Below are 45481 nucleotides of genomic sequence, written 5' to 3' on the forward strand. Positions count from 1 at the left end.
GCTGAATCTGATTGAAATCGTCTGGAAACAAGCCAAATACCACTGGCGACGTTTTATCACCTGGACTCAAGATACAATGGAGTATGAGCTAAATACGCTATTGGAAGGTTATGGTGATCAATTTGCAATTAATTTTTCTTGATAACTTAATTAATATTATTACTTGGGAACTAAATTTTATTAGTTTCATTAAAATTGAAAAATAAAAAACAGTTCCTTATTATCTGATTTGCATTTCTGTCATTATTAATAACCTAAGGATACCAATATGTCTAAAGAGTTATTTATTGCAACTATAGAGCCTGTAGGGCCTCTGAAAATGAAATGTTCCTCACGAAACTTTTCCTTCCATGTAGACGAACCAGAAAGCTTAGGCGGGGAAGATGAAGCAATGACTCCGGTAGAAGCATTACTTTCCGCTTTCGGCGCCTGCCAGGCTATGGTGGCGAAAGTCTTTGCCAGTGCACAGAAAATAAATCTGATTGATATCAAGATAACACTAGAAGGTGAATTAGATCTCGACAGAATCAAAGGCAAAAATAAAAACGCCAAACTGGGTTTTTCAAAAATTACCTCCAAATTTTATGTTAAAGCAGATAATACCGAACAAGAGATCCGAGATTTTATTACTTTTGTCGAAAATCATTGCCCTGTTCTCGACACTATCGTTAATACTCCAGAAATTGTGACTGAAGTTTATCCTGTCAAATAATATGGTTTATTTTATTACCCATAACTTTTCATGTTATGGGTAATTTTCAGCATAAATTACCATGCCATATCGGAAGCAAAGTTCGTTAATATTTCAACAAACTCATCAGGATGGGAAATAAAAGGGGCATGAGCCGCATTGCGCATAATAATGGAATGTGTATGTGGCAATGCACTATCAAGCAGCGAAGCAATTTTACGTGGCACCAAGCCATCAAGGTAACCATAAAGACGCAGGAAAGGTAATTGAATCCGGGACAACTCTCCCCTTAAATCATCAGTGCGCAGGATTTCCAAACCAGCATTCAATACATCAACTGTCGGCATCGGCTGGTTCAGTACTACTGATTTCAGTACACGGGCATCCTGACGTGCGCTGTCTGTTCCCAATGTCTGCAAAGCCAGAAAACGTTCGACTGTTTTCTGAAAGTCCGCACTCAATTGACGTTCAAATGCACGCAAAACCTCTGGCTTAATGCCCGGCCAGTCTCCATCAGCACTAAATTTTGGTGAGGAAGCCACAGTGACCAAACCCGCAACTTGTTTCGGATGATCTAAAGCAATCCGACTGGCCACCAATCCCCCTAAAGACCAGCCGAGCCACAAGGCATTTTCTGGCGCTTGCTGCCATACTGTATCTGCCATATCCGCCAATGACATTGCCGGATACGATTGGCTACGGCCATATCCCGGTAAATCCACTAGATGCAAACGAAAATGCGAAGCCAATCGCGTTTCCACTGAACGCCAAACCTCAGCGTTTAATCCCCATCCGTGCAGCATCACAAGATCACGCGGTGCATCTCCGATTGTCTGCCAAGACAACTGATTCATTGTTATTCTCACTTTATTTGTCACCAAGGAAGGAAACTATGCTAACAATGGTTGGATACTGTTGGCTATGCCATCAAAATTTGTATTTTGCCCATCATGGAATCTGCTGCATCTGCCATCGTTACTTAAAGCGGCAACAACATGTCTGCCCGCGCTGTGCACTGCCTTCTGAATCCAGCGATCTTCCCTGTGGGCGATGCGTGAGAAATCCCCCTCTGTGGCAACATCTGATCGCCATTACAGATTACACTCAGCCATTAAGTCAGCTTATTAAACGGTATAAGTATCACGGCACTCCGCAACTCGCGCCAGTGCTGGCACGCTTGTTCCTGCTGCATTGGTTACAAGGCTATCGAGAAGGTCGCTGGCATAAGCCGGATCGTATACTGGGTATTCCTCTGCATAGCAGGAAACGCTGGCAACGTGGGTTCGATCATATTGAACTCATTGCCCGCCCCCTCTCACGTTGGCTGCAATGCCCGTATCATCCCGGTTTTTTGCAACGTTCACGTGCTACACTCACACAGCGGGGCTTATCTGCCGCCCAAAGGAAAACCAATCTTAAGCGGGCCTTTAAATTACGGGGTGATTTTGCCGATCAACATGTCGCTATTTTCGATGATGTGATCACCACGGGCACAACGCTGCATGAAGCTTCACAGTTGTTAATTCGTGCGGGGGCTCGCTCTGTACAGGCTTGGGCAATATGCCGAACCTTGTAGTTCCTTTATAAATGGGCGTATTATAACCAACTAGAACAGTCAACTATTGAGCAAATGACATGATTAATATTACTGAAGCAGCGCAAGCGCATTTTGCCAAACTACTGGCAAATCAAGAACCGGGCACACAGATCCGCGTTTTTGTCATTAATCCAGGAACGCCGACGGCTGAATGCGGAGTTTCCTATTGCCCACCGGATGCTGTTGAAGCTACTGACACCGAATTGAAGTTCGACCAACTCTCCGCCTATGTTGATGAAATTAGTGCACCTTTCCTGGAAGAAGCCGTCATTGATTTTGTGACCGATCAACTAGGTTCTCAACTGACCCTGAAAGCCCCTAACGCCAAAATGCGTAAAGTGGCTGATGATGCTCCACTCATTGAGCGTGTTGAATATCTCCTACAATCACAGATTAATCCACAGTTGGCGGGGCATGGTGGTCGTGTCAGCCTGATGGAAATCACCGATGAAGGTTATGCCATTCTGCAATTCGGTGGTGGGTGTAACGGCTGTTCAATGGTCGATGTCACCCTGAAAGAAGGGATTGAAAAACAGTTATTACAGATGTTCCCTGAATTGAAAGGCGTGAGAGATCTGACTGAACACCAGCGCGGTGAACATTCATATTACTGATTTTTCATTCTTATTTTGATGCTTTCTTAATCATTATGTTTTTTGAAACATTATAGCTTTTTGAAACAAAATAGCTTTTTGAAACATCATGGTTTTTGAAACATTATGACTTTTTGACCATTTTTCTGTTTCTAATATTTTCTATCTGCATTTCCCGCCTTTCCAATGTAAATATTGGGAAGGCGATAAGGTCATACCAGATGACTATTAAGAAATGAATATATTGAAAATGAAAACTTTAGAAACTACGTTGAGTATTTATGGACCATTTTCAAACGATAAACCCTGAACAGGCTTACCAACACTGGCTCGATAAAACCGCAGTCTTGGTTGATATCCGCGATCCACAAAGCTTCCGTGCCGGACACGCAACAGGTGCGTTTCACCTGACAAATGAAACAATTAATAGCCTTCTACAGGAAGCAGATTTTGACCAACCGATCATGGTGATGTGCTACCACGGCCATAGCAGTCAGGGGGCAGCACAATACCTGATCAATATAGGGTTTGAGACCGTTTATAGTGTCAATGGTGGCTTTGAAGTCTGGCAAAGAGAGTATCCTCACGCTGTCCATACTCAATGAATCTTTAACGCACTAATGTCAACACGATTAATCCCTGTGCAATTAACTTCAACTTAAGGCAGAGATAAGACGAGCAATGATCCATGTAACCTCAATATCCAATCCTCGACTGGCTCAGGCCTTTATTGATTATATGGCGACGCAGGACATTCATTTGACCATGCGATCCAACAATGAGTCGTCACCCGTTGAACTCTGGTTAGAAGATGACAGCCAACTCAGCCGGGTTGAACAGGAACTTCACCTCTTTATCCGCGATCCGCTCCATGAACGCTATCAGGCTGCCAGTTGGCAAACGGGAAAACCAACCAGCTCCTTCAAGTACCACAACAACCTGAACTTGAAGACACTAAAAAGTCAGTCTGGGCCGCTGACAATTGCTATAACGATGCTCTGTATCCTTGTTTATCTTTGGATAACAATGACAAGCATTCCCGATGTCATGAACTGGCTGGCATGGCCGACTAACAGTGATCAGTATCTGGAATTATGGCGCTGGATTAGCCCTGCCTTATTGCATTTCTCTCTGACACATATCCTCTTTAATCTTGCATTATGGTGGTATTTCGGCAGTCAGGTAGAACAAAAAATTGGCAGCAGCAAACTTTTTGAAATCACAATAGTCTCAGCATTTTTCAGTGGCTGGGCGCAATCATTGTTCAGCGGAGCTAATTTTGGGGGACTGTCTGGTGGGGTTTACGCACTGATCGGATATGTCTGGCTAACAGGTGAAATGTCACCTAAACGTGGAATAAATGCTCCCGGGGGGTTAATCGCTATTTCTATCATTTGGTTATTGGTTGGCTATCTCAATCTATTTTCACTCAACATCGCCAATACCGCCCATATTTCAGGGTTAATTATCGGGTTATTGATGGGGTTATGGGATAATTTGAATTTGCGTAAACAAAAAAACCAATAAAACTCCAGAAAACACCCAATAGATTTCATGTTGCAATAACGGCTTGAAATAGAAAGGGATTATTTTGGGCAACTATAATCTATGCAAACATTAGGGGAATGTTGTGAAGCAAACTCAGCGACATGATGCAATAATCGAGTTGGTGCGTCTTCAAGGTTATGTCAGCACTGAAGAGCTGGTTGCACATTTTGATGTCAGCCCGCAAACCATCCGGCGTGATTTAAATGATCTGGCTGATAAAAATAAAATCCAGCGTCATCACGGCGGTGCCGCGCTGCCATCCAGCTCTGTCAACACAGCCTATCATGACCGCAAGATAATGTGGTCGGATGAAAAAGCTCGCATTGCGCAACACGTTGCTACCCAAATTCCAAACGGCGCAACCCTGTTCATTGATATTGGAACAACCCCAGAAGCCGTGGCGCATGCCCTGCTAAACCATCGCGATTTACGGATTGTCACCAACAACCTCAATGTCGCAACACTGTTTATGGGCAAAGAAGATTTCCGGCTAATTTTGGCTGGTGGTGAAGTACGTTCCCGTGATGGTGGCATTATTGGTGAAGCAACGCTGGATTTTATTTCCCAGTTCCGCCTTGATTTCGGTATTCTTGGGATCAGTGGTATTGATAGTGATGGCTCATTGCTGGAATTCGATTACCACGAAGTCCGTACCAAACGCGCTATTATCGAAAACTCCCGCTGTGTCATGCTGGTTGCCGACCATTCAAAATTTGGCCGCAGTGCGATGGTTAATCTCGGTAACATGAACCTGATTGATTTTTTGTTCACGGATAAAACACCTCCTCCCAACGTCCAGAAAGTCATTGAGCAATATAACGTTAAGCTGGAGCTGTGCTAATTGCTTTTTACGCAATCATCTCACCATAATATCCCCCACCTGAAATTCTGGTGGGGCTTCTTTTCAAATGAGGCTCCTTCCCATAAATATTTCCACTCAAATTTGTATCCCGCAAAATCCTTATTAATCTAATGCATATGATCAGGATTTGTTACCTGTATCACGCGAATATGTTTTTTCTGAGTTAATAGTTGGCGACTGATGAATTTTTGATTACAATCCTTGAGCGAAAACGAACATTAAAGAACTGTTTCGAACATTTCAAAGGGGATGCAATGGAAACCAAAGACTTGATTGTAATCGGCGGCGGAATTAACGGCGCTGGTATTGCGGCAGATGCTGCTGGCCGGGGACTTTCTGTCCTGCTGTTGGAAGGTCAAGACTTGGCCAGCGCAACTTCATCTGCCAGCTCCAAACTGATCCACGGTGGCTTGCGCTATCTGGAACATTATGAATTCCGTTTGGTCAGTGAAGCACTGGCTGAACGTGAAGTGCTTTTAAAACTGGCTCCCCATATTGCATTCCCGATGCGTTTTCGTCTACCACATCAACCACACCTGCGCCCGGCTTGGATGATCCGCATTGGCCTGTTCCTGTACGATAACTTAGGCAAACGTGTTAGCTTACCAGGCAGTAAAGGGTTAAAATTTGGTGCAAGCTCAGTATTGAAACCCTCTATCACTCGTGGCTTTGAATACTCCGACTGTTGGGTTGATGATGCGCGTCTGGTTGTTCTGAACGCACAGGAAATTCAAAAACGCGGCGGCGAAGTACGTACCCGTACCCAAGTGACCCGCGCATGGCGCGAGAATGGTTATTGGATGGTTGAAGCCAAAGATCTCAAAACTGGCGAAACCAACACATGGCGCGCAAAAGGTTTGGTCAACGCAACTGGCCCTTGGGTGAAAAATTTCTTCGATAACGGCCTGCAATTGAAATCGCCTTATGGCATCCGCTTGATCAAAGGCAGCCATATTGTTGTTCCTCGCGTTCACGATGAACCACAGGCTTATATTCTGCAAAATGAAGATAATCGCATCGTGTTTGTTATTCCATGGAATGACGAATTCTCGATCATTGGTACGACGGATGTTGAATACAAAGGCGATCCAAAAGAAGTCAAAATTGATGATAAAGAGATCGACTATTTGCTGAAAGTCTATAACGACCACTTCAAGAAACAACTTGTTCGCGATGATATTGTCTGGACTTACTCTGGTGTCCGCCCTTTGTGTGATGATGAATCCGATTCACCACAAGCAATTACCCGTGATTACACTCTGGATGTGCGGGATGAGCAAGGTCAGATGCCATTGCTGTCCGTATTTGGTGGCAAGCTGACAACTTATCGTAAACTGGCTGAACACGCCGTGGATAAACTGGCACAGTACTACCCCAACGCGGGTCAGGCATGGACGAAAAATGGCAAATTACCGGGTGGTGAGCTGGAAGGCTGCGATCGCGATGGTTATGCGCGTCTGCTGCGTCAGCGTCACAACTGGTTGCCGGAAGGTATGGCACGGCGCTATGCCCGTACTTACGGCAGCAACAGCCAAATCATCCTGAAAGGCGCTGAAGCACTGACTGATCTTGGCGAATTTTTCGGTCATGGTTTGTATGAAGCTGAATTGCGTTATTTAGTTGAGCACGAATGGGTAACACAGTTAGATGATGCTATCTGGCGCCGTACTAAACTGGGCATGTGGCTCAATGATGAACAAAAACAACGCATAGCTGACTGGTTGGCACAAAACGCCAAAGCTGCTTAATTGCAAGATTGATTCAGCGTAAAAATGGCGATAATTTTTATCGCCATTTTTTGTTTCGATTCATTCCTACCATAATTTATTCTTATCATATAAGTTTTTTCCCGCTCATCAACGTCTGTAAACGACCGTAAATTTTCGAAAACAATCATCCCTATTTCCTATTGAAATCTCATTAATTTTCATCTAATTCAACTGGTTGTTTAACGCACATATTTTTGTCATCGTGATAGTATGTTAGAAATCAAACTGTCATATATCTAACACAGTCATCTAACACAACAGCTTTGGAAATATCTATGTTAACGATTCGGGATACAACTATAGAAGATGCTGTGCTACTGTCCGAGTTACTTGAAACAAGTTATCGTTTTCATTTTTCTTATTTATGGCATGACCAAAACGAACTTGAAGAGTATATTGCGGGCGATTAAGGACTCCAATTATGTGGTAATTTGGGAAGTTCTATACCAATGAGTTCAGGCCCCAAATAATATTGATAATATTCTAATACCTTTTTACTGTATTTTTTCCCATATACTAAACCAGTAAAAACTTCTGCAACAAATTCATTAGAATTATTTTTCTGTATAGCATACTCACTCACCTGTTCAACAATCATTGCTGGGATGATACATTTATTTTGCTCATTTGTTCTTCTAGCAAACCAAAATTTTCCTTCTGATTCAATGCGCTGCGCATGAAGTATATGACCAATTTCATGTACAATAGAAGCAATAACCCTCGTTGAACATTCTGGATTAGATTCCAATAATTTCCTTTTTCCTGATATGGCCTCCTGATGAAGCTGATCGGAGACACCAGACACAGACACATCAAATCCAATTTGACCCGAGTGGTTTTTATTTCTAAGCCCACCGCTTCCCCCGAAAGAAGGTGGAAGAGACTTAATTTTATTCACTTGCGTAATTTGCTTATCATTTATATGAAGACATGGACTTTCAACCCATATTCCTTTCGAAATCAATTTATTATATGTATTTTCGTCTTCTATTTTCGGCCATCTAACTTCAGTTCTTCCTGTTCCCTCCGCTACATAAACATTAATGTTTTTCACCACTCCAGATAAATTTCTCACTTTTTTGTTAATCTTATTAAGAGCGTAACTAATAGAATTAATATACTTCATTTTAGTTTCATTATGGATATCCCCCTGTTTTCCAAGCAGTTTAATATGAACACCCAAAATATAACAATTGGATAAGACAAAGCTATTATCATGATAATAATCTAAAAAGTTCATTTCCTGATGCTTTATGATCTCTATTCCTTTACTTCTGAGATTACTCGTCGAGATTTCTCGACGCTTTGATTCTTTTTTCCACCTAAACAAAATGTTCTCCTATATAACACGAGAGAATTAGGATTATTAATCCTACTCCCGCCATTAAGAAAATCTAAAATAACAAAAAGTTATAATCGCCTATGAAACCAATATATTTTTATCTATTACAGGTGATTCGTATCATAAGCGCAGTTATAACTAAATGGTCACTTCTCCTAATTGATTATGACAATAGAAAAAGCTAAATTTTCATGCTGTTAAATAAGATCCACTCGGTAGGATATTTTATTGATTCATGCAAGAATAAGATGCAGAATATAAACTAATTATTCTGTCACGTGATAAATAGTGTAGCAAAAATCACCATCCATACAGAAAAATACAGTAAGCAAATATAAATAAATCCTCCATATTCCCTATATTCTCCCATGATGGCAATTTTTATATCTTCAATGAAAAATTAAAATATATATTCAAAATATTGATAATATTAGACTTTGTTATTTTTTAAATTTTCATTTTTTTTGCAATTGTGATATTAATCCCCTTTCTTTACTTCGCTTATTGCGATTTATGTTCAAATTTATGAAGATAAAAGAGAATGGATAAAAACTTGCAATGATGAGTCAAACATTCATTAAAAAAGAGGGGATTGCACAGTCATTTTTGGCTCGCTATCTCCTCTCCGAGAAATGCGGCAATCGCCTGAAAACCATAGAATTACTGTCTAAAGAATGTGGGTTGTCCGTGGGTTTGATGCAAGCAGCATTAAAATCTCTCGAGCAGGCACAAGCGGTTGGAATTAAGCGTCGTGGTCGTAATGGTAGCTTTCTTGCACAGATAAATCACAAATTGCTTCTGGAGTATGCCGATATTGGCAATGTGGTTTGTGCAATGCCGCTCCCCTATACCCGTGCTTATGAAGGGCTGGCAAGTGGTTTAAAAACATTGTGTGCAGGTGTTCCTTTTTACTTTGCACATATGCGTGGCTCGGATATCCGCATTGAGTGTTTGCTGAACGGCGTCTACGATTTAGCAGTAACGTCAAGGCTTGCTGCAGAGCAACACCCAGAAAATAAAGATCTATATATTGCGCTTTCACTAGGGACACAAAGTTATACCGACAGGCATAGGTTAATCTTTCGTCATGGCGAAATGGAATCCATTCGCCGCGTTGGATTAGATAGCACCTCAGCAGACCAAAAAATAATGACAAAGCAATACTTTGCTGGAAAAGATATTGAATTGGTCGAGGTTTCCTATCATGAATGCCTAAATCAAATCATAAAAGGCCACATTGATGCGGCCATCTGGAATGTTGGGCAAGGCCATAAATTGATAGCACAAGGCCTGATGACACAACTCCCCGACGACAGAGAATGTTTTATCAAGGCTTCTGAAGCCGTTATTCTTGCCCGCAAGGATAATATTCCCATCCAGCAACTCCTGCATACTATGGTTGACCGGGATCTATTGCTGACCCATCAACAAAATGTAGTAGCAGGTACCATCGAACCCGTTTATTGAAACTCGATCAGCCAAAATAAACTGTTTATTAACACCTACGTATATCAAAAAGCAATGATAGAACAACGGCTAACTATCCTGCTACAAGGTGGCGTTATAGATCAAGATATCTACGATAACATGCTGGAAGTTGTGCATATTCTGGAAGATATCTGGCTCATCCCTATCCGCCATCCACAAGGTGAAATGGTACTTACCCATATGGCAAGTGCTTTCATGCGCTCACGCCGGGGCGAAAGAGTTTCCCCGCTGGATAAAGAAATATTGATAAAACTCGAGCAATCTGAAAATTACAATCAATTACTTACAGTTCATCGCTCGCTAATCAGAAAATTTACAGTGGCATTACACCCCAATGAAGAAGGCTACCTGTTAGCAAATTTATATGGTTTAATGCTTCCACTCGAAAGAGATTAGCTTTTGATTCCTATATAAATATTCAAAAAAATGAAGATTTATCTGTGCAAAAATTTTCGATTTTCACACAGCTTTGCTGCTTTGCAGACATAAAGAGAACCCTATGTTTATTGAGGCATTAACAAAACAGAACTCCAAATTGATTGAAGTTGCAAAAAATCTTTGGCATCAAGGTGCAATCTTGCCAGATACTTACGTCATTGATATCGATCAGGTTTTAGACAATGGCCGTCGCTTGTTGCAAGTTGCAGAGCAATACGACATTGAACTCTATTTGATGACCAAACAAATTGGGCGTAATCCATGGCTGACCAAGAAATTGGTTGAACTCGGTTATCGCGGCGTTGTGGCTGTTGATTTTAGGGAAGCCTATAGCCTGAGCCAGCATGATATTCCGCTGTGCCATATAGGTCATTTGGTGCAGACACCAACCCATTTAATAGAAACTATGCTCAAGCGTAATCCGAATATCATTACCGTATTCTCCCTTGAAAAAGCTCAAGCCATTTCGGATATGGCGGAGAAATTGGGACGAATTCAGCCTATCATGCTGAAAGTATATGATAAACGAGATATTACCTTTCCCGGCCAAGAAGCAGGAATCACTTTTAGTGAACTCGATGCTGTCGTGGATGCTTTAAAACTCATGCCTGGTATCAAATTGAGCGGGCTGACTCATTTTCCCTGCCTATCATGGGATTCTCGGTATCAGACAACCTTACCCACGACCAATTTACTGACTCTCATTCGGGCGCGGAACCGGCTTGAACAACTCGGAATTAAACTTTCACAAATCAATGCTCCGGCAGCCTCAAGCTGTAGCACCATACCATTACTGGCCAAATACGGTGCCACCCACTTAGAACCAGGTCATGCCTTGACCGGAACCATCCCCGCCAATGTCAGTGGCCGGGAGCCGGAACGTATTGCGATGGTCTATCTCACCGAAGTTTCTCATCACCATGATGGCAATAGTTACTGCTATGGTGGCGGCTCCTATAAACGCGGACATATGAAACATGCGTTGGTTTTTCCTGAACGAGCCATCTCACCTAAAAAAGTGCGCATACTGCGTTTGGGTGAACCCTGTATTGACTACCACCTTCCGCTGTCAGGCACTCATCCTATTGGTAGCCCAGTGCTTATGTGTTTCCGCCCCCAAATTTTCATAACACGTAGTGATGTTGCCCTCGTTTCGGGTATTCAGTCTGGTTCGCCAAAACTTGAAGGTATTTATGACAGTCAAGGAAACTGGAAAAATAATAGCTATCATAAATAATCCCTCAGTATAGGTATTACAGATAATATTATTCTGTCATTAAATAATGTTATTTTCGCTATAGTGGATTTACCGCATGATTCTGCGCACCTGATGTTTATTTATCATCATGTTATTTATAAAATTCCTCACCCAGCATTGATGCAATTGAAGGCACGCTCGAGCTGCGGGATATCAGAGATATCAAGTTGAACATCGGGGGGATACACTGCAATCTTCATCAAAAAATCAAGCCGTTAATCACCATTTGTCAACAAAGACAAATAACTTCATTGATGTTACAGGCTACACCTATGTGCATGAACATTTGCACATTGATCTCTCTGATGTGAAAGGAAGCCTCGATTGCCGATTGGATCAATACGATCTGATCGTAGATGAACTTCGTCACCTCTACACTCTTGGGGTAAGAAACATCGTAGAGATGACCAATCGTTATATGGGACGCAATGCGGCTTTTCTGCTGGATCTGATGCGCGATACCCACATCAATATCATTGCCTCGACCGGCTACTATAAACAACCTTTCTTCCCTGCCCATTTCAGTGAGTTGAGTGTACAAGCCATCGCCGACGACATGATCGCTGAAATTGAAACTGGCATTGATGGCACTAAATTAAAAGCGGGAGTGATTGCAGAGATCGGCTCCAGCCTCAATCAAATCACAGAAGATGAGCAAAAGGTGTTTGCCGCTGCGGCACTGGCACACCAGACAACAGGATGTCCGATTTCCACACACACCACATTAAGCACAATGGGACGTGAACAATTGGCCCTGCTAAAGAGATTTGGCGTTTCTCCCGAACATGTCGCCATCGGCCATTGTGATCTGAGAGATAATCTGGACACCATCATTCCGCTGCTGGAAGCCGGGGCATGGGTACAATTCGATACGATCGGCAAGAATAATTACTATCCCGACAATCGGCGCATTACTATGTTGCAAGAGGTTACCAGACGCGGGCTGCTTGATCGGGTGATGCTTTCCCAAGATATCACGCGTCGATCTCATTTGAAAAAAAATGGGGGAAATGGCTTCGATTACCTGCTAACTGTATTCGTTCCCATGTTGTTCGAAGCTGGCTTTTCCCAAAAACAGATAGATCAAATGCTGCGCGATAATCCTGCGCGATTTTTCCACGGCATAATTGAATAAAAAATAAACTTATAAAACATAACTTTTTCAAAAAGCAATCCGATAGAAGATAAAAAGGGAGGGATAACAGCATGAGATTTGTCGTTGGTGGACAAATAGAGAAAGAGGCAATAGCCGAAGGCATTCGTCAATTGGCGGGAGATAAAGCCACTTCCATTACCATAATGAATGACATTGAAGCGGCAATGGCAATAAAAAATGGTGAAGCAGATTACTATCTTGGCGCATGCAATACCGGTGGAGGAGGTGCTTTAGCAATCGCAATTGCCCTTATCGGATTAGATCAATGTGCCACTATCGGCATGCCGGGCAAAATCCTGTCTGATGAAGAGATCATTGCCCATGTGAAAGCAGGCAAGAAGGCATTTGGTTTTACTGGTCAGGATATTGATATCATCCTGCCGGTGATCATCGGCACCATCATCTCACTGTAAGGAAGCTATCATGCAACATTTCCATGAGTTCCTGATGAGATTGATGGAAGTAGATCCTTTAAAAGCAGGGTTATTGGCAACGATTGGAGCCATTGCCGCCATGATGGCAAACCGTGGTATCGCCGTTTTCCATGATGGCCTGCGCCCACTTTTGCCGGAATACCTTGAAGGTCGAATGAGCCGCAAAGCGCTTGCCGCAACCAGCTTCGCCCTGAGTATAGGTTTAGTTGTCGGCTTCGGTATTCCCTTCTCACTCACCGCCCCAATTGTGTTGGTTCACAGTCTGTTACTTGGTACAGACATGATCGGAATTTGGTGCGCCAATAGCCGAAGAGGTTTTATCGCCTCTGGCATCATCGGTGCCCTGTATGCCATCGCCTTGCTGGCTGGCCTGCGTTCAGTGGTAGAACTGTTTGCCATGCTGCCAGTCAATTTCACCGATGACCTCAAGAAAGTGGGCGATCCGATTGTGGCCTGTTTTGCCCTGTTTCCTGCCATGGTCGTCGGCTACCAATATGGCTATCGCAAAGGGCTTTTGGTCATGCTCACCGCACTGGTTGGATATCTGGCAACCAAGGCAATTGGCCCACTGAGCTTTGGAGGCATGATCGAAAAACCCGTCAGCCTTGACCCTAACGGTGCCGCACTATTGCTGTCGATGATTGCCATGTTCTACTTTGCAATGCGTGAACGTCCAACACAGTCCGCAGAACAAAAAGGGGCCAATGAAGTCTTGGTCGGCCTGTTCTCAACCCGCATAGAACGCATCCAGAAAAACAAATGGCTGTTGATCCTGTGTGGTGGCCTGACTGCCAGTGCTGCCACCATGTCCTTCAGCTTGCTGGCGGAAGGCCCTGTTTCCCTTCAATTAATGGCACAAGGAGAGCAGACCAATGCATTATTGGTCGCACTGGCACGTGCCATCAGTTTTATCCCATTAGTGGGCACAACGGCCATAGCCACGGGCGTTTACAGTCCTAATGGCATGAAATTTGTGTTTGTGGCGGGGCTGGCAACCAACAACCCGTGGATAGCCTTTATCGCAGGTGGTATCACCATGTTCGTTGAAATCCAGCTACTGGCAAAAATCGCTATCTGGTTGGATAAATACCCTGGTGTGAAAGCATGTAGCGGACATATTCGTACCGCGATCACCAAAATGCTCGAAGTTGCCTTGCTGGTTGGTGCTATGATTGCCTCCAACGCCATTCTGCCGGGCATGGGCTTTATGATCGTGGCGGGTATCTACCTGCTCAACCGAACTTCCAAGCGTCCTTTAGTAGAAATGGCTATCGGCCCAATCGCAACAATCGCCGTGGGCATTCTTGCCAACTTGCTCTTTCTGCTGGGAATAAAATAAGAAAATGAAAACCTATCCATTGCAAAGTATGACGATGGCACAAGCACAGCAACAACAGTTCAAGCTGGTGGATATTATCTGTCGTCACTTTCCTGGTGCTGATTTTCTTTCCCAAGGCGATCTGGGCTTAGTCCCAGATCTCCATCAACCACGGATGACCCGACGCATTGAAGCGGTGATTGCGGAGTTTTTTAGTGCTGAAAGCGCTGCCTTTGTCAATGGAGCGGGAACAGGTGCATTGCGCGCGGGGCTGGCTGCCTTGGTCAGTCCCAATTCAACGTTACTTGTGCATAACGCACCAATTTACCCCACGACCAAAGCATCAATTGAACAAATGGGGCTTCGTGTCGTTCAGGCGGATTTCAACCACACAGAACAAATCGTGGCTGCTATCCAGCAAAACCAGCCAACTGCCAGCCTTGTCCAGCATTCGCGCCAGAAGATATCTGACCGTTATTCCTTGCAAGAAGTTATCGATACACTAAATCAACACGACATCCCTTCGTTGGTAGATGACAACTACGCCACCATGAAAGTGGCACAAATTGGTTGTCAGTACGGTGCAACACTGTCCACATTCTCTTGCTTCAAATTATTGGGTCCACAAGGCGTTGGGATAATAGTCGGAAAACAGGCAACCATTGATAACCTGCGCCACAGCATGTATTCCGGCGGCTGCCAGATACAAGGTTATCAGGCCATGGAAGCCTTGCGTGGTATGGTATTCTCACCCGTCATGCACGCAGTACAAGCAGAAGTGAATGATGAACTGGTCACGCGTTTGAACCAAGGAGAGGTGCCACAGGTAAAACACGCTTTTATCGCCAATGCCCAATCAAAAGTATTATTAGTAGAATTTCACGATCCCATCGCAGAAAGCATACTCGCCGCAGCCCATAAATTCGGCGCACTACCTTATCCGGTAGGTGCAGAGTCAAAGTTTGAAATCCCGCCATTGTTTTACCGAATTTCCGGTACATTCCGTCAAACAGATCCCACACTGGAACAACGTATGATCCGCATTAATCCCAATCGCAGCGGAGCAGACACCGTGATGCGCATTTTACGAGAAAGTTGTCAGTTGAAAAATGAGAAGTGAGAAGTGAGAAGTGAAAGAATTGAAAGAATTGAAAGAATTGATAGCAATTTCCTTGATATTAAAAAAATATAACGCCTGATTATCATTTCAAAATCAAACTACAATCTTCTTGTTACGAACTACATTACATAAGGTATTTCACTTGTTTTTATTATCTACCCAGAGATTTAAATTAATGATAACAAAACAAAATCAGGCGTTAATAAACTTTATTTAGTTTACATTAAGTATTAGCACCCAACCCTCATTAGGTCAATTTATTTTATATATATAAATGTATTTCGTTTCTTACTTATAAGAACAAATACTTTATTATCAATAAATAATACAGCAACCATCAATAAGTTAATCATGTAAATAGTAAGAATAAATTAATAGGACATGATGAATGATTTCTATTGTGACATATATCACAAAAATATAATAATATTAGGTTAGTATTCAGTCTTGGAAATGTTTTATCAGTTTATTTTAAGAGGAAGGTAACTTATGCGCATCCCTAAAAAAATCCATTACTTCTGGGCTGGCAGTAATATATCAGAAAAAGACTTGAGAAACATTATTGAAATTAAAAGTAAAAACCCAGGATTTGAAGTCAATATTTGGGGAGGGAATGATAGTAAGGCATTAATTATAAATACATTAAGAAAAATAAAATTTAAATATCAAGGAAACGAACTTGACATTGGTGAAATCCCTGTCAATTTCAATTATAAGAATGTTGAATCTGCCTTCAGATTCTTGTCTCAACAAGCTAATCGTCTTGAACATTCCATATTGAATTGCATAAGCCACTTAAAAGAAAGAAAAAATACCAGTCGATACGGGAGTTATGTTGATTTAATGAATTATTTACATCATATATACCGCTTGAATATCAAAGGAATTAATTATCATAATTATGCATGCTCCAGTGATATTGCGCGCTTAGTTATTTTATATATGGAAGGAGGAATATATCTGGATGTTGATGTCGAATTGAATGATATAGATATAAAAAATACACATAAAGGAAAAATTTCTCCACTTGACAATTTGCGCCTTCAGTCTGATATCGGTATAGGTGATTGTTCTGGATCAGGTTGGAATTCTGATACTTCATATAATGAAATTGGAAATGCTATTATTGCTTCCATACCACAATCAAAAAGCATTTTCAAAATGCTATTAGATATGGCTACTATGATGAAAATACATCACCTCGGTATCCAAATGTATCAATCGCCTAAATGTGATGAATTTCACGAAATAAAAAGATCCTCTAAAAAACACAATAAACATTATGAATTTGATAAAAGAGTCGATTTAGCACGAAAACTTAAAGACACTAATCAAATCAATATGGATATGAAATGTAGCATACAAGATCCTATATGGAGAACAAGCTTTAGCCCTTATAACGATAATGATAAAATTTCTCGTGAGAATAGACGAATACTTTACACGACAAAATTAACTGGGCCTGATTTTATTGATAATTGTCTTAATCCTAAACAAAAAATAGATTTTCCCAATAAGTATAAACTTATGTCTAAAAATAAAAATGATAGCGTTTTTAAAAATGTCGATGATGTGGGAGATTGGTCTGTTGTTAAAACTAAAAAGAACACATATTCAGATGAAGATCCATTCACCTAAAGCCTAATGAGATATTCCAAAAGTTACAACTCACCTATGCGGCCGATAACATTCAGCCTGAATTTGAACTTTAGTAAACCGCCTGAGGATCTCCATTTCTACGGACGAAGCCCCTCAGGCTCTTCCATTCCCTTGGTTTAACAAATCAGATTAAATGATTTCCTGCGTTCTTATCTTCAAGTCTTCCTACACAGATGCCAAAAAATCCCCCAACTGCCGCTCAACCAGTGTCAGAATGCCATAAAGCGCCACAGGCTGTTGCTCCTGATTCAATACCTGCACATCCCACATCACGACACCATGTGGCTTATCTTCTGGGGTTTTCTGGACTTTCTTGATCTTCTTCTTGCAGGTCAAACGAACCTGAATGGTATCGCCGATTTTGACTGGCTCAATGAAACGCAGATTTTCCATACCATAGTTGGCAAGCACGGGTCCCACCGCACCATCAACGAACAAGCCCGCAGCAGCCGATACGACAAAATAACCGTGTGCCACACGCTCACCAAACAAAGACTCAGCCGCACCAATTTTATCCATGTGGGCATAAAAGTGATCGCCACTCAGGCAAGCGAAATTCACGATATCCGCTTCCGTCACTGTCCGGCGAGCGGTTAGTAAACTTTCACCAATTTCAAGCTGTTCAAAATACTTGCGGAATGGATGTATCGGCTCTTCCTTCACTTTCGCACCACGAACCCACTCACGACCAATCGCTGCCAGCATACTTGGGCTGCCTTGAATCGCTGTGCGCTGCATATAATGTTTCACGGCACGTAAACCGCCCAACTCTTCTCCACCACCAGCACGCCCCGGTCCACCATGTACCAGCATGGGCAACGGAGAACCGTGTCCCGTGGATTCCGCAGAAGCCACTTCATCCAACACCAACATACGCCCATGTGCACACGCTGTCGCACGGATCACCTGTACAGCAATTTGCTCATCTGCCGTCACCAATGAACCCACCAAACTACCTTGCCCCATCAGCGCCAATGCTATCGCCTGCTCGGTATCCTGATACGCCATTAACGTAGAAACCGGCCCAAAAGCCTCCGTGCTGTGCGCTACCTGATTTGTCATTGGATCAGCACAATAGAGCAACGTCGGTGGGTAGAATGCCCCATTACTGTTGCTATTACCTGTCAGCACTAATTTATCCAATGAACCGCCACACAAAACCTCGCAACCGCTATTGCGCAATTCGTTGACTCTCGCCTGCACTTCATCCCGCTGCTCCAGATTAATTAACGCTCCCATACGCACTTCCGGCAACATGGGATCACCAACTGTCACACCAGACAGCCGTTTGAGCAGTGCTTGTTTGACTGTTTCCATCTGACTGGCAGGCACAATAACGCGTCGGATAGCCGTACATTTCTGACCAGCCTTTACCGTCATTTCGCGGACAACTTCCTTGATGAATACCCCAAATTCCGGCATATCAGGCGTAACATCCTCACCTAAAATACAGCAGTTAAGGGAATCGGCTTCCATCGTAAAGGGAATGGATTTTTCTATCAGTCGGGGATGAGCACGCAATTTCTGCCCCGTTTGTGCCGAGCCGGTGAAAGTCACGGCATCCTGATAATCGAGATGATCAAACAGATCACCAACGCCACCGCAAATCAATTGCAATGCTCCTTCCGGCACCAAACCGCTGTCGATGATCATTTTCACCATCGCCTGTGTCAATTGGGCGGATGCCGTAGCAGGTTTGATAATCGCCGGCATACCTGCCATCCACGTTGGAGCCAATTTTTCCAGCATTCCCCAACAAGGAAAGTTAAACGCATTGATATGCAGAGCAACACCGGGACGGGAAGTCAGTACATGACGAGCCACAAACTGAGACTGTTTAGACAACGGGATCATCTCATCTTCCGGCCACAGGATATCATCCGGCAATTCACGCCCGGCCAATCCGGCATAAGAGAAAAGTGTCGCCACTCCTCCCTCAATATCCACCCAACCATCTGCACGGGTTGCACCTGTTTCGGTGGAAATGGCATACAGTGCTTCTTTGTTGGCAAGCAGGTGTTTTGCAACCGCTTTCATCATCTGCGCACGTTGCTGGAACGTCATCGCAGCCAAGGCCTTTCCCCCTTTTTCACGGGCATACTCTAAACTTTCTGTTAACGGCAAACCTTCCGAAGACACCTGATACAAAGCTTCACCGCTTACTGCATGATGGATGGTTCTGGTGTTGCCTTGCCCATAAACCCAAGCACCACAAATGTAACTCATTAAATGTTGCATTTTTTTCTCCACCGATTTAATTAATGAAACAATCATTAAGTAACAGAATGCTATTTATGTATCACATACATGATTGATAAAACCACTCATGAAATTAACAAAATAAAAACATTTGCACTGAATCACTTGTTAATATTCTTGCCGCTACCCAATAAAAATAATTAATCTTTTGTTTTATAAGAAATAAAAATCAATATTGTGATGCGGACAACAAATACACAAATTTTATGTTTGATATTTTTGTTACTGGTTTGTAGATTTGTAGTTACAAAAGTGATTCGCTTTTATGTTTCATATCAAAAAATAAGAATCATAACGGAGTCGCATATGACAACTGATCCACTTCAGGCGAGCTTTGAGGCAAAAAGCTTTGAGGCAAAAATAGCAGCAGACCTTTCGATTGAGGCCAAAGACTGGATGCCTGAAGCCTATCGCCAAAATCTGATACGCCAGATCGGTCAACACGCACATTCAGAAGTCGTCGGCATGTTACCGGAAGCCAATTGGATCACCCGCGCCCCGACACTGCGTCGCAAGGCCGTATTGCTGGCGAAAGTCCAAGATGAGGCAGGGCACGGACTGTATCTCTATAGCGCCGCCGAAACACTGGGCTGTTCCCGTCAGGACATCTACCAAAAGCTGTTGGATGGCAAGATGAAATATTCTTCGATATTTAACTATCCCACCCTCAGTTGGGCAGATGTTGGTGTGATTGGCTGGCTGGTGGATGGCGCGGCAATTGTCAATCAGGTGGCCTTGTGTCGCGCTTCTTATGGCCCTTACGCCCGCGCGATGGTGAAAATCTGCAAGGAAGAAAGTTTCCACCAGCGACAAGGTTATGAGTCGGTCATGGCACTGGCGAAAGGCAGCGAAGATCAACGCGCCATGTTACAAGATGCCATTAATCGTTTTTGGTGGCCGACATTGATGATGTTTGGCCCCAATGACAGTGATTCCCCCAACAGCGCCCAGAGCATGGCATGGAAAATCAAGCGATTCAGCAATGATGAACTACGGCAGAAATTCATCGACAACACTGTGCCCCAGTTGGAAGCCCTGGGCATGACAGCGCCCGATCCTGATCTGGCTTGGGATGAAGCAACAGGGCATTACCACTTTGGTGAAATCAACTGGGACGAATTCTATCAAGTGCTGAAAGGACAGGGGATCTGCAATCACGAACGTCTGGAAGCCAAACGCCGGGCTTGGGAAAACGGGAGTTGGGTACGTGAAGCAGCTTCTGTTCACGCCAAGAAAATAGCCGCTAAAAATCGTGCCGCTTAATTGCTCACTTTATCTGAACAGTATCAAAGGGAGTGAATCTAATGAACGATACCGATTGGCCACTGTATGAAGTCTTCGTCCGCAGTAAACAGGGATTAGCGCACCGCCATGTTGGCAGCCTCCACGCGGCAGATGATCAAATGGCACTGGAGAACGCTCGCGATGCCTACACCCGGCGCAATGAAGGCTGCTCCATCTGGGTCGTGCAATCCATCCATCTGGTGGCTTCACAACCGGAAGAACGCGGTGCTTTTTTCGAACCTTCAGAGGACAAAATTTACCGCCATCCGACTTTCTACGCCATTCCTGATGGCATCAAAAATATGTAGGAGATGGGAAGATGAATATACACAGCGTCTCATCACCCAAGCATGTTCTACTCAACCATGCTCCACTCAACCATGCTCTACTCAAATACGTGCTTCGTCAGGGAGATACCCCACTGATTCTGGCACAACGCCTGTGCGAGTGGTGTGGACACGCGCCAGAGCTGGAAATAGACCTCGCCCTGTCCAATATTGGTCTCGATCTACTGGGACAAGCACGCCATTTCCTCAGTTATGCAGCCACCCTTTCAGAAAACGGGTTGAATGAAGATCATTTGGCATTTGGGCGCGATGAGCGAGAATTCTTCAATTTGCTGCTGGTGGAACAACCCAATGGCGGCTACAACGACACATTGGTGCGCCAGTTTTTTATCGATACCTATCACGTCCTGCTGCATCAGGTTCTGGGACAAAGCCGTGACCCCCAATTGGCAGCCATCAGTGCCAAGTCATTAAAAGAAGTGGAATATCACCTGCGATTCAGCCGGGGCTGGATGATTAGATTGGGGGATGGAACAGAACTGAGCCATGAGAAAATCCAGCAGTCCATCAACCAACTGTGGCGCTTTACCGGCGAATTATTCCATTGCGACGAAATAGAGCAGCAACTGGCAGAAGAAGGTATTGCCGTTGATCCCAATACCCTGCATGAACCGTGGCTGCAAATCATCAAGGAAACATTCGCCGAAGCCACGTTAGAAATGCCACAGGAGTCACCTTATCGACAAGGTGGAAAGCAAGGACTGCATACAGAACATTTGGGATACATATTGGCAGAAATGCAGTACCTGCAACACACCTATCCCGACTGCAACTGGTAGTAAAAATGGATAGCAACGGGAGGAAATCATGGAACAGCAATGCAATATACACTTTCATTCAGAGATTCAGCCGCCGGAAATTCACCAAATCTGGCAATGTCTGCACCAAATTGCCGATCCAGAACTGCCTGCGCTCTCCATTACCGATCTTGGCATGATACGGGCTGTCACTCCGTTACAAAACGGCTGGCGGGTGACATTTACCCCGACCTATTCCGGCTGTCCCGCAACGGAATACCTCATCGAAACCATTCAGGAAACACTGGCACAAGCCGGCTTTTCTCCGGTGTATATCGAAGTGAGTCTGGCCCCTGCGTGGACAACCGACTGGATAAAGGCCGATGCCAGACAACGCTTGCGAGAATCCGGTATTGCGCCACCTCAGGGATTGGCTTGTGAAAAAACAGCGGACATGGAACCCATCACCTGCCCGTGCTGCGGCAGTCATGAAACAGAAAAAATCAGCGAATTCGGTTCCACTGCCTGTAAAGCGCTTTATCGCTGTCGAGATTGTTTGGAACCGTTTGATTATTTCAAATGCATTTAACGAGAGATTTACCGAGGGAGTAGAAGATGTCTACTGTTCATCAAGCTCGTCATCAAGCACACTCACATGATTTTCACAGCCATGGTTTTCACAGTCATGGTTTTCACAGTCATAGCTTTCACAGTCATGGTTTTCACAGTCATAGCTTTCACAGTCATAGCTTTCACCGCTATAGTTTTCACCACTTAAGCATTGCCGCCATCGAACGGGAAACACCAGATTCCGTCATCCTTACCCTGCATATTCCCGATGAGCTGAAAAAACATTTCTGCTATCACCCCGGCCAGCATCTGACACTCAAGGCGAAAGTGAATAACGAAGAACTACGCCGCTGCTACTCCATCTGTAGCTCACCGCTGGATGGCGTGTTACAAATTGGCGTCAAAGCCATCTATCAAGGCCGTTTTTCGACCTTCATCAACCAGCAATTAAAAGTCGGGGATAAGCTGGAAGTCATGCAGCCACAAGGCAGTTTTGGCCATCGCCCCAATACAGACCAACAGGGACATTATTTGGCCATCGCCGCCGGTTCGGGTATCACTCCCATTCTATCGATCATCAAAAGTACGCTGGCACTGGAACCGAATAGCACCTTCACCCTGATCTATGGCAATCGCACCAGCCGCTCCGTCATGTTCAAAGAGGCATTGGCCGATCTCAAAAATCGCTACCTGACCCGTTTTCAGGTGTTGTACCTGTTCAGTCAGGAAACCACCGATAGCCCACTGTTTAATGGACGCATTGATACTGAACACCTGCATCGCATCGGCAAAACTCTGCTTAATTTTGCTCAGTTTGACCATGCTTTTCTCTGTGGTCCTGAAACCATGTTGGATGATGCCCATTCTGCGCTGGAGCAGGCGGGAATGCCTGCTGAGCGCATCCATAGTGAACGTTTCAATACCGGACGCACTCACGCCGCGGCGGGTTCCCGCCCTGCTAATCTCGCAGAGCGCAGTGAAACCCGCGTTGAGATCCATTTGGATGGCCGCACCCTCAACATTGCCATGAACGCCGAAGATGACAGCATCCTTGATGCCGCATTGCGTCAGGGTGCAGATTTGCCCTACGCCTGCAAAGGAGGGGTATGTGCTACCTGTAAATGCCAACTTAAATCCGGCGAAGTGGACATGAGGGTGAATTACAGCCTCGAACCCGATCAATTGGCTGCCGGTTATATCTTAAGTTGCCAGTCATGGCCAAAAGGCGATGGCGTGGTTGTCGATTTTGACGTCTAGCAGTGATATCTAAATAGATAGCGAGGAGCCGCCATGAAGCAGGAATGGATTTTATGCCACCAGCAGCAAAGAGTGCGCACATTGACCCTAAACCGACCAGAAGTACGCAACGCTCTCAGCAATGACTGCCTCGAACAACTTGTGCAGCAATTGGAACTGGCAGATGCAGATAACGAGACAGGAGCGATTGTTATTACGGGATCAATGCGCTGTTTTGCTGCCGGGGCAGACCTGAAAGAACTACAAAAACAAAGCGTTGCTACAGCCATCACTGATCTCCGCCCGCAACTCTGGCAACGTTTACACCATATCAGCAAGCCTCTGATCGCTGCCGTAAATGGCTACGCACTTGGGGCTGGCTGCGAACTGGCATTGGCTTGTGATTTAGTGATTTGTGGAGAAAACGCCCGTTTTGGTCTGCCAGAAATTACCTTGGGGCTGATACCGGGAGCGGGGGGAACACAACGCCTCATCCGCAGTGTTGGCAAAGCGCTTGCTTACCAGATGGTACTAACCGGAGAAGCTATCGGTTCCCATCAAGCCCAGGAAGCGGGGCTGGTCAGCGAGGTTTGCACTGATGCCCTGACGTTAGAACGTGCCGAACAGATCGCACAACGCATCAGTGAGTTTTCCCCTCTGGCACTGCGGGCAGCCAAAGCCGCTCTCAAAGTCGCACAAGAAACAAGTTTGTCACAAGGGTTGCTCGCCGAACGCCAACACTTTGTTGCTTTGGCGGGAACAACCGATCGGCAGGAAGGCATCACTGCCTTTCTGGAAAAACGCCAACCAATTTTCAAAGGATATTGATAGATGGAAAACATGCCAATAGTACTCACTGATATCAATGCAGGTGTCCTGAGTATTACTCTCAACCGTCCAGAATCTCTCAATAGCTTTAACGAAGAACTGCACCAACAATTAAGTAAGGCCATGGATATGGCTGAACAGGATGAATCTGTGCGCTGTGTCCTGCTCACAGGCACCGGGCGCGGCTTCTGTTCCGGGCAAGATTTAAGTGATCGCAATTCCATCATCTCTCATGGTGATACCCCCGATCTCGGCCAATCTGTTGAACACTACTATAATCCTCTCATTCGACGCATGACTTCCCTGCCCAAACCCATTATCTGCGCCGTCAACGGTGTGGCTGCGGGTGCCGGTGTCTCCCTCGCCCTGGCCTGTGACATTGTCATCGCATCCCGTACGGCCAGCTTCATTCAGGTTTTCTGTCGCATTGGCCTGACACCCGATTCTGGTGGTAGCTGGTTCCTGCCCCATAAAATTGGACAAGCACGAGCCATGGGAATGGCATTATTGGGAGAAAAAATCAGCGCTGAGCAAGCACTGGCTTGGGGCATGATCTGGCAAGTCGTCGAACCCGAAGAGTTGGAAGATAAAACACAGGAACTCGCCAGACACCTTGCCACCCAACCCACCGTAGCACTTGGCTGCATCAAGCAAGCGACTTATGCCGCAGTATCCAATACGCTGGATCAACATCTTGATCTCGAACGTGATTTACAACGTCGTTGCGGACACAGTGAAGATTTCCGTGAGGGTATCAGTGCATTCATGGAAAAACGCCAGCCAACGTTCAGGGGGAAATAATCATGACCACGCCTCTGCTCCACGGTCCCATCGCCGTCATTGGGGCGGGAACAATGGGGATCGGCATTGCTCAGGTCGCGGCTCAAGCAGGACATTCCGTCCTGCTGTTTGATGTCAATGGTGAAGCAGCCAGTCAGGCACTGGATAATCTACGCACCCGCCTGTATCAACGTGTGGAAGCAGGCAAAGCAGAAGCCGGCACAACAGAAGCCCTGTTACAGCGCATCACTCAGGTCAATTCATTACATGCCCTGGCATCGTGTGGGCTGGTGATTGAGGCCATTGTCGAGCAATTGGAAGCTAAACAGAATCTCTTCCAACAACTGGAATCCATTTGTTCAAACCAAACCCTGTTTACCAGCAACACCTCATCATTATCGATTACCGCCATTGCCCGTGTCCTGTCTATGCCACAGCGCATGGCTGGACTACATTTTTTCAACCCGGCTCCCCTGATGAGGCTGGTAGAAATCATACAGGGCCTGGAAACGTCCCCCCGAACTGTAGCAACGCTAAAAACCCTCGTGACTGGCTGGAAAAAACAGCCTGTGATTTGCCGTTCTACACCGGGGTTTATCGTCAATCGCATCGCCCGTCCATTCTATGCAGAAGCCTTGCGTGCACTGGAAGAGCAAATTGCAGCTCCCGCCACGCTGGATGCAATTCTCAAAGAGTCTGGTGGCTTCGCGATGGGGCCATTACAACTGATGGATTTAATCGGCCACGACGTTAACTACGCCGTGACTGAATCCCTGTTCCATGCTTTCCACAACGATCCCCGCTTCCAGCCTTCATTGCAACAGAAAGAGCTGGTGGATGCCGATCATCTCGGACGCAAACGTGGTCGCGGGTTCTACGTTTATGACGTAAAGAGAAAAGATACTCAGCCACAACCCAAAATAGAACCGAAACAGAGCAGAACCCAAAAACAACCGCTGCGGATCAAAGCAACGGGAAATTGGGCCGGATTGCCTCATTTTGTTGCCCTGCTACAGAAACCAGAATTGCAGCAATACGGAATCATCTTCGAAGAAAGCAAAAATGACCGATTCCACTCCCCGACCTTACAAATTGATGACGTACTCTTGGCACTGACCAAGGGGAGAACCTGCGCCCAGATTGCTGACGAAGTCAGAGCACCTGTGATGCAATTTGACCTTTCTGCCAATCACCAATCGGCTTCCATCATTACACTCAGTGCTGCCTGCCAGAATACGCCGCAACAAACAGCAAAAGTGATCGGCTTTCTGCAATCTCTCGGCAAGCAAGTGATTCACCTGCCGGATTACCCTGCCTTGCTAACGATGCGTACCGTCGCCATGCTGTGCAACGAAGCACTGGATGTCATCAACAAAGGGATCGCCAGTGCTGAAGATATCGATCTGGCGATGTGCCACGGTGTGAATTATCCTATCGGCCCGCTGGCATGGGGTAATCAATTGGGTTGGAAACATATTCTCAGTACGCTGGAAAACTTGCAGAAATTCTATGGGGAACCCCGTTACCGCCCTGCTCCCCTGCTGCGTCAGCTAGCGGCTGGGCATGCCCAGCTATCCCTCCCGCCGGTCGGAAATCACAAGAAAGGGGGTGCCCATGCAAGATAATGCCGCAAGTCAATTGGCTCGCCACCACGTTGAAACTATGTATGCTCAGGATGCCTGTGCCCAAACAATGGGTATGCACATTGAACATATTGATGTCGGATTCGCCCGGCTCAGCATGAAGATCATGCCCAACATGCTCAACGGCCATCAAAGTTGTCACGGTGGCATTCTGTTCAGTCTGGCGGATACCGCTTTCGCCTACGCCTGCAACAGTGAAGGATTGGCAGCCGTCGCTTCCGGCGGCAATATTGACTTCATCTGTCCGGTCTTGGTCGGTGATCAACTTACCGCCACCGCTTCTGTTCGGCATCAAGGCAAAAAAACCGGCCTGTACGACGTGGAAATTATCAACCAGAACGGCAAAGTCGTGGCGCTTTTCCGTGGTCATTCCCATCGTATCAGCCAGTCTATTTTGGATTACCAGCCTATTTTGGATTAGAGAGAGCAATCATGACTCACGCATTTATCTGTGATGGAATCCGAACCCCCATAGGACGTTATGGCGGTACGCTATCCAGCCTGCGGGCTGACGATCTGGCCGCCCTGCCACTGCGGGCATTAATGGCTCGTTATCCGGCACTGGATTGGGGACAAATTGATGATGTCATCCTCGGCTGCGCCAATCAGGCAGGAGAAGACAACCGCAATGTCGCACGCATGGCCGTATTGCTGGCGGGATTGCCAGAGACAATCTCTGGTACAACGGTTAATCGATTGTGTGGCTCCGGTCTGGATGCACTGGCCTTCGCCGCACGCAGCATTAAATCTGATGACGCCCAACTGATTTTGGCCGGTGGGGTTGAATCCATGACCCGTGCCCCTTTTGTGATGGGCAAAGCAGACAGTGCATTCAGCCGACAAGCCGAGATCTTTGATACCACACTCGGCTGGCGTTTTATCAACCCCTTGATGCAACAACAGTTCGGCACAGACTCCATGCCAGAAACGGCAGAAAATGTTGCAGCACAGTTTCAAATCAGCCGTGATGACCAAGATGCCTTCGCCCTGCGCAGTCAGCAACGTGCCGCCAACGCGCAACAACGCGGTGTACTGGCCGAAGAAATCCTCCCTGTCACTCTGCCCCCAATCAATAAAAAAGGCGTAGTAACCGTTGTTTCACAGGATGAACATCCCCGACCAGAAACAACATTCGAACAGTTACAACGGCTCAAAACTCCATTTCGTACTGGCGGCACAATTACCGCAGGTAACGCTTCCGGCGTCAACGATGGCGCAGCGGCGCTGATCATCGCTTCAGAAACAGCAGCATTACACCAAGGGCTGACACCACGGGCACGTATCGTCGCAACAGCAACATGTGGCGTTGAACCTCGCATCATGGGGATCGGGCCATTGCCTGCAACCCGCAAAGTACTGGCACTGACAGGCTTAAACCTAAACCAAATGGATGTCATTGAGCTGAACGAGGCTTTCGCCGCCCAGTCATTGGCAGTGATGCGCCAACTGGGATTACCGGATGATGCAGAACACGTAAATCCGAATGGAGGAGCAATTGCACTGGGGCACCCTCTTGGCATGAGCGGAGCTCGCCTTGCACTAACAGCCACCCTTGAGCTGGAGCGACGTGCCGGTCGTTATGCCTTGTGCACCATGTGCATTGGCGTGGGGCAGGGCATCGCCATGGTTATTGAACGTATTTCATAGCAACGTTTTATATAATAACGATTTATACAGAAACGCTTTATTTTATATAGCAACGCTTTTTTCAGTACCGATTTTCTTAGCAGCAATTGATACGCGATTACCTGATTTAACCAGCACCTGCACATAACGATGAACACAACCTGTTACAAACAAGCCAACAAAAGGACAGGCAACTATGAGCAACAGCGTACAAAATCTAAAAAAATCTCCTGAACAACCTCTGGATTCCATTGAGTTTGCTTCACTTGATGAAATTCAGGCGTGGCAATTTAAACAGATAAAATGGACTCTCAATCACGCCTACAATAACGTTCCCATGTACCGCCACAAATTTGATGCGGCAGGTGTCCATCCGAGTGATTTCAAGCTACTCGATGACATCACCAAATTTCCTTACACCACCAAACAAGATCTGCGGGAACACTATCCTTTTGGCACCTTCGCCGTCCCGATGGAGCAAATAGTGCGTATTCATGCTTCATCCGGCACAACGGGACGCCCAACCGTGGTGGGTTATACCCGGCGGGACATCGACATTTGGTCAGAACTGGTCGCCCGCAGCCTGCGATTTGCAGGAGCGAGCGCCAAAGACAAAGTCCACATCGCCTACGGTTATGGCCTGTTCACGGGCGGTCTGGGAGCGCACTATGGTGCCGAGCGGCTGGGAGCAGCGGTCATTCCGGTGTCTGGCGGCAATACCGAAAAACAGGCGCAACTGATTATGGATTTCAAGCCTGACATTATCATGATGACACCTTCTTATTGCCTGACTTTACTGGATGAATTGGAACATCAAATGGGTGGGGATGCCAGCACATGCTCCTTGCGTATTGGAATCTTTGGCGCAGAACCTTGGACGACCGCTTTGCGTGCGGAGATTGAAACACGCATGGGCATCAAGGCATTGGATATCTACGGCTTGTCCGAAGTGATGGGGCCGGGCGTTGCGATGGAATCATTGGAATATGCTGATGGCTCCACCATTTGGGAGGATCATTTCTACCCTGAAGTGATTAATCCTGACAATCTGAATAATCTGGCCGATGGTGAAACCGGAGAACTCATCCTCACGACCCTGACCAAAGAAGCCATGCCCGTGATCCGTTACCGTACCCGCGATCTGACACGTTTATTACCCGGTACGGCACGTAATATGCGTCGTATGGACAGGATCACCGGACGTTCCGATGACATGCTGATTATTCGTGGCATCAACGTGTTCCCATCACAAGTAGAAGAACAGATTATCCGCTTTAAGGAACTCTCTCCTCACTATCAATTGGAAATACATCGCAAGGGCAACCATGACTGCCTGTCAGTCAAAGTTGAACTGAAAGAGCCAAACCTGCTAAACCATGAACAAAGTTGCAACCTCTGTCATCAGTTGCGCCATCACATAAAATCGATGGTAGGACTCAATACTGATGTCAGCATCGTCAACTGTGGAGCCATTCCGCGCTCCGAAGGCAAGGCAGTGCGGGTCATTGACAACCGGCCACGCGAATAACCTTTTGCCACCGTAAGTTAAATAATGTGAAACAGCGGTGGCCTTATAGTTATGCTAATGTCATGACACACTTTTGAGTAGATTACAGAAAATATGGCACACAAACTCGACGATTTTATCCAGCACGCCCTCAATGCACAGCCTATCAGCGGAACATCGCTGATCATCTCCTTATATGGGGATGCGCTCAGTCACCGTGGCGGTGAAGTCTGGCTTGGCAGCTTGAGTCTCTTGCTGGAACCGATGGGGTTCAGTGACCGTTTTGTGAGAACATCCGTATTCAGGCTGCAAAAAGAAGGGTGGCTTGCGGTAGAAAAGCTGGGACGACGCAGTTATTACCGCATCGCTGAACGAGGTATGAATCAGTTTCGCCATGCAGAGAGCAAAATTTATCTCAGTGAGCAACCGGAATGGGATGGCAAATGGGATCTACTGCTACTCGAAAGCGTCACCAAAAATAAGCGTAATCGCCTGAAAAAAGAGCTGGACTGGCTTGGATTCGCGCAACTCAACACGACCCTGATGGCCGCACCAAGCAGTGTCCAAAGAGATATCCCCGCCCTGCTGGGGGAACTGAACGCCAGCGATTCCGTCATCTACTTCCGCGCTGATTATCCTTACCCGCGTTCGGAGCAGAGCCTGAAAGAACTGGTCTCTATCAATTGGTCACTGGAACAGATATCAGAGCACTATCACAAATTTATCGTTTCCTTCCGCCCGTTAATGGCCCTGCTGCGGGATTGCCATGAAGCCGACCTGACACCAGAACGCTGTTTCCAATTGCGCCTGCTGCTGATTCACTTTTACCGCCGCATAGTACTGCGTGATCCAATGTTGCCGGACGCGCTACTGCCTACACAATGGGAAGGGATGCTTGCCCGTAACTTGTGTATAAATATTTATCAGCACATTGATCTTGCAGCGACACGCTACGTCAGTGAACGTTGCGAAACAACTATTGGACGATTGCCCCAGCCCTCCGCCGCATACTACCGACGTTTTGGTGGCTTACACAGTGAAACGGGGGCTTAATTGTGAAGATCCGTCGTCATATATTGAATTGACATGAATTATCTGACAAAACTGGAATGGAAATGAGTCAGTCTTCGTAACTATCAGAAACGTATTATACGCTGTAAGCTGTAAAGAACCATTGCGGGAAATTGCACCACCAGCAGAACCCGTCAATAAAATAATTGTTATTAATCAATATATTAACCATAAAAATCAACCATCATTCATAATAACAAATACCCTATGAAAAATTACTTCGACAGCCCTTTTAAGGGCAAAACATTAGTAGAACAAGTCACCAATCCCAATATTCAGGTTGGCCGTTTCAGTTACTATTCCGGTTACTATCATGGTCATTCATTTGACGAATGCGCCCGTTACTTATCACCTGATTTAACCAATGTCGATAAGCTTATCGTCGGCAGCTTCTGCTCCATCGGTACAGGTGTCGCCTTTATGATGGCAGGTAATCAGGGACATCGCTTAGACTGGGTTTCATCCTTTCCATTTTTCTATATGTCGGAAGAACCTGCTTTTGCTAATGCACAGAATGGCTATCAACCTATGAGAGATACTGTTATCGGCAATGACGTCTGGATTGGTGCGGAAGCGATCATTATGCCAGGCATAAAAATTGGTGATGGCGCAGTCATCGGTACTCGCGCTTTGGTAACCAAAGATGTCGAGCCTTACACCATTATTGGCGGTAATCCGGCAAAAGTGATCCGTAAACGCTTTTCTGATGAACACATTGCCTTACTGCTGGAAATGCAGTGGTGGAACTGGCCACTGGAACAACTTAAGGCAGCAATGAAGCTGATAACATCATCGGATATTGAAGCGCTGTATCAGTGGTGGAAAGAGCAATAAAGAGGCAAAATAAGCCACCGACACTCAATGACTTGTACCAAGCTGCCTGCAAACTTCAGGCAGATTTTGCCATTATTAAAAGTTAATCACCTCAGAAGGCTTTATCGTGATTTTCTGCCCATGCAATTCACAATCTTCGATAAGTTGAATGACCCCTTCTTTAGCCCATAAGGCTTGTGCTCCTTCAGCTTCTTTATAAGGAACAACAGAATCACTTATATCAATAAATGGCTTACTAAATATAATTGACCTATACAACTCATCATAGTCTCCATCTGGGATTTCCCAATTAATCAAACGATTATTCGTTTTCCAATAAATAACAACTCGCTCAAATTCATTATGATCATTTTTTTTATTAAACTTATAACCCATCAGGCAAAAATCATTACTCACATTTTGTTTATTAAAGGCGTTAATAACATAGCTAAATGCAGGTAAATAATTTTCTTTATATTTCTTTACTGTTAGCGGATTAAAATGACTATCTGGTTTATCATTATATATCCCCCATCCTCCTGCCTCTTCCCAAGCCTTAAAGTCCAGTTCCTCTTGCTTTGAAAAAGCAGTAACAGAGAATAAAATTATGATAAAACCAATGAAATATTTCATATACAATCTCTTATTTAAGGTAATCATCTGATAATTTATAAAATTCTTGTCCTTGCAACGAGAATAGTTTGGTAAAATTTGGCCCTGGAGATTTAGACGCCTCTGTTCTCCATGCAATAACTTCTTTATTTAAGATTTTATTACTTTTTGCTATATCGATAGCATTTTTAAGTAATTGCCGATAAACCAGAAAATCTGCATGAGTACCATCATTCGCAATCACTACCATATCATTAATTCTTTTTTGTATATCAGATTTAATATTAGGATACTGACTAAAACCTTCTATTGTCCGTGGCCCAGAAATGAGTCCAATCAGTTTATTTCCATGTTTAGGCACATCAAGTTCATGTGCTTTAGGGGAACGTACCCTGTTTAATAAAACATCATGCATATACTGCATGGCATCTTTTGCTTTTTTTTCATCATAGTTTGCCCCCATTGTCGTAGGATTCTTAGTTTCCGCCAACAACACCATCAATATCGCTTTCTGCTCCTCAGTTAAATCCCTTGGTATTTCTATTTTAGACAAGATATTAATCGTTAACGGCGGAAAACAATCCTCAGCGACGCTTGCGGCAAAATGAGCACAGTAACCTAGATCAGTATCTACCGCCCTGACGATACTTATTCCCATATTCAGTGCTGTTATTTGCAAGGTTTGTTCCCTAAACAGAGGGTTATCACGTTGAAAAATAGATACAAGCGTATTATTTGACTGAAATTTAAGGTGTTTTCTCGTATTGAGATTTAAACCATCAATCTTTAATGTCAGCGTATTGCCTTTGGTAAGATAAAATACTGTTTTATTAAGTAATGCTCTGTTATTCCGCATGATAATAAATCTGGACATAATTATCTTCCTTTGGTTTATTTACGATCTGTTCTTGAAGGGTAACTATTTTATAATAGGAAAAAATTTTTGGGTAAATCAGATTATTATCAAATGAGACACATACTATTTTTGATTAATACATAATAAAATCCATAATGAGGAAAAAAACATGTCAAAGCTCATCTATTATGTTGCCGCCACAATGGATGGTTACATTGCTACCAAAGACCATGAATTAGATTGGTTATATGATTGCCCGCCGGGCGATGATGCCACTCCTTATGATGAATTTTATCAAAATATCGGTGCCACAATTATGGGTGCTGGAACCTATGAGTGGATTATGAAAAACGCCGCAGGTGAATGGCCGTATCAAGATATTCCTTCCTTCGTCCTCTCCTCAAGAAACTTAACGCTTTCTGCTGACATTAATGCCATTGTCACCCAAGACAATCCTAAAAATATCGCTGCCAAGGCAAGAAACGCAGCCAAAGGAAAAGATGTTTGGGTCATTGGGGGAGGTAAAACCGCTGCCAGCTTTGCCGATGCAGGCGAATTGCAACAACTGTTTATTACCACTATTCCAGTATTTTTAGGATCTGGCATTCCTGTTTTTCCTGTCAGTCAGGCTATCCATGTAATACCCAATAAACAACGATATTTGTACAGTGGCGCATTTGAAACCATTATGGATATTAAATTAACGCAATAACCATAAACTCAGGGTATCCATACAGCTCAACTTCCCTGCCTGTGCCTTGCTCATCTCTTTGCAATCATTCAGATGGAGCAAAGTTCTACACATATTGCCTTGTCATATGTGTGTGGATTACGCACGCTATCGTAGAGATACGTATTGTTTAATTTTCTTTTTATTCAATTAGTTGAGAAACAACTCGATCAATAATTTCAAATCAAAAACAAGGTTGTGAGCTATCGATTACAGTGATTCAAGGAAAATTCGGGACAGGCTCACCGGAATATCTCGGCGTACTGGCAATTTACTTATGTGGTTCAGTTATCGGTACGGTGTGGTTCAGTGTCCTCGGCAGTCTTGCACCTCTGACTGGGCTGCATCCAATGGCACAAGAGGTATTGAGTGTCGCCGCTGCCTCTAATCTGTTATCGTCCGCTCTGGGGGCGCTATCTCTGACCTACCTTGGCCTGCCTCTTTCAGAAAAGATTTACAAAATCCTCAACAAAGAGGAAACCATATGAGAAATATCATTATCGATATGAAACTGGTTTTCGTGGCAGTCATACTCGCTATGTTTACTCAGACGCTAACATCAGGGATCATCATTCATCATATGTGGGATAGCTTTGTTGCAATGTCCCTCGTTGTGTTTCTCTCTCTTGTGGCAAAACACTATTTTCCTTCATCACTACCAGCATTCGTTTATGCCACAATTATCGGTATTTTAATTTGCCTGCCAGACACAGCAATAAGAACATTTTTTCTCCACACCATTGGTAAAGTCTCGTTTTTATCCTGCTGTGTCCCGCTACTGGCTTTTGCTGGTTTATCTGTCGGCAGGCAGTTGGAAGAACTGAAAAAGATGTCTTGGAAAGTTATCGTCATTTTCATGGTCGTTTCCACCTGTTGTTTCTTCGGTGCTTCTATCATTGCTCAAATTGGATTCAGCATAAAAGGGGTAATCTAGTGAATAAGAATCAATATAATATCAGTGAGAAACTGTTTGAATTAAACGCCTTCAGCAAAAAGACACGTCAGGATTTACATAAAATCCCTGAATTATCCGGTCAGGAATTTAAAACATCCCAATATTGCCGTGACTTAATAAGCGGTTTTGGTTATGCCATCACATCCTATGAAGGTTATACCGGATTTATTGCTGATTTAATCATTGATCCCACAAAACCCCTGATTGCATTCCGTGCTGATATGGATGCCCTTGCCATGCCCGATATGACTAACAATGAATATAGCTCTATTCATGACGAGTGTGCCCATAACTGTGGTCATGATACCCATATGACCATCGCCTTGACTGCCGCTAATTATTTGTCACGGCATCGGCATGAAATGAATACCAACGTGCGTTTTATCTTCCAAATGGCTGAAGAAGACATGTCTATTCCGGGAGCGGATAAAATGGTTGAACTGGACTGCATGGAAGGAGTTAGTGAAGTGTACGCCCTGCATAATAATGGCGCACAAGATACCGGACATATCAGTTTCAATACCGGAGTGATGTCATCATGGGGTTCAACATGGACGCTGGATGTATATGGTGTTTCCGCTCACGGTTCCACCCCCCAGAAAGGATTGGATGCAATTCGTGAAGCCAGCCGTATCCTTGATTACATGGACTACATCATCGCCAAGAAAACCGATCCTTTCAGTCCCGCAGTATTCTGCTGTGGCATGATCAAAGGTGGAACTATCCCCAATGCTGTAGCCGATCACGTTCAGGCTCGGGGAACTATACGTGCAATGGATAAAGAAACTGATCAAATTCTGAAAAACAGCTTTCAGGAAATTATTGCACACAGCGAAGCAGGAGGCTTCAGAACAACCATCACCTATAATAGTTATCCCGCAGTGGAAAACCACCCATATGCACACCTGCGTATTCTGGAAGCCGCAGCCAAATTCCTGCCAGCCGGGCATATCAACTCAAATAGCCATCCCATGACTGGCAGCGAAGATTTCAGCTATATGATTAATGCGACTAAAGATCGCGTTGGCGCAATGTTCTTCCTCGGTAGTGGCAATAAAGCTAAAGGGATCGATAACTACCTGCATGCTAACCCTTATTTTATTGACGATGACTGCTTGCTGGTTGGAGCGCAAATATTTATCAATCTTGTAACGCACTAATTATTTTCTGCGTCCGGTGATAACAGTGCTAACCGGACGCTATTTTATTCAAGGGCAATGTTATTCAAGAGCGATATCAAAGAATATTAACATGGTGATTACCTCATCAAAAATGACAGAGTCAATAAACCATAAATAATTATTTTATTTTTAGATTTGAAACGAGCATAAAAAGATTGTAATGATAAAACCACGCTATAAAAATTAGCGGTTGGGCGTATATCATAGACATAGAATGGTTCTCTACTACATGGGGATTTGCGCCATTTTCAAGATGTGATTATTCTCTGGGCAGTACGTTGGTTATGCCCCTGAAATGGAAAAACAGTTACGCTGGTACTGGCGACATTCTAAATATCACCATTCCTGCCAGATAAACGAAACTTAACTTGTGTGAAGATCGCCTGTAAATGGGCTTATCTGTTTTAGGGAAAGCATTGAAAGGTGTCTGTGAGGATGAAGTTCCCATAATTCTCAATACGGATAAGGCTTTTAATTATGGCAGAGCACTCAATTTACTAAAGCATGAAGGTAATGACAAAACAATAATAGATGAATGCAAAAAATGGAATTTAAATAAACAAAATATACATGACATTTTTAAAATAAGTCGTAGGTATGAATACACCCCATATCATGCTTTCTCTCAAACTCCATGTGATATAACAGGAAAAGCCAAGTTAAATGGTAGAATATGGGATTTTTATATCAATGGCGGTGGGGTAATTACTTTTATAAATAACGATAGAATTATTTATCGTGGTTGTGACTCAGTAGAATGCAAACCTTTCTTTATATTACCATACGACATATTACCATACGATGGAATGAATCCATAACCCACATCTATTAATTACAAATGAAATTAAAAATCCTACAATAATAAATGTTACAAATATAAAAACCTTTAATTTCAAATCGATGGTATAAAATGTGATCTAAAACTCAAACAAAGCATCTTTTCGTATTCAAAATACTAAGATCTGTCTAGGATTAACCTGCTATTATTTCAGTCTATTCATTATCTCATCAAGAGAGTAATCATTCTGTTAATCGCACTGTTAATAGAACGATTCCGTTTTTATAACTCCTGCCATACAAAGGAGAAAAGGCATGAAAAAAAAACAAATAAATAAAAAGGATATTGATAATCTTATCACCTTGATTGGTGGAAGAGAGAATATTGCTTCCGTCAGTCATTGTATTACCCGCCTCAGATTCGTTCTTAATACACCAGAAAATGCCGATGCCAAAGCCATTGAGGAATTACCGATGGTTAAGGGGTGTTTCACCAATGCCGGGCAATTTCAGGTGGTGATTGGAACGAATGTGGATGTCTATTATAAAGCCCTGCTTGAGACCACAGGGAAACAATCCGTTAATAAAGAAGAAGTTAAACAAGCTGCTCGTCAAAATATGAAATGGTATGAAAATGCAATTTCACATTTTGCTGAGATCTTTTTCCCATTACTGCCTGCCCTGATCAGTGGCGGTTTAATTCTCGGTTTTCGTAATATGATCGGGGATATCCCATTTAGTGAGGGGAAATCGCTCGCTCAACTCTATCCTGTTTGGCACAGTATCTATGATTTTCTCTGGCTCATCGGTGAAGCAATATTCTTCTACCTTCCTGTAGGTATCTGTTGGTCTGCGGTCAAAAAGATGGGCGGAACGCCAATTCTGGGGATTATTCTCGGAATTACGCTGGTTTCTCCGCAATTGATGAATGCTTATCTGCTGGGGCAACAAGCACCCGAAGTTTGGAATTTCGGCTGGTTCACCATTTCTAAAGTCGGTTATCAGGCACAGGTCATACCTTCCTTATTAGCCGGTCTAACGTTGGGATGGATTGAAACGCGGCTGAAAAAATGGATACCAGACTACCTCTATCTTGTTATTGTTCCTGTGGCTTCTCTGCTACTGGCTGTCTTCCTTGCCCATGCCCTGATTGGCCCTGCCGGACGTGCTATCGGGGATGGCGTTGCTTGGGCGGTCAAAGGATTAATGACAGGTAGCTTTGCTCCCATCGGTGCCGCCTTGTTTGGTTTCTTCTACGCTCCGCTGGTGATCACCGGTGTACATCAAACAACGCTGGCAATCGACCTGCAAATGATCCAAAGCACCGGAGGTACTCCAATCTGGCCTATTATTGCGCTGTCTAATATTGCTCAAGGTTCTGCGGTTGCCGGAATTATCTGGGCCAGTAAGAAACAAAAGGAACGCGAGGTTTCTATTCCCGCAGCAATTTCAGCCTATCTGGGTGTAACCGAACCCGCCATGTATGGTATTAACCTTAAATACCGTTACCCAATGTTCTGCGCGATGATTGGCGCGGCTCTGGCTGGGCTGATTTGCGGACTCAATCATGTGACTGCCAATGGCATCGGTGTTGGGGGAATTCCGGGAATTCTTTCTATCAAGCCTCAGTTCTGGATGATTTATCTTATTGCGATGCTCGTCGCAATTATTGTGCCATTCCTACTGACCGTTATAAGTTATCGTAGAAATGAACACAAAGCGACCTTACCCAATGAACTAGCCAATTAATTTTGCAGGTATCTATTTATGACGGAACAAAAACCATGGTGGATGGATAGCGTTATCTACCAAATTTATCCCAAAAGTTTTCAGGATAGTACTGGTTGCGGCACAGGAGATATCAACGGGATCACCCAACGACTGGATTATCTACAGCAGCTCGGTGTTGATGCCATCTGGATCACTCCAATTTATCCATCACCACAAGTTGATAATGGCTATGATGTCGCCGATTACTGTGCCATCAATCCTGATTATGGTTCTATGGATGACTTTGATAATTTGGTGCAAAATGCGCATCACCGTGGCACTCGCATCATTTTGGATATGGTTTTCAATCATACCTCAACCCAACATTCGTGGTTTCAAGCGGCGCAGGACGTTGATAGCCCTTATCGCCAGTTTTATATCTGGCGGGATGGTTCCGAAGGTTCCCTACCCAGTAACTGGAAATCTAAATTCGGCGGTAATGCGTGGCAATGGCATGCAGAGAGTCAACAATATTACCTTCACCTGTTTGCGGTAGAACAAGCCGATTTAAATTGGGAACATGAACCCGTTCGCAACGAGCTGAAAAAAATATGTGAGTTCTGGGCTGATCGCGGTGTTGATGGCTTGCGGTTGGATGTCATTAATCTTGTTTCAAAACAGCAAGATTACCCTGATGATGATCATGGCGATGGCCGCCGATTCTACACCGATGGCCCACTGATACATGAGTATCTGCAAGAAATGAGCCGTGATGTTTTCCAACCAAAAGGATTGATGACCGTTGGTGAAATGTCCTCGACAGGCCTTGAGCACTGTCAGCGCTATGCTGCTCTGGACGGAACAGCGCTGTCCATGACATTTAATTTTCACCATCTGAAAGTTGATTATCCAAATGGAGAGAAATGGACTCTCGCAAAACCAGATTATGTTGAATTGAAAAAGATTTTCTCAACATGGCAGCAAGGTATGCACCAAAAAGCGTGGAATGCACTCTTCTGGTGTAATCATGATCAACCTCGCATTGTTTCTCGATTTGGGAATGAACATCAGTACCACAACATATCCGCCAAAATGCTGGCAATGGTGCTGCATGGTATGCAGGGTACGCCTTATATCTATCAGGGTGAAGAGCTGGGCATGACAAACCCTCACTTTACGCATATTGAAGACTATCGGGATATCGAAAGCCTGAATATGTATCAAGAGCGCATTGAGAAAGGCATGCAACCAGAGGATATATTAGCAATTCTGGCACAGAAATCCCGTGACAACAGCCGAACTCCCATGCAATGGGATGCTTCTGCAAGTGCAGGGTTCACTACAGGAACGCCGTGGATTGCGCCTTGCAGTAATTACTCAGAGATCAATGCTGAGGCAGCATTACAGGATGAAGGTTCCATCTTCTATTTCTACCACGATTTGATTAGATTGAGAAAGCAACAGCCTATCCTGACATATGGTGATTACTTGGATCTGCTGCCAGAGCACCCATCACTGTGGTGTTATCTGCGGCGTTGGCAGGATCAAACCTTGCTGGTCATCGCAAATCTAAGCGATGAAACACAACTTTGGTCTCCAGGGCCTTCTCTTTCAAACAAAGAATGGCAGGTATTAATAAGTAATTATCCATCTTCCGAAAAGATTGATCATGAAATGAAAATTAAACCTTATGAGGCAATATACTTAATGTCTACACAATAATATTATTTATGCAGCACCATCTGTCATAATATATTGTTTACAAAATACTTTAGATACTCTACCTCGCTAAAAATCAAGGCGAGGTAGAACATACTCAAAAAATATTAATAACATTAATTTCAACCAAAATAAAACATAAGCAAATGTCATATTTAATTAATATCAAAATAAATAATAAAGACAGACTTTAAATTTAATGTGATATTTTATAATCCTGATATACTTAAAAAGTAATATAATAGAAACAAAAATCACCCTTTAACAAGGAGAGATAAACATGTTTCAAATTTCAAATCTCACTCTAGTTAACAGTACCAATTCTGTTTGGGAAAGGACTTCAAAAATTTTTCATAATGTTGATGTCTCAAATTTTCCAAAATCAATCAAATCTAAAGAAGATCTCTCTTTCTCCATTACATGCATTGATAAAAACATAACCAATTGTAATTTTGAAATAAAATATGAAATAATAAATTCAGAAAACAATAGTTTTATAATACGAGGAAGATATAAAATTGAACTTGAAAGGTTCGATTTGGAAATTCACCTAGATAATTTAGAAACAAGAAACTATAAAAAAGGCTCTGTAGTCAGTCTTGGTTGGAAACCAAATGGATTGATTCATTTCTTTCTTATTGGTGATGTTGGTAATTATATAGGCCCTGATATAAATACTGAGTCTTGGATGCAAGACTATAGCAATATACTGGGGGATCTTCCAATTAATAAACTTTGTATTCCGGGTTCCCATGATGCAGGAATGAGTACAGTGACATGGAAAACCACTTTAGCTTCTGAGTGCAACACTCTAACTCAATCTAATGATGTCTTAGGGCAATTGAAACTCGGTATAAGATACTTTGATATTAGACCTGTCCTTAGCGATGGAAAATTTTTTACTGGTCACTATCGAGATATCATTGTATGGGAAGGCGCAAATGGTGAATCAATTGAATCTATTATTAATGGAATCAATCTGTTTACAGAATCTCATAATGAGTTAATTATGATAAGACTTGATCATTCCCTCAATTTAGATGTAGGTTTCTGGCATAAATATCGTTCTTTTAACAAAACTGAATGGTTTGATTTATTCAGTCAATTAGTTAACATTAAACATTTGTATTATCATAATGATACAAAAAATATTTCCAACTTAACTTTAAACTCCCTAACCAATAATGGAACTCGTCCAGCCGTTTTATTCTTCATAGAAAATAAAAAGGCTAATATTGATCTGGAACAATATAAAAATTCAGGTTTTTTTTATCTTAGCGAGTTAGATATGTATCATCTTTATTCTAATACAAATAGCGCATTTCAAATGGGGTCAGATCAAATTAAAAAGATGAAAGACTATGCTCCAAAACAATATTTTGAATTATCGTGGATACTGACCCAAGATCCTTTACAAGCAACGTCATGTTCCACAACTCTTTCCTCTGACATTAAACATCTGGCAAATAAAGCAAATAGTAAATTAGTTGAATATCTTTATCCGCACATCACAGACACCGTATACCCGAATATCATTCTTATTGATAATGTGAGAGATACTGTGACTACAACTTTCGCTCTAGCTATTAATTGGAAAGTACTTTCTTATTCTAAATAAGAGAAAATATTCTCATTAGCATTACTCTTGCTGGACAGTATTTATATATTCATGCAATGGTATCTGTACAAAATCTGTGCCATACTTTTTTAGTCTCAAACGAGGAGTATCCATTATGTTTTACTCAAAATACTTAACTTATTTGGGGGCAAGCTGTCTACTATTATCAACTTTTGCACAAGTGCAGATGCCATCTCAACGATCATCCCCAAGCCAGAAAAAATATCTGCAACAAAAAATTAATGAACAAACGACAGATAAATCTACTTAGGTATGTATAGAACAGATGATGGCTGGCACGACATTCGATTCTCCTGCAAATTAGATGCAACCGGCAAAGCCCAGTCATTCCAGTTTGAAAAAATTGTACCGCCAAAATTGCAAACCGAACCAAGGCCTGTAGCTCCTCTCAATTAAGGAGAAATGAATGAAATATCTCTGGTTTATATTACTAATCTGCTCTCCACTGAGTTTCGCTGCCAGTTTTGACTGTGCAAAAGCCAAGACGCCAGATGAAAAGGTAATTTGTTCAAATTTAAAGCTGAATGATCTGGATGTGGAAATGAGCGTGAAATATCACTTTCTGCGGGGATTGTTTGCTATGGGGGTGTCGGGAGAGATGTATGACAGCCAAACTGCATGGCTGAAACAGCGCCAAAAATGTAAGGGAGATACGACCTGTTTGCTGCAAAGTTACCGTGCACGCATTAATCAACTTGATAAGCTGTATAATTTAATAGAGAAGCCAATTTGATAGTAAATATTCAGGGACTCAGGGAGAGGTTATCTTTCCCTGAGTTCTTTATAAAAAATCATGTTACCCTTTTTTATAAATATCTGGACGAAACTTGATTAAAGCAAAATGCTGGATAAAAAAACCAGTAATTTATCAATAAACTGAAGCCGGAAATATTTCCGACTTTATACTCAGCAACCCCTCAAGGAGATTTCACCACCGATATAAGGCGTAATAACCCCATTAATATCAAGTAACAGAGCGCCTTGCCGATCAATTCCACGGGCTATACCATGAACTTCCTGATCACCAATAATTAATTTCACAGGACGATTAATAAAATTATCTAACTTAAACCATCGGGGAATGAAAGGTGTTAGCCCTTCGTTTCCAAACTGAATTAATGATTCTTTAAGTTCCACTATGATTTCAGCAACCAACTTATTCCGCTCAACAAGCGTTCCTGATTGTTGTAAATTAGTCCAGTGCTGGCTAATTAATTTCTGTTGATCGTTACTCATCGAAATATTCATGCCTATTCCGATCACAACATGAGCTGCATCTCCTGTTTTTCCCGTCAACTCAACCAATATACCTGCTAGTTTTTTATCATCCAAATATAAATCATTTGGCCATTTTACTTTTACTCTCTCTGCGCCCTGACGGTTAAGAACTTCCGCAATAACAATACCTACTACTAAACTTAAACCTATTGCTGCTGCTGGCCCCTGCTCCAAACGCCAATACATGGATAAATATAAATTTCGACCAAAAGCAGAAACCCATGTCCTACCACGGCGCCCTCTACCTGCATACTGGTATTCTGCAACACAAGCATCCCCTGAATTGAGTTCTGCTAATTTTTCCAGAATATACTGATTTGTGGAATCAATAACAGGTATCACTTCAATGTGATTATTGGGAAGATAATTTTTAATAATTTCTTTATCCAAGAGATTCATTGGGGCAGGAAAACGGTAACCTTTACCTGAAACAGTTAGAACTTCTACTCCCCATTCACGAATAGTTTGAATATGTTTATTAATCCCTGCTCGACTCATTCCCAACTCTTGCCCAAGTTGCTGACCTGAATGAATCTCACCATCAGATAACACTTTAATCAGTTTTAACGGAGTACTAATATCTTTCATGAAATACATTCCACGGCATTTATTTCACCTTCACTACCAATAAAGCGAACCTCAGGTTCTAAGAAAATATTAAATTTTTCTGCGACTTTGTTATATATATAAGCAGCCAAAGCAATGACATCTTGTCCCGTTGCATTATCTTTATTAATTAATACCAATGCTTGTTTCGTATGTACGGCAGCACCACCAATAGAATAACCCTTCAATTGGCACTGATCGATAAGCCAACCTGCTGCAATCTTTACACTTTGCTCATTATGAGGATATTGGGGACAATCTGGATATTCAGACTTAATTTTGTATGCCAATTCAACCGATACAATAGGATTTTTAAAGAAACTTCCAGCGTTCCCCATCAACGTAGGATCTGGTAGTTTACTCTGGCGCATTTCACACACGGCATCGAATATTTGTTTTGGAGTAACATTTTCTCGTGAAAACTGCGCTAAGGCACCGTACGTTAAAATTGGCTCCCATTTCTTATTCAAACATAAGCCAACGGCGGTGATAGCATAACCGTCTTTATATTGATGTTTAAAGATACTGTCTCTATACGCAAATTGACACTCACTTGCCGTTAGACGAATTAGATTGCCTGTTTTTAACTCGACAAAATCCACATATTCACAGACATGTTTAAACTCAATTCCATATGCCCCAATATTCTGGATTGGAGCAGACCCAACATTTCCGGGGATCAAGGCTAAATTTTCTAATCCATAGATTTGTTGTTTAAATAAATAAGTAATCAGCTCATGCCAATTTTCACCTGCACCAACATGAATATGCCATGCAGTATCAGATTCTTGTACATTAATACCAAGGATACGATTTAGAATCACAGTGCCTTGAAAATTCTCAGTGAAGAGGACGTTACTTCCCCCTCCCAGCAATAAAATAGGGTGATTCTTTTCCATTGCTTCTTGCCATAAGGCCAGAAGAGACTCAATAGAGGTGGCTATACCGATATAATCAGCACTGGCTGAAATGCAAAATGTGTTTAACGTTTTTAGCTGAGTAGATTGACAAACAGACATTCACTTCAAACTCAATAGGTAATTTGAGCGTAGTCTATCAGACTCTACATTTGAAAGATAAGCAAGTAATTGACCAATACTTATATCTTATTGAAAAAACTAGAAATGCAAAAGGCCACTCATATGAGTGGCCTTTTGACTGGGTATTAAAGCTTGGCAGTTCCCTACTCTCACATGGGGAGACCCCACACTACCATCGGCGCTACGGTGTTTCACTGCTGAGTTCGGCATGGGGTCAGGTGGGACCACCGCGCTATTGCTGCCAAGCAAATTCTGTTTTACTTGCCGAACATGTTATTTATGGTGCTGATACCCAGATTCGAACTGGGGACCTCACCCTTACCAAGGGTGTGCTCTACCAACTGAGCCATATCAGCAAAAGCTAAAAATAACAAGTGTTGCCAAATGGGCAACACTTATAAATT

Annotated in this window: 44 protein-coding genes, 1 tRNA gene, 1 rRNA gene and 1 pseudogene; 38 read left to right on the forward strand and 9 right to left on the reverse strand. The window is 43.6% G+C overall.

Annotated features, from left to right (window positions below):
- Positions 1–268 precede the first annotated feature (268 nt).
- Positions 269–712 carry an OsmC family protein gene (locus tag PSI14_RS16400; RefSeq protein ID WP_273576907.1) on the forward strand — a complete coding sequence of 148 codons (444 nt, stop codon included), beginning with the start codon at positions 269–271 and terminating at the stop codon, positions 710–712.
- Between the two features lie 56 nt (positions 713–768).
- Here PSI14_RS16400 and bioH read toward each other — a convergent pair whose 3' ends face one another.
- Positions 769–1545, reverse strand: a complete 777-nt coding sequence (bioH, locus tag PSI14_RS16405) for a pimeloyl-ACP methyl ester esterase BioH (protein ID WP_273576908.1) — start codon at positions 1543–1545, stop codon at positions 769–771.
- A 38-nt stretch (positions 1546–1583) separates the two neighbouring features.
- On the opposite strand from bioH, the gene gntX reads away from it, so the two are divergent.
- From gntX to PSI14_RS16440, 7 genes are all read left to right on the forward strand, one after another.
- Positions 1584–2267, forward strand: a complete 684-nt coding sequence (gntX, locus tag PSI14_RS16410; protein WP_273576909.1) for a DNA utilization protein GntX — start codon at positions 1584–1586, stop codon at positions 2265–2267.
- 59 nt (positions 2268–2326) lie between these two features.
- Positions 2327–2902, forward strand: coding sequence for a Fe-S biogenesis protein NfuA (gene nfuA / locus PSI14_RS16415; RefSeq protein ID WP_273576910.1), 576 nt, complete (start codon positions 2327–2329; stop codon positions 2900–2902).
- A 260-nt stretch (positions 2903–3162) separates the two neighbouring features.
- Positions 3163–3486 (forward strand): thiosulfate sulfurtransferase GlpE, encoded by a 324-nt coding sequence (gene glpE, locus PSI14_RS16420; protein WP_273576911.1) that lies wholly within the window; start codon positions 3163–3165, stop codon positions 3484–3486.
- Between the two features lie 76 nt (positions 3487–3562).
- On the forward strand, positions 3563–4408 hold the full coding sequence (gene glpG, locus PSI14_RS16425; protein ID WP_273576912.1) for a rhomboid family intramembrane serine protease GlpG: 846 nt from the start codon (positions 3563–3565) through the stop codon (positions 4406–4408).
- A 103-nt stretch (positions 4409–4511) separates the two neighbouring features.
- Positions 4512–5270 (forward strand): DeoR/GlpR family transcriptional regulator, encoded by a 759-nt coding sequence (locus tag PSI14_RS16430; RefSeq protein ID WP_273554435.1) that lies wholly within the window; start codon positions 4512–4514, stop codon positions 5268–5270.
- A 275-nt stretch (positions 5271–5545) separates the two neighbouring features.
- Positions 5546–7039, forward strand: coding sequence for a glycerol-3-phosphate dehydrogenase (gene glpD / locus PSI14_RS16435; RefSeq protein ID WP_273576913.1), 1494 nt, complete (start codon positions 5546–5548; stop codon positions 7037–7039).
- Between the two features lie 296 nt (positions 7040–7335).
- Positions 7336–7470, forward strand: a complete 135-nt coding sequence (locus tag PSI14_RS16440; protein ID WP_273576914.1) for a hypothetical protein — start codon at positions 7336–7338, stop codon at positions 7468–7470.
- On the opposite strand, the gene PSI14_RS16445 is transcribed toward PSI14_RS16440, so the two are convergent.
- A complete protein-coding gene (locus PSI14_RS16445; RefSeq protein ID WP_273576915.1) occupies positions 7467–8390 on the reverse strand; it encodes a hypothetical protein in 924 nt (307 codons plus the stop codon). The genes PSI14_RS16440 and PSI14_RS16445 overlap by 4 nt on opposite strands.
- A gap of 570 nt (positions 8391–8960) precedes the next feature.
- Here PSI14_RS16445 and yhfZ point away from each other — a divergent pair.
- From yhfZ to PSI14_RS16485, 8 genes are all read left to right on the forward strand, one after another.
- The gene (yhfZ, locus tag PSI14_RS16450) at positions 8961–9869 is read left to right on the forward strand and encodes a GntR family transcriptional regulator YhfZ (RefSeq protein ID WP_273576916.1); all 909 of its coding nucleotides are present in this window, start codon (positions 8961–8963) and stop codon (positions 9867–9869) included.
- Positions 9870–9923: 54 nt separating this feature from the next.
- Entirely contained in the window at positions 9924–10286 is a 363-nt protein-coding gene (locus tag PSI14_RS16455) for a PRD domain-containing protein (RefSeq protein ID WP_273576918.1), read from the forward strand.
- 103 nt (positions 10287–10389) lie between these two features.
- Entirely contained in the window at positions 10390–11565 is a 1176-nt protein-coding gene (locus PSI14_RS16460) for a YhfX family PLP-dependent enzyme (protein WP_273576919.1), read from the forward strand.
- Positions 11566–11812: 247 nt separating this feature from the next.
- Positions 11813–12721 carry a phosphotriesterase-related protein gene (locus PSI14_RS16465; RefSeq protein WP_273576920.1) on the forward strand — a complete coding sequence of 303 codons (909 nt, stop codon included), beginning with the start codon at positions 11813–11815 and terminating at the stop codon, positions 12719–12721.
- A 71-nt stretch (positions 12722–12792) separates the two neighbouring features.
- On the forward strand, positions 12793–13155 hold the full coding sequence (locus tag PSI14_RS16470) for a DUF2620 domain-containing protein (protein ID WP_273576922.1): 363 nt from the start codon (positions 12793–12795) through the stop codon (positions 13153–13155).
- Positions 13156–13165: 10 nt separating this feature from the next.
- On the forward strand, positions 13166–14515 hold the full coding sequence (locus tag PSI14_RS16475; protein WP_273576924.1) for a YhfT family protein: 1350 nt from the start codon (positions 13166–13168) through the stop codon (positions 14513–14515).
- 4 nt (positions 14516–14519) lie between these two features.
- Complete coding sequence (locus tag PSI14_RS16480; RefSeq protein WP_273576925.1) at positions 14520–15614, forward strand: aminotransferase class V-fold PLP-dependent enzyme; 1095 nt, start codon at positions 14520–14522, stop codon at positions 15612–15614.
- A gap of 489 nt (positions 15615–16103) precedes the next feature.
- Positions 16104–17252 carry a glycosyltransferase gene (locus tag PSI14_RS16485; protein ID WP_273576926.1) on the forward strand — a complete coding sequence of 383 codons (1149 nt, stop codon included), beginning with the start codon at positions 16104–16106 and terminating at the stop codon, positions 17250–17252.
- A 186-nt stretch (positions 17253–17438) separates the two neighbouring features.
- Here PSI14_RS16485 and paaZ read toward each other — a convergent pair whose 3' ends face one another.
- Entirely contained in the window at positions 17439–19511 is a 2073-nt protein-coding gene (gene paaZ / locus PSI14_RS16490) for a phenylacetic acid degradation bifunctional protein PaaZ (protein WP_273576927.1), read from the reverse strand.
- Between the two features lie 327 nt (positions 19512–19838).
- Between paaZ and paaA the strand changes: the two genes are divergently transcribed.
- From paaA to catB, 13 genes are all read left to right on the forward strand, one after another.
- Positions 19839–20795 carry a 1,2-phenylacetyl-CoA epoxidase subunit PaaA gene (gene paaA / locus PSI14_RS16495; RefSeq protein ID WP_273576928.1) on the forward strand — a complete coding sequence of 319 codons (957 nt, stop codon included), beginning with the start codon at positions 19839–19841 and terminating at the stop codon, positions 20793–20795.
- 41 nt (positions 20796–20836) lie between these two features.
- The gene (paaB, locus tag PSI14_RS16500; protein WP_092519764.1) at positions 20837–21124 is read left to right on the forward strand and encodes a 1,2-phenylacetyl-CoA epoxidase subunit PaaB; all 288 of its coding nucleotides are present in this window, start codon (positions 20837–20839) and stop codon (positions 21122–21124) included.
- An 11-nt stretch (positions 21125–21135) separates the two neighbouring features.
- Complete coding sequence (gene paaC, locus PSI14_RS16505) at positions 21136–21942, forward strand: 1,2-phenylacetyl-CoA epoxidase subunit PaaC (protein ID WP_273576929.1); 807 nt, start codon at positions 21136–21138, stop codon at positions 21940–21942.
- A gap of 28 nt (positions 21943–21970) precedes the next feature.
- Positions 21971–22489 (forward strand): 1,2-phenylacetyl-CoA epoxidase subunit PaaD, encoded by a 519-nt coding sequence (gene paaD, locus PSI14_RS16510; RefSeq protein WP_273576930.1) that lies wholly within the window; start codon positions 21971–21973, stop codon positions 22487–22489.
- A gap of 26 nt (positions 22490–22515) precedes the next feature.
- Positions 22516–23727 (forward strand): 1,2-phenylacetyl-CoA epoxidase subunit PaaE, encoded by a 1212-nt coding sequence (gene paaE / locus PSI14_RS16515; protein ID WP_273576932.1) that lies wholly within the window; start codon positions 22516–22518, stop codon positions 23725–23727.
- A gap of 33 nt (positions 23728–23760) precedes the next feature.
- Positions 23761–24534, forward strand: coding sequence for a 2,3-dehydroadipyl-CoA hydratase PaaF (gene paaF, locus PSI14_RS16520; RefSeq protein ID WP_273576933.1), 774 nt, complete (start codon positions 23761–23763; stop codon positions 24532–24534).
- A gap of 3 nt (positions 24535–24537) precedes the next feature.
- Complete coding sequence (gene paaG, locus PSI14_RS16525; RefSeq protein ID WP_273576934.1) at positions 24538–25335, forward strand: 2-(1,2-epoxy-1,2-dihydrophenyl)acetyl-CoA isomerase PaaG; 798 nt, start codon at positions 24538–24540, stop codon at positions 25333–25335.
- 2 nt (positions 25336–25337) lie between these two features.
- A complete protein-coding gene (locus PSI14_RS16530) occupies positions 25338–26939 on the forward strand; it encodes a 3-hydroxyacyl-CoA dehydrogenase (protein WP_273576935.1) in 1602 nt (533 codons plus the stop codon).
- On the forward strand, positions 26929–27378 hold the full coding sequence (gene paaI, locus PSI14_RS16535) for a hydroxyphenylacetyl-CoA thioesterase PaaI (protein ID WP_273576936.1): 450 nt from the start codon (positions 26929–26931) through the stop codon (positions 27376–27378). Before PSI14_RS16530 ends, paaI begins: the two co-directional genes overlap by 11 nt.
- An 11-nt stretch (positions 27379–27389) precedes the next feature.
- Positions 27390–28604 carry a 3-oxoadipyl-CoA thiolase gene (gene pcaF, locus PSI14_RS16540; RefSeq protein ID WP_273576937.1) on the forward strand — a complete coding sequence of 405 codons (1215 nt, stop codon included), beginning with the start codon at positions 27390–27392 and terminating at the stop codon, positions 28602–28604.
- 175 nt (positions 28605–28779) lie between these two features.
- Positions 28780–30111: a phenylacetate--CoA ligase PaaK gene (gene paaK, locus PSI14_RS16545; RefSeq protein ID WP_273576938.1), complete on the forward strand. Its 1332-nt coding sequence runs from the start codon at positions 28780–28782 to the stop codon at positions 30109–30111.
- A 93-nt stretch (positions 30112–30204) separates the two neighbouring features.
- Complete coding sequence (paaX, locus tag PSI14_RS16550) at positions 30205–31143, forward strand: phenylacetic acid degradation operon negative regulatory protein PaaX (protein ID WP_273576939.1); 939 nt, start codon at positions 30205–30207, stop codon at positions 31141–31143.
- A gap of 225 nt (positions 31144–31368) precedes the next feature.
- On the forward strand, positions 31369–31995 hold the full coding sequence (gene catB, locus PSI14_RS16555) for a type B chloramphenicol O-acetyltransferase (protein WP_273576940.1): 627 nt from the start codon (positions 31369–31371) through the stop codon (positions 31993–31995).
- Between the two features lie 75 nt (positions 31996–32070).
- Here catB and PSI14_RS16560 read toward each other — a convergent pair whose 3' ends face one another.
- A complete protein-coding gene (locus PSI14_RS16560; RefSeq protein ID WP_273576941.1) occupies positions 32071–32607 on the reverse strand; it encodes a hypothetical protein in 537 nt (178 codons plus the stop codon).
- Between the two features lie 10 nt (positions 32608–32617).
- Positions 32618–33460: a hypothetical protein gene (locus PSI14_RS16565; protein ID WP_273576942.1), complete on the reverse strand. Its 843-nt coding sequence runs from the start codon at positions 33458–33460 to the stop codon at positions 32618–32620.
- A 151-nt stretch (positions 33461–33611) separates the two neighbouring features.
- Between PSI14_RS16565 and PSI14_RS16570 the strand changes: the two genes are divergently transcribed.
- From PSI14_RS16570 to PSI14_RS16610, 9 genes and pseudogenes are all read left to right on the forward strand, one after another.
- Complete coding sequence (locus tag PSI14_RS16570; RefSeq protein ID WP_273576943.1) at positions 33612–34154, forward strand: dihydrofolate reductase family protein; 543 nt, start codon at positions 33612–33614, stop codon at positions 34152–34154.
- Between the two features lie 227 nt (positions 34155–34381).
- Positions 34382–34660 carry a DUF3100 domain-containing protein gene (locus PSI14_RS16575; protein WP_273576954.1) on the forward strand — a complete coding sequence of 93 codons (279 nt, stop codon included), beginning with the start codon at positions 34382–34384 and terminating at the stop codon, positions 34658–34660.
- Positions 34657–35106, forward strand: a complete 450-nt coding sequence (locus PSI14_RS16580) for a hypothetical protein (protein ID WP_273576944.1) — start codon at positions 34657–34659, stop codon at positions 35104–35106. Before PSI14_RS16575 ends, PSI14_RS16580 begins: the two co-directional genes overlap by 4 nt.
- The gene (locus tag PSI14_RS16585; protein ID WP_273576945.1) at positions 35106–36287 is read left to right on the forward strand and encodes a M20 metallopeptidase family protein; all 1182 of its coding nucleotides are present in this window, start codon (positions 35106–35108) and stop codon (positions 36285–36287) included. Before PSI14_RS16580 ends, PSI14_RS16585 begins: the two co-directional genes overlap by 1 nt.
- Positions 36288–36545: 258 nt before the next feature.
- A pseudogene (locus PSI14_RS16590) lies at positions 36546–36820 on the forward strand (transposase domain-containing protein); the annotation flags it as partial.
- 580 nt (positions 36821–37400) lie between these two features.
- Complete coding sequence (gene treB, locus PSI14_RS16595) at positions 37401–38834, forward strand: PTS trehalose transporter subunit IIBC (RefSeq protein WP_273576946.1); 1434 nt, start codon at positions 37401–37403, stop codon at positions 38832–38834.
- 18 nt (positions 38835–38852) lie between these two features.
- Positions 38853–40517, forward strand: coding sequence for an alpha,alpha-phosphotrehalase (gene treC, locus PSI14_RS16600; RefSeq protein ID WP_273576947.1), 1665 nt, complete (start codon positions 38853–38855; stop codon positions 40515–40517).
- Between the two features lie 277 nt (positions 40518–40794).
- Positions 40795–42132 carry a PI-PLC domain-containing protein gene (locus tag PSI14_RS16605; RefSeq protein ID WP_273576949.1) on the forward strand — a complete coding sequence of 446 codons (1338 nt, stop codon included), beginning with the start codon at positions 40795–40797 and terminating at the stop codon, positions 42130–42132.
- Positions 42133–42559: 427 nt separating this feature from the next.
- Positions 42560–42886: a lysozyme inhibitor LprI family protein gene (locus PSI14_RS16610; RefSeq protein WP_273576951.1), complete on the forward strand. Its 327-nt coding sequence runs from the start codon at positions 42560–42562 to the stop codon at positions 42884–42886.
- A 173-nt stretch (positions 42887–43059) separates the two neighbouring features.
- Here PSI14_RS16610 and birA read toward each other — a convergent pair whose 3' ends face one another.
- From birA to PSI14_RS16630, 4 genes are all read right to left on the reverse strand, one after another.
- Positions 43060–44019, reverse strand: a complete 960-nt coding sequence (gene birA, locus PSI14_RS16615; protein ID WP_273576952.1) for a bifunctional biotin--[acetyl-CoA-carboxylase] ligase/biotin operon repressor BirA — start codon at positions 44017–44019, stop codon at positions 43060–43062.
- Positions 44016–45056 carry a UDP-N-acetylmuramate dehydrogenase gene (gene murB, locus PSI14_RS16620; RefSeq protein WP_273576953.1) on the reverse strand — a complete coding sequence of 347 codons (1041 nt, stop codon included), beginning with the start codon at positions 45054–45056 and terminating at the stop codon, positions 44016–44018. The genes birA and murB overlap by 4 nt, the downstream gene beginning before the upstream one ends.
- 151 nt (positions 45057–45207) lie before the next feature.
- Positions 45208–45323: ribosomal RNA gene (gene rrf / locus PSI14_RS16625) — 5S ribosomal RNA — on the reverse strand.
- A gap of 34 nt (positions 45324–45357) precedes the next feature.
- A tRNA-Thr gene (locus tag PSI14_RS16630) sits at positions 45358–45433 on the reverse strand.
- Positions 45434–45481 lie beyond the last annotated feature (48 nt).

Origin of the sequence: Xenorhabdus anantnagensis (assembly GCF_028598555.1) — a bacterium.
Lineage (GTDB): Bacteria > Pseudomonadota > Gammaproteobacteria > Enterobacterales > Enterobacteriaceae > Xenorhabdus > Xenorhabdus anantnagensis.

What these genes read in the sequence shown, in the direction of transcription:
- paaC (WP_273576929.1), top strand. Translation starts at nt 21,136, where the DNA reads ATGAATATACACAGCGTCTCATCACCCAAGCATGTTCTACTCAACCAT.
- PSI14_RS16570 (WP_273576943.1), top strand. Translation starts at nt 33,612, where the DNA reads ATGTCAAAGCTCATCTATTATGTTGCCGCCACAATGGATGGTTACATT.
- paaG (WP_273576934.1), top strand. Translation starts at nt 24,538, where the DNA reads ATGGAAAACATGCCAATAGTACTCACTGATATCAATGCAGGTGTCCTG.
- PSI14_RS16580 (WP_273576944.1), top strand. Translation starts at nt 34,657, where the DNA reads ATGAGAAATATCATTATCGATATGAAACTGGTTTTCGTGGCAGTCATA.
- yhfZ (WP_273576916.1), top strand. Translation starts at nt 8,961, where the DNA reads ATGATGAGTCAAACATTCATTAAAAAAGAGGGGATTGCACAGTCATTT.
- paaI (WP_273576936.1), top strand. Translation starts at nt 26,929, where the DNA reads ATGCAAGATAATGCCGCAAGTCAATTGGCTCGCCACCACGTTGAAACT.
- PSI14_RS16470 (WP_273576922.1), top strand. Translation starts at nt 12,793, where the DNA reads ATGAGATTTGTCGTTGGTGGACAAATAGAGAAAGAGGCAATAGCCGAA.
- nfuA (WP_273576910.1), top strand. Translation starts at nt 2,327, where the DNA reads ATGATTAATATTACTGAAGCAGCGCAAGCGCATTTTGCCAAACTACTG.
- murB (WP_273576953.1), bottom strand. Translation starts at nt 45,056, where the DNA reads ATGTCTGTTTGTCAATCTACTCAGCTAAAAACGTTAAACACATTTTGC.
- PSI14_RS16530 (WP_273576935.1), top strand. Translation starts at nt 25,338, where the DNA reads ATGACCACGCCTCTGCTCCACGGTCCCATCGCCGTCATTGGGGCGGGA.
- PSI14_RS16605 (WP_273576949.1), top strand. Translation starts at nt 40,795, where the DNA reads ATGTTTCAAATTTCAAATCTCACTCTAGTTAACAGTACCAATTCTGTT.
- paaZ (WP_273576927.1), bottom strand. Translation starts at nt 19,511, where the DNA reads ATGCAACATTTAATGAGTTACATTTGTGGTGCTTGGGTTTATGGGCAA.
- birA (WP_273576952.1), bottom strand. Translation starts at nt 44,019, where the DNA reads ATGAAAGATATTAGTACTCCGTTAAAACTGATTAAAGTGTTATCTGAT.
- PSI14_RS16475 (WP_273576924.1), top strand. Translation starts at nt 13,166, where the DNA reads ATGCAACATTTCCATGAGTTCCTGATGAGATTGATGGAAGTAGATCCT.
- PSI14_RS16440 (WP_273576914.1), top strand. Translation starts at nt 7,336, where the DNA reads ATGTTAACGATTCGGGATACAACTATAGAAGATGCTGTGCTACTGTCC.
- glpG (WP_273576912.1), top strand. Translation starts at nt 3,563, where the DNA reads ATGATCCATGTAACCTCAATATCCAATCCTCGACTGGCTCAGGCCTTT.
- PSI14_RS16610 (WP_273576951.1), top strand. Translation starts at nt 42,560, where the DNA reads ATGAAATATCTCTGGTTTATATTACTAATCTGCTCTCCACTGAGTTTC.
- paaX (WP_273576939.1), top strand. Translation starts at nt 30,205, where the DNA reads ATGGCACACAAACTCGACGATTTTATCCAGCACGCCCTCAATGCACAG.
- paaD (WP_273576930.1), top strand. Translation starts at nt 21,971, where the DNA reads ATGGAACAGCAATGCAATATACACTTTCATTCAGAGATTCAGCCGCCG.
- paaA (WP_273576928.1), top strand. Translation starts at nt 19,839, where the DNA reads ATGACAACTGATCCACTTCAGGCGAGCTTTGAGGCAAAAAGCTTTGAG.
- paaK (WP_273576938.1), top strand. Translation starts at nt 28,780, where the DNA reads ATGAGCAACAGCGTACAAAATCTAAAAAAATCTCCTGAACAACCTCTG.
- PSI14_RS16460 (WP_273576919.1), top strand. Translation starts at nt 10,390, where the DNA reads ATGTTTATTGAGGCATTAACAAAACAGAACTCCAAATTGATTGAAGTT.
- paaE (WP_273576932.1), top strand. Translation starts at nt 22,516, where the DNA reads ATGTCTACTGTTCATCAAGCTCGTCATCAAGCACACTCACATGATTTT.
- paaF (WP_273576933.1), top strand. Translation starts at nt 23,761, where the DNA reads ATGAAGCAGGAATGGATTTTATGCCACCAGCAGCAAAGAGTGCGCACA.
- gntX (WP_273576909.1), top strand. Translation starts at nt 1,584, where the DNA reads ATGCTAACAATGGTTGGATACTGTTGGCTATGCCATCAAAATTTGTAT.
- PSI14_RS16400 (WP_273576907.1), top strand. Translation starts at nt 269, where the DNA reads ATGTCTAAAGAGTTATTTATTGCAACTATAGAGCCTGTAGGGCCTCTG.
- PSI14_RS16455 (WP_273576918.1), top strand. Translation starts at nt 9,924, where the DNA reads ATGATAGAACAACGGCTAACTATCCTGCTACAAGGTGGCGTTATAGAT.
- treB (WP_273576946.1), top strand. Translation starts at nt 37,401, where the DNA reads ATGAAAAAAAAACAAATAAATAAAAAGGATATTGATAATCTTATCACC.
- PSI14_RS16480 (WP_273576925.1), top strand. Translation starts at nt 14,520, where the DNA reads ATGAAAACCTATCCATTGCAAAGTATGACGATGGCACAAGCACAGCAA.
- catB (WP_273576940.1), top strand. Translation starts at nt 31,369, where the DNA reads ATGAAAAATTACTTCGACAGCCCTTTTAAGGGCAAAACATTAGTAGAA.
- glpE (WP_273576911.1), top strand. Translation starts at nt 3,163, where the DNA reads ATGGACCATTTTCAAACGATAAACCCTGAACAGGCTTACCAACACTGG.
- paaB (WP_092519764.1), top strand. Translation starts at nt 20,837, where the DNA reads ATGAACGATACCGATTGGCCACTGTATGAAGTCTTCGTCCGCAGTAAA.
- bioH (WP_273576908.1), bottom strand. Translation starts at nt 1,545, where the DNA reads ATGAATCAGTTGTCTTGGCAGACAATCGGAGATGCACCGCGTGATCTT.
- PSI14_RS16485 (WP_273576926.1), top strand. Translation starts at nt 16,104, where the DNA reads ATGCGCATCCCTAAAAAAATCCATTACTTCTGGGCTGGCAGTAATATA.
- PSI14_RS16560 (WP_273576941.1), bottom strand. Translation starts at nt 32,607, where the DNA reads ATGAAATATTTCATTGGTTTTATCATAATTTTATTCTCTGTTACTGCT.
- PSI14_RS16565 (WP_273576942.1), bottom strand. Translation starts at nt 33,460, where the DNA reads ATGTCCAGATTTATTATCATGCGGAATAACAGAGCATTACTTAATAAA.
- glpD (WP_273576913.1), top strand. Translation starts at nt 5,546, where the DNA reads ATGGAAACCAAAGACTTGATTGTAATCGGCGGCGGAATTAACGGCGCT.
- treC (WP_273576947.1), top strand. Translation starts at nt 38,853, where the DNA reads ATGACGGAACAAAAACCATGGTGGATGGATAGCGTTATCTACCAAATT.
- pcaF (WP_273576937.1), top strand. Translation starts at nt 27,390, where the DNA reads ATGACTCACGCATTTATCTGTGATGGAATCCGAACCCCCATAGGACGT.